At 71.8% G+C, this 56,632-nt stretch carries 53 protein-coding genes and 1 pseudogene (1 of these 54 cut by a window edge); 12 read left to right on the forward strand and 42 right to left on the reverse strand.

All coding sequences use genetic code 11. The annotated features are described in order from the left end of the window. Positions 1-107 precede the first annotated feature (107 nt). Positions 108-377, forward strand: a pseudogene (locus H283_RS27850) (IS30 family transposase); the annotation flags it as partial. Between the two features lie 130 nt (positions 378-507). Here H283_RS27850 and H283_RS0118445 read toward each other — a convergent pair. The 17 genes from H283_RS0118445 to H283_RS0118525 form a co-directional block, all read right to left on the reverse strand. Next, positions 508-1,524 (reverse strand): polyprenyl synthetase family protein, encoded by a 1,017-nt coding sequence (locus H283_RS0118445; protein WP_020145004.1) that lies wholly within the window; start codon positions 1,522-1,524, stop codon positions 508-510. Between the two features lie 46 nt (positions 1,525-1,570). Next, a complete protein-coding gene (nuoN, locus tag H283_RS0118450; RefSeq protein WP_020145005.1) occupies positions 1,571-3,184 on the reverse strand; it encodes an NADH-quinone oxidoreductase subunit NuoN in 1,614 nt (537 codons plus the stop codon). Continuing rightward, positions 3,181-4,782, reverse strand: coding sequence for an NADH-quinone oxidoreductase subunit M (locus tag H283_RS0118455; RefSeq protein ID WP_020145006.1), 1,602 nt, complete (start codon positions 4,780-4,782; stop codon positions 3,181-3,183). The genes nuoN and H283_RS0118455 overlap by 4 nt, the downstream gene beginning before the upstream one ends. Positions 4,783-4,790: 8 nt before the next feature. Further along, on the reverse strand, positions 4,791-6,776 hold the full coding sequence (gene nuoL, locus H283_RS0118460) for an NADH-quinone oxidoreductase subunit L (RefSeq protein WP_020145007.1): 1,986 nt from the start codon (positions 6,774-6,776) through the stop codon (positions 4,791-4,793). Between the two features lie 15 nt (positions 6,777-6,791). Further along, a complete protein-coding gene (gene nuoK / locus H283_RS0118465; RefSeq protein ID WP_369791903.1) occupies positions 6,792-7,082 on the reverse strand; it encodes an NADH-quinone oxidoreductase subunit NuoK in 291 nt (96 codons plus the stop codon). A gap of 5 nt (positions 7,083-7,087) precedes the next feature. Further along, positions 7,088-7,876: an NADH-quinone oxidoreductase subunit J gene (locus H283_RS0118470; protein WP_020145009.1), complete on the reverse strand. Its 789-nt coding sequence runs from the start codon at positions 7,874-7,876 to the stop codon at positions 7,088-7,090. Next, on the reverse strand, positions 7,873-8,682 hold the full coding sequence (gene nuoI / locus H283_RS0118475; RefSeq protein WP_020145010.1) for an NADH-quinone oxidoreductase subunit NuoI: 810 nt from the start codon (positions 8,680-8,682) through the stop codon (positions 7,873-7,875). The genes H283_RS0118470 and nuoI overlap by 4 nt, the downstream gene beginning before the upstream one ends. Further along, positions 8,675-10,096: an NADH-quinone oxidoreductase subunit NuoH gene (gene nuoH, locus H283_RS0118480; RefSeq protein WP_020145011.1), complete on the reverse strand. Its 1,422-nt coding sequence runs from the start codon at positions 10,094-10,096 to the stop codon at positions 8,675-8,677. The genes nuoI and nuoH overlap by 8 nt, the downstream gene beginning before the upstream one ends. Beyond that, positions 10,093-12,534 carry an NADH-quinone oxidoreductase subunit G gene (locus H283_RS0118485; RefSeq protein WP_020145012.1) on the reverse strand — a complete coding sequence of 814 codons (2,442 nt, stop codon included), beginning with the start codon at positions 12,532-12,534 and terminating at the stop codon, positions 10,093-10,095. Before H283_RS0118485 ends, nuoH begins: the two co-directional genes overlap by 4 nt. Beyond that, entirely contained in the window at positions 12,531-13,862 is a 1,332-nt protein-coding gene (nuoF, locus tag H283_RS0118490) for an NADH-quinone oxidoreductase subunit NuoF (RefSeq protein WP_020145013.1), read from the reverse strand. The genes H283_RS0118485 and nuoF overlap by 4 nt, the downstream gene beginning before the upstream one ends. Beyond that, the gene (gene nuoE, locus H283_RS0118495; protein ID WP_020145014.1) at positions 13,859-14,617 is read right to left on the reverse strand and encodes an NADH-quinone oxidoreductase subunit NuoE; all 759 of its coding nucleotides are present in this window, start codon (positions 14,615-14,617) and stop codon (positions 13,859-13,861) included. The genes nuoF and nuoE overlap by 4 nt, the downstream gene beginning before the upstream one ends. After that, positions 14,614-16,002 carry an NADH-quinone oxidoreductase subunit D gene (locus tag H283_RS0118500; RefSeq protein WP_020145015.1) on the reverse strand — a complete coding sequence of 463 codons (1,389 nt, stop codon included), beginning with the start codon at positions 16,000-16,002 and terminating at the stop codon, positions 14,614-14,616. The genes nuoE and H283_RS0118500 overlap by 4 nt, the downstream gene beginning before the upstream one ends. After that, the gene (locus tag H283_RS0118505) at positions 16,002-16,784 is read right to left on the reverse strand and encodes an NADH-quinone oxidoreductase subunit C (RefSeq protein ID WP_020145016.1); all 783 of its coding nucleotides are present in this window, start codon (positions 16,782-16,784) and stop codon (positions 16,002-16,004) included. Before H283_RS0118505 ends, H283_RS0118500 begins: the two co-directional genes overlap by 1 nt. After that, the gene (locus H283_RS0118510) at positions 16,781-17,335 is read right to left on the reverse strand and encodes an NADH-quinone oxidoreductase subunit B family protein (RefSeq protein ID WP_020145017.1); all 555 of its coding nucleotides are present in this window, start codon (positions 17,333-17,335) and stop codon (positions 16,781-16,783) included. Before H283_RS0118510 ends, H283_RS0118505 begins: the two co-directional genes overlap by 4 nt. Positions 17,336-17,413: 78 nt before the next feature. Then, entirely contained in the window at positions 17,414-17,773 is a 360-nt protein-coding gene (locus tag H283_RS0118515) for an NADH-quinone oxidoreductase subunit A (protein WP_020145018.1), read from the reverse strand. A gap of 127 nt (positions 17,774-17,900) precedes the next feature. Continuing rightward, positions 17,901-19,220: a geranylgeranyl reductase family protein gene (locus H283_RS0118520; protein WP_020145019.1), complete on the reverse strand. Its 1,320-nt coding sequence runs from the start codon at positions 19,218-19,220 to the stop codon at positions 17,901-17,903. Positions 19,221-19,338: 118 nt separating this feature from the next. Further along, positions 19,339-20,031 (reverse strand): demethylmenaquinone methyltransferase, encoded by a 693-nt coding sequence (locus H283_RS0118525; RefSeq protein ID WP_020145020.1) that lies wholly within the window; start codon positions 20,029-20,031, stop codon positions 19,339-19,341. 94 nt (positions 20,032-20,125) lie between these two features. Here H283_RS0118525 and H283_RS0118530 point away from each other — a divergent pair, with 94 nt between their 5' ends. Both H283_RS0118530 and menD read left to right on the forward strand, forming a co-directional pair. Beyond that, on the forward strand, positions 20,126-21,421 hold the full coding sequence (locus H283_RS0118530) for an isochorismate synthase MenF (protein WP_028785726.1): 1,296 nt from the start codon (positions 20,126-20,128) through the stop codon (positions 21,419-21,421). A gap of 11 nt (positions 21,422-21,432) precedes the next feature. Next, positions 21,433-23,184 carry a 2-succinyl-5-enolpyruvyl-6-hydroxy-3-cyclohexene-1-carboxylic-acid synthase gene (gene menD, locus H283_RS0118535; RefSeq protein ID WP_020145022.1) on the forward strand — a complete coding sequence of 584 codons (1,752 nt, stop codon included), beginning with the start codon at positions 21,433-21,435 and terminating at the stop codon, positions 23,182-23,184. Positions 23,185-23,244: 60 nt separating this feature from the next. On the opposite strand, the gene H283_RS0118540 is transcribed toward menD, so the two are convergent. The 4 genes from H283_RS0118540 to H283_RS0118555 form a co-directional block, all read right to left on the reverse strand. After that, positions 23,245-24,009, reverse strand: a complete 765-nt coding sequence (locus H283_RS0118540) for a 3-keto-5-aminohexanoate cleavage protein (RefSeq protein WP_020145023.1) — start codon at positions 24,007-24,009, stop codon at positions 23,245-23,247. Next, positions 24,006-25,010: an o-succinylbenzoate synthase gene (locus H283_RS0118545; RefSeq protein ID WP_020145024.1), complete on the reverse strand. Its 1,005-nt coding sequence runs from the start codon at positions 25,008-25,010 to the stop codon at positions 24,006-24,008. The genes H283_RS0118540 and H283_RS0118545 overlap by 4 nt, the downstream gene beginning before the upstream one ends. Positions 25,011-25,171: 161 nt before the next feature. Next, complete coding sequence (locus H283_RS0118550) at positions 25,172-25,420, reverse strand: hypothetical protein (protein WP_020145025.1); 249 nt, start codon at positions 25,418-25,420, stop codon at positions 25,172-25,174. A 157-nt stretch (positions 25,421-25,577) separates the two neighbouring features. Next, entirely contained in the window at positions 25,578-26,096 is a 519-nt protein-coding gene (locus H283_RS0118555; RefSeq protein WP_020145026.1) for an NUDIX domain-containing protein, read from the reverse strand. A 35-nt stretch (positions 26,097-26,131) separates the two neighbouring features. On the opposite strand from H283_RS0118555, the gene H283_RS0118560 reads away from it, so the two are divergent. Further along, entirely contained in the window at positions 26,132-27,103 is a 972-nt protein-coding gene (locus H283_RS0118560; protein ID WP_020145027.1) for a 1,4-dihydroxy-2-naphthoyl-CoA synthase, read from the forward strand. Positions 27,104-27,107: 4 nt separating this feature from the next. Here H283_RS0118560 and H283_RS0118565 read toward each other — a convergent pair whose 3' ends face one another. Further along, positions 27,108-28,088: an alpha/beta hydrolase gene (locus tag H283_RS0118565; protein WP_020145028.1), complete on the reverse strand. Its 981-nt coding sequence runs from the start codon at positions 28,086-28,088 to the stop codon at positions 27,108-27,110. A gap of 341 nt (positions 28,089-28,429) precedes the next feature. Here H283_RS0118565 and H283_RS0118575 point away from each other — a divergent pair, with 341 nt between their 5' ends. The 5 genes from H283_RS0118575 (at position 28,430) to H283_RS25715 (ending at position 33,734) form a co-directional block, all read left to right on the forward strand. Next, entirely contained in the window at positions 28,430-29,971 is a 1,542-nt protein-coding gene (locus tag H283_RS0118575) for an MFS transporter (protein ID WP_020145029.1), read from the forward strand. Further along, positions 29,971-31,155 (forward strand): o-succinylbenzoate--CoA ligase, encoded by a 1,185-nt coding sequence (menE, locus tag H283_RS0118580; protein ID WP_020145030.1) that lies wholly within the window; start codon positions 29,971-29,973, stop codon positions 31,153-31,155. Before H283_RS0118575 ends, menE begins: the two co-directional genes overlap by 1 nt. Positions 31,156-31,166: 11 nt before the next feature. Next, entirely contained in the window at positions 31,167-31,484 is a 318-nt protein-coding gene (locus H283_RS0118585) for a PLD nuclease N-terminal domain-containing protein (RefSeq protein WP_020145031.1), read from the forward strand. A gap of 19 nt (positions 31,485-31,503) precedes the next feature. Next, entirely contained in the window at positions 31,504-32,379 is an 876-nt protein-coding gene (locus H283_RS0118590; RefSeq protein ID WP_020145032.1) for a 1,4-dihydroxy-2-naphthoate polyprenyltransferase, read from the forward strand. A 131-nt stretch (positions 32,380-32,510) separates the two neighbouring features. Beyond that, a complete protein-coding gene (locus H283_RS25715) occupies positions 32,511-33,734 on the forward strand; it encodes an NAD(P)/FAD-dependent oxidoreductase (RefSeq protein ID WP_020145033.1) in 1,224 nt (407 codons plus the stop codon). Positions 33,735-33,908: 174 nt separating this feature from the next. Here H283_RS25715 and H283_RS0118600 read toward each other — a convergent pair whose 3' ends face one another. The 6 genes from H283_RS0118600 to H283_RS0118625 are packed head-to-tail and all read right to left on the reverse strand — an operon-like array spanning position 33,909 to position 39,023. Then, entirely contained in the window at positions 33,909-34,232 is a 324-nt protein-coding gene (locus tag H283_RS0118600; protein WP_020145034.1) for a DUF4229 domain-containing protein, read from the reverse strand. 12 nt (positions 34,233-34,244) lie between these two features. Next, positions 34,245-35,243 carry a c-type cytochrome biogenesis protein CcsB gene (gene ccsB, locus H283_RS0118605; RefSeq protein WP_020145035.1) on the reverse strand — a complete coding sequence of 333 codons (999 nt, stop codon included), beginning with the start codon at positions 35,241-35,243 and terminating at the stop codon, positions 34,245-34,247. Then, positions 35,240-36,988: a cytochrome c biogenesis protein ResB gene (locus tag H283_RS0118610; RefSeq protein ID WP_020145036.1), complete on the reverse strand. Its 1,749-nt coding sequence runs from the start codon at positions 36,986-36,988 to the stop codon at positions 35,240-35,242. The genes ccsB and H283_RS0118610 overlap by 4 nt, the downstream gene beginning before the upstream one ends. Position 36,989: 1 nt before the next feature. After that, positions 36,990-37,733 carry a cytochrome c biogenesis CcdA family protein gene (locus H283_RS0118615; protein ID WP_020145037.1) on the reverse strand — a complete coding sequence of 248 codons (744 nt, stop codon included), beginning with the start codon at positions 37,731-37,733 and terminating at the stop codon, positions 36,990-36,992. Between the two features lie 7 nt (positions 37,734-37,740). Beyond that, positions 37,741-38,355 carry a TlpA disulfide reductase family protein gene (locus tag H283_RS0118620; RefSeq protein WP_020145038.1) on the reverse strand — a complete coding sequence of 205 codons (615 nt, stop codon included), beginning with the start codon at positions 38,353-38,355 and terminating at the stop codon, positions 37,741-37,743. Continuing rightward, the gene (locus H283_RS0118625) at positions 38,355-39,023 is read right to left on the reverse strand and encodes a histidine phosphatase family protein (protein ID WP_020145039.1); all 669 of its coding nucleotides are present in this window, start codon (positions 39,021-39,023) and stop codon (positions 38,355-38,357) included. Before H283_RS0118625 ends, H283_RS0118620 begins: the two co-directional genes overlap by 1 nt. Positions 39,024-39,232: 209 nt before the next feature. On the opposite strand from H283_RS0118625, the gene H283_RS0118630 reads away from it, so the two are divergent. After that, on the forward strand, positions 39,233-39,850 hold the full coding sequence (locus H283_RS0118630; protein ID WP_020145040.1) for a LysE family transporter: 618 nt from the start codon (positions 39,233-39,235) through the stop codon (positions 39,848-39,850). 18 nt (positions 39,851-39,868) lie between these two features. Here H283_RS0118630 and H283_RS0118635 read toward each other — a convergent pair whose 3' ends face one another. The 9 genes from H283_RS0118635 to H283_RS26885 form a co-directional block, all read right to left on the reverse strand. After that, positions 39,869-40,489, reverse strand: a complete 621-nt coding sequence (locus H283_RS0118635) for a hypothetical protein (protein WP_020145041.1) — start codon at positions 40,487-40,489, stop codon at positions 39,869-39,871. A gap of 372 nt (positions 40,490-40,861) precedes the next feature. After that, positions 40,862-42,199, reverse strand: a complete 1,338-nt coding sequence (gene hemL, locus H283_RS0118645) for a glutamate-1-semialdehyde 2,1-aminomutase (protein WP_020145042.1) — start codon at positions 42,197-42,199, stop codon at positions 40,862-40,864. A 44-nt stretch (positions 42,200-42,243) separates the two neighbouring features. Further along, positions 42,244-42,729 (reverse strand): MarR family winged helix-turn-helix transcriptional regulator, encoded by a 486-nt coding sequence (locus H283_RS0118650; protein WP_043650150.1) that lies wholly within the window; start codon positions 42,727-42,729, stop codon positions 42,244-42,246. A 35-nt stretch (positions 42,730-42,764) separates the two neighbouring features. Then, positions 42,765-43,730, reverse strand: a complete 966-nt coding sequence (gene hemB, locus H283_RS0118655) for a porphobilinogen synthase (RefSeq protein WP_020145044.1) — start codon at positions 43,728-43,730, stop codon at positions 42,765-42,767. 12 nt (positions 43,731-43,742) lie between these two features. Continuing rightward, entirely contained in the window at positions 43,743-45,392 is a 1,650-nt protein-coding gene (locus H283_RS0118660; protein ID WP_020145045.1) for a uroporphyrinogen-III synthase, read from the reverse strand. Continuing rightward, on the reverse strand, positions 45,389-46,357 hold the full coding sequence (hemC, locus tag H283_RS0118665) for a hydroxymethylbilane synthase (RefSeq protein ID WP_020145046.1): 969 nt from the start codon (positions 46,355-46,357) through the stop codon (positions 45,389-45,391). The genes H283_RS0118660 and hemC overlap by 4 nt, the downstream gene beginning before the upstream one ends. Then, complete coding sequence (hemA, locus tag H283_RS0118670; RefSeq protein ID WP_020145047.1) at positions 46,354-47,736, reverse strand: glutamyl-tRNA reductase; 1,383 nt, start codon at positions 47,734-47,736, stop codon at positions 46,354-46,356. The genes hemC and hemA overlap by 4 nt, the downstream gene beginning before the upstream one ends. Then, complete coding sequence (locus H283_RS0118675) at positions 47,733-48,416, reverse strand: redox-sensing transcriptional repressor Rex (protein ID WP_020145048.1); 684 nt, start codon at positions 48,414-48,416, stop codon at positions 47,733-47,735. Before H283_RS0118675 ends, hemA begins: the two co-directional genes overlap by 4 nt. A gap of 143 nt (positions 48,417-48,559) precedes the next feature. Further along, complete coding sequence (locus H283_RS26885; RefSeq protein ID WP_020145049.1) at positions 48,560-48,862, reverse strand: thioredoxin family protein; 303 nt, start codon at positions 48,860-48,862, stop codon at positions 48,560-48,562. Between the two features lie 165 nt (positions 48,863-49,027). Here H283_RS26885 and H283_RS0118685 point away from each other — a divergent pair, with 165 nt between their 5' ends. Together H283_RS0118685 and H283_RS0118690 are read left to right on the forward strand one after the other, a co-directional pair. Further along, positions 49,028-49,783, forward strand: coding sequence for an RNA polymerase sigma factor (locus tag H283_RS0118685; protein ID WP_051103691.1), 756 nt, complete (start codon positions 49,028-49,030; stop codon positions 49,781-49,783). A gap of 362 nt (positions 49,784-50,145) precedes the next feature. Continuing rightward, on the forward strand, positions 50,146-51,453 hold the full coding sequence (locus tag H283_RS0118690; RefSeq protein WP_020145051.1) for a DUF5667 domain-containing protein: 1,308 nt from the start codon (positions 50,146-50,148) through the stop codon (positions 51,451-51,453). Positions 51,454-51,514: 61 nt separating this feature from the next. On the opposite strand, the gene H283_RS28490 is transcribed toward H283_RS0118690, so the two are convergent. From H283_RS28490 to aspS, 5 genes are all read right to left on the reverse strand, one after another. Next, entirely contained in the window at positions 51,515-53,410 is a 1,896-nt protein-coding gene (locus H283_RS28490; RefSeq protein WP_020145052.1) for a 1-acyl-sn-glycerol-3-phosphate acyltransferase, read from the reverse strand. Then, complete coding sequence (locus H283_RS0118700; RefSeq protein WP_043650178.1) at positions 53,407-54,453, reverse strand: NAD-dependent epimerase/dehydratase family protein; 1,047 nt, start codon at positions 54,451-54,453, stop codon at positions 53,407-53,409. Before H283_RS0118700 ends, H283_RS28490 begins: the two co-directional genes overlap by 4 nt. A gap of 293 nt (positions 54,454-54,746) precedes the next feature. Further along, a complete protein-coding gene (locus H283_RS27330; protein WP_003792170.1) occupies positions 54,747-54,845 on the reverse strand; it encodes a 30S ribosomal protein bS22 in 99 nt (32 codons plus the stop codon). Between the two features lie 226 nt (positions 54,846-55,071). Continuing rightward, complete coding sequence (locus H283_RS0118710) at positions 55,072-55,272, reverse strand: helix-turn-helix domain-containing protein (protein WP_020145054.1); 201 nt, start codon at positions 55,270-55,272, stop codon at positions 55,072-55,074. Positions 55,273-55,456: 184 nt separating this feature from the next. Further along, positions 55,457-56,632: the 3' portion of an aspartate--tRNA(Asn) ligase gene (gene aspS, locus H283_RS0118715; protein WP_043650154.1), read on the reverse strand. 141 nt of this gene lie beyond the right edge of the window; only the last 1,176 of its 1,317 coding nucleotides appear in the window; the start codon falls outside the window, past its right edge; it ends in the stop codon at positions 55,457-55,459.

Below are 56,632 nucleotides of genomic sequence, written 5' to 3' on the forward strand. Positions count from 1 at the left end.
GGCTGCCGGGCCGGCGCGACGCCGCCACCGTCACCGACCGGCTCACCACGATGATCACCACGCTGCCCGCGCACCTGGCCAAGACCCTGACCTAGGACCAAGGCGCCGAGCTGGCCGACCACGCCCGGTTCACCGTCGCGACCGACTGCAAGGTCTACTTCTGCGACCCGCACTCGCCCTGGCAACGCGGCACCAACGAGAACACCAACGGCCTGATCCGCGAGTTCTTCCCCAAGGGCACCGACTTCACCACCGTCCCCGACGAGCAGATCGCCCACGTCGAACAGCTGCTCAACACCCGCCCCCGAGCCACCCTCGGCTTCCACACCCCCGCCTCTAAACTCAACGCACTACTCACCGTTGCGCACACGCCCTGAAACCGCCGAGCGCTCCGTCCCACCCGACGTGTGACCGAGCGCTCACTCGACTGGGGCGGAGCGCTCACTCGACGGTCGTGACCACGCGTGCATGGCGGTGCGCTTGCTGTACGGGTGGGTGGAGGCTCGGTCAGCCGACGCGGTCGACGACCGAGAGGGCCAGGGCCTGCAGGGCTGCCTTCGCGTCGCTGTCGGGCAGCGGGTCGAGCAGCGCCTGCGCCTCGCGGGCGACGGCATACGTCTCGTCGCGGGCCACCGCGAGAGCCCGGTGGGACCGCAGCAGCCCGAGGGCCTCGGCGAGGGCGGCGTCGCCGGTGAGGTCACCGTCGAGGAGCTCGAGCAGACGGGCGTCCGACGCGTCGGCGGGATCGGCCATGGCACGGAAACGCAGCACGGCCAGGGTGTCGACACCCTCACGCAGGTCGGTGCCGGGGATCTTGCCGCTGTCGTCGGCGTCGGACGCGATGTCGATGAGGTCGTCGGCGAGCTGGAAGGCGATGCCGAGCTTCTCGCCGTAGGACCGCATGATCTCGACCGACTCGGGTGAGCCGCCGCTGAACATGACGCCGTAGCGTCCGGCCGTCGCGATGAGCACGCCCGTCTTGTCGGCGAGGACGCCGAGGTAGTAGTCGACGGGGTCGACGCCCTCGGGGCAGGGACGGTCGTCGCGGATCTGCCCGTTGCAGAGGCGCACGAACGTCTGGGCCTGGATGAGGACGGCCTCGGCGCCGAGACCCGCGACGAGCTCGGACGCCTTGCCGAAGAGCAGGTCGCCCACGAGGATCGCGGTCGAGTTGTCGTAGGCCGCGTTGACCGACGCGACGCCGCGTCGCACGCTCGCCTCGTCCATGACGTCGTCGTGGTAGAGCGAGGCGAGATGGGTCAGCTCGACCCCTGCCGCAGCCGCGACGACGTCGTCGTTGATGCCCTGCCCGAGCTCCGCCGCGAGGAGCGTCAGCAGCGGCCGGAACCGCTTGCCGCCCGCCGCCACGAGGTGTCCCGACGCGGCCGCGATGAACGGGTCGTCGTGGTCGACGACCTGCGTCAGCAGGGCGTCGACCCGGGCCAGCCCGTCACGCAGGCGCGACGACAGGTCCGCGGTGGCCCCGGGGATCCCGAGGACCGGCGGGGTGGCGTGCGTCGTCATCGAGCCCCGTGACCGGACGAACGACCCTGCAGCAGTGGCTGAGCCGTCATCGGACGAACTGCGAGGCGCGGTCGGCCAGGTCGAGGAGCGCCGACGGCAGGACGCCGAGGGCGAGCGTCGCCAGGGTGCCGATGGCGATGGAGAACGTCGTCGACACCGACGGGATGACGACCTCGACGGCGTCGTCGGGGGCGTCGCTGAAGAACATCAGGACGATGACCCGGGCGTAGACGAACACCGTGATCGCGCTGCAGAGGACGCCGACGACGGCCAGGACGGTGCCGGTCGCGCCACCCGTGCCGATCGCCGCCGAGAAGACGCCGAACTTCGAGACGAAGCCCGAGGTCAGCGGGATGCCGGCGAAGGCGAGCATGAGGAAGGCGAACGCGCCGGCCACGACCGGGTAGCGCTTGCCGAGCCCGGCCCACTGCGACAGGTGCGTGGCCTCGGCGCCGTTCTGGCGCACGAGCGAGACGATGGCGAACGCCGCGATCGTCGAGAAGCCGTAGGCGACGAGGTAGAAGAGCACCGCGCCCACGCCCTTGCGGTCGAAGGCGAGGACGCCGACGAGGATGAAGCCCGCGTGCGCGATCGAGGAGTAGGCGAGCAGACGCTTCATGTCGGTCTGCGTCACCGACAGCACCGAACCGACGACCATGGTGAGCAGGGCGACGAGGACGAGCGCGTTGGTCCACTCCCAGCGACCGGTGTCGAGGCCGACGTAGGCGAGGCGCAGGATCGCGCCGAACGCGGCGGCCTTGGTGCACGCGGCCATGAAGCCGGTGACCGGCGTCGGGGCGCCCTGGTAGACGTCGGGCGTCCACGCGTGGAACGGCACCGCACCGACCTTGAAGAGCAGGCCGACGAAGACGAGGAACGCGCCGGGCAGCAGCAGTCCGTTCATCGCGAGCGGTCCGGAGGCGATCGCCTTGGACAGGTCACCGAAGTAGACCGAGCCGGCGTAGCCGTAGAGCAGGGCCGTGCCGAAGAGGAAGAAGGCCGAGCTGAAGGCACCGAGCAGGAAGTACTTCAGGGAGGCCTCCTGCGAGAGCAGGCGGCGACGGCGGGCCAGGCCCGAGAGGATGTAGAGCGGCAGCGAGAGCACCTCGAGGGCGACGAACATGCCGATGAGGTCGTTCGTCGTCGGGAAGAGCATCATGCCGAAGATCGCGAACATCGTCAGCGGGAAGACCTCGGACGTCAGCGCGCCCGCGCGGGCCGCCGCCGTCTCGGTGGCCGAGCCCGGCGTCGAGGCACCGCTGGGGGTGAACGCGTCGGGGCCGACACCGCCGAAGCGCTCGGCCATCGTCAGGACGCCGAGGACACCCAGGAGCAGGATCGTGGCCTGCATGAACAGGGCCGGTCCGTCGACGGCCAGGGCGAAGAGCTGGCGGTTGGTCGAGCCGTCCGTCAGGCCCATCGTCAGGCCCTGGTGCTTGGCCGCGAGGATGATCGCCGCGGCGGCTGCGAGCAGGCCCACGACGGCGAGCGTCACCTGGATGGCGTGGCGACGCTCCCGCGAGGCGAACGCCTCGACGAGGACGCCGATGAGCGCCGTGCCGAAGACGATGAGCAACGGCAGGATCGCGAGGTAGTCGACGTTCGACTGCTGGAACGCTGCGGGAAGCGTGGGCAGCGCCAGCGGAGCGACGGCGGTCACTTCGAGCTCCCTTCGGCCACGGTGCCGGCCGGGTTGAGGGTCGGAATGGCTTGCTGGACGTGCGACAGGGTCTTGTCGACGGCCGGGTTGATCACGTTGAGCGCGAGGTTCGGCAGGAAGCCGAGCACGACGAACGCGGCGATCAGCGGCGCCGCGACGAGCTTCTCGCGCGTCGTCAGGTCACGCACGGCGGTGAGGCCGCGACGGCCGGACTCGTCGAGCCGGTCGTGCTCGCGCTCGCCCACGAGGCCCTCGGGCTTCGGGCCGGTCATGACCCGCTTGTACATGAGCAGGATGTAGAGCGCGGCGAGGATGATGCCGGTCGTCGCGATGACGGCGGCCACCGGCTGTGTCGGGAAGCTGCCCACGAGCACGAGGAACTCCGAGACGAAGCTCGACAGGCCCGGCAGGGCCAGGCCCGAGAGACCCGCGACGAGGAAGATGCCCGCGAGGGCCGGCGTGATGCGCTGCCAGCCACCGAAGTCGGGGATGCGCTTGCTCCCCCGACGCCGCACGAGCATGGCCGCGAAGAGGAAGAGCGCGGCCGTCGAGAACCCGTGGTTGACCATGTAGAGCGTGGAGCCGCCCTGACCGACGTTGGTGAAGGCGAAGATGCCCAGGACGATGAAGCCGAAGTGGCTCACGGACGTGTAGGACACGAGGCGCATCATGTCGGTCTGGCCGATCGCGAGGAGCGCTCCGTAGATGACGGAGAGCACCGCGAGGGCCACGACGACCGGCGTCGCCCACGTGCTGGCCTCCGGGAAGAGCTGGAGGCAGAAGCGGATCATCCCGAACGTGCCGACCTTGTCGAGCACGCCGACGAGCAGCGTCGCCGTCGCCGGCGAGGACTCGGTGGCGGCGTCGGGCAGCCACGTGTGGAACGGCACCATCGGCGCCTTCACCGCGAAGGCGAAGAAGAAGCCGACGAAGAGCAGCCGCTCGGTGGTCGGGTCGAGCGAGAGACCGGTGAGGCGCTCGATGAGGAAGCCGTCGGTCCCGCCGGGGCCCTGCAGGTAGAGGGCGATGACGGCGACGAGCATGATGAGCCCGCCGGCCAGCGAGAAGAGGAGGAACTTCATCGCGGCGTACTGCCGGCGCGGCCCGCCGAAGCGGCCGATGAGGAAGTAGACCGGGATGAGCATGGCCTCGAAGAAGACGTAGAAGAGGAACACGTCGGTGGCGGCGAACACCCCGACCATGAACGTCTCGAGCACGAGGATGAGCGCGAAGTACGTCTTGACGCGCTGGCCGCCTCGGGGGCCGACCTCCTCGGGCACGTCGTGCCAGGCGGCGAGCAGGCAGATCGGGGTCAGCACGAGCGCCATGAGGATGAGCACGAGCGCGATGCCGTCGACGCCGAGCGAGTAGCTGACGCCGAACTGCGGGATCCACGGGTGCTGCTCACCGAGCTGGAACTGCTTGGTCGAGGCACGGTCGAACTGCGTCGCGGCGATGATGCCGACGACGAGCGTGACGAGCGAGAACCCGATCGCCATCCGCTTGGCGTTCTCGGCGCTCCCCGGCACGAAGGCGACGACGAGCGCGCCCACGAGGGGGATGAGGCCGAGGATCGTCAGCCAGGGGACGGTGGACATTGCGGTCATCAGGACATCACCCAAAGAGCACCGAGGATGGCGACGACACCAGCGAGCATCGTCAGGGCATAGGAGCGCGCGAAGCCGTTCTGCAGCTTGCGCAAGCGGGAGCTCGTCCCGCCGACGAGGGCGGCGAGGCCACCGGCCGCACCGTCCACGCCCTTGCTGTCGGCGAAGACGAGCGAGCGCGTGAGGTGGATGCCGGGTCGCATGAGGAGGGCCTCGTTGACCTGGTCCTGGTAGAGGTCCTTGCGCGCCGCCTGCGTCAGCAGCGACCCCGCCGGAGCCGTGACCGGCACGTCGTCGCGCCAGTAGCGCAGCCAGGCCAACGCCGCACCGGCGGCGACGAGGACGAGCGTCAGGGCCATGAGGACCGGCACCGGGATGACCGGGTGGGCACCCTCGGGCTCGGCGCCGGTGACCGGCTCGAGCCAGGAGGTGAACAGACCCGTCGGGCCGAGGATCAGACCGAGGAAGGCCGAGCCCACGGCGAGGACGATCATCGGGATCGTCATGAGCTTGCCCGACTCGTGGGGGTGCACGTCGTCCGTCCAGCGCTTCTTGCCGTGGAAGGTCATGAAGAACAGGCGCGACATGTAGAAGGCCGTGATGCCGGCACCGATGAGGGCGGCCATCCCGAAGACCCACGGGCGCCAGCCCTCGCCGATGAAGGCGGCCTCGATGATCTTGTCCTTGGACCAGAAGCCGGAGAACGGGGGCACGCCGAGGATGGCGAGCCAGCCGACGGCGAACGTGGCCCACGTGAGCTTCATGGCGCCGGACAGCCCGCCGAAGCGGCGCATGTCGACCTGGTCGTTCATGCCGTGCATGACCGACCCGGCCCCGAGGAACATCCCGGCCTTGAAGAAGCCGTGCATGAGCAGGTGGAAGATCGCGAACGCGTAGCCGACCGGGCCGAGACCCGCGGCGAGCATCATGTAGCCGATCTGGCTCATCGTCGAGGCCGCGAGGGCCTTCTTGATGTCGTCCTTGGCGCAACCGACGATCGCACCGAAGAGCAGCGTGATCGCGCCGACGATGACGACGACGAGCTGGGCCGTGGGCGCCGCCTCGAAGATCGGCGCCGAGCGCACGACGAGGTAGACGCCGGCGGTGACCATGGTCGCGGCGTGGATGAGCGCCGAGACCGGCGTCGGGCCGGCCATGGCGTCACCGAGCCAGCTCTGGAGCGGGAACTGCGCCGACTTGCCGCAGGCGCCGAGCAGGAGCATCAGGCCGATCGCCGTCATGAAGCCCTGGTTCGCGTTGCTGCCGGCCGCGCCGAGCACCGTCGCGAAGTCGACCGCGCCGAAGTGGAAGAACATCACCATGATCGCGATGGACAGACCGAGGTCACCGACGCGGTTGGCGACGAACGCCTTGTTGGCCGCGGTCGCGTAGGCCGGGTTGTAGTTCCAGAAGCCGATGAGCAGGTAGCTCGCGAGGCCGACGCCCTCCCAGCCGACGTAGAGCAGCAGGTAGGAGTTGGCGAGGACGAGCAGCAGCATCGCCGCGACGAACAGGTTGAGGTAGGCGAAGAAGCGCCGCTTGTCGACGTCGTGCTCCATGTACCCGATCGAGTAGACGTGGATGAGCGAGCCGACGAAGGTGATGAGCAGGACGAAGACCATGGACAGCTGGTCGACGAGCAGACCTGCGCTCACCTTGAACGAGCCGGCGGCGATCCAGTCGAAGAGGTCGATGCCGACGGCGCGGTCCTCGGCTCCACGGCCGAGCATCGCGAGGAAGACGAGCGCGCCGACGACGAATGCACCCCACGAGAGGGCGGTCGCGAGCACGGGCCCGAACCTGTCGGTGCGGCGGCCGCCGAGGAGGAGCACGGCGGCACCGAGCAGCGGCAGCGCGACGAGCAACCACGCGTATGCCGTCACCCCGGTGGCGGCGTGCGCCTCACCTTCGTGCGTGGCGAGGCCCGCGGCATACGTGCTCAGCGTGCTCGACGAGCTCGCGAGCGTCTGGACGAGAGTTCCCATTCTGGCCGGCGCTCCTTACAGCTTCAGCAGGTTGGCGTCGTCGACCGAGGCCGAGCGGCGGGCGCGGAAGATCGCCATGATGATGGCGAGTCCCACGACGACCTCCGCGGCTGCGACGACCATGACGAACAGGGCCATGACCTGCCCGTCGAGGGCGCCGTGCATCCGGGAGAAGGTGACGAGGGCGAGGTTCGTCGCGTTGAGCATGAGCTCGACGCCCATGAAGACGATGATCGCGTTGCGTCGCACCAGCACGGCAGCCGCGCCGATGGCGAAGAGCAGCACCGAGAGGTAGACGTAGTGCATCGGGCTCACTTGGACCGACCTTCCTCGATCTCGCGCTCCATGTGGCGCTCGACGTCCTTGAAGCCGTCGGTCGTGGCGACCTGGTCACGGGCCACGAGGACACGCGAGACGGACAGGTCGCTCGGCGTGCCGTCGGGCAGCAGTGCCGGGGTGTCGACCGCGTTGTGGCGGGCGTAGACACCCGGCGCGGGCAGGCCCGCGACGTTCTTGTTGTCACGAACGCGCTTGGCGGCCCACTCGGCCTGCGTGATGCGCGGCGTCAGACGCTCGCGATGCGCCAGCACCATGGCGCCGAGGGCGGCCGTGATGAGCAGGGCCGAGGTGACCTCGAAGATCCAGACGTACTGGCCGAAGATCAGCTCGGCGATGCCGGTCACGTTGCCGGTCTCGGCGTTGGACGAGACGAGCTTGTCCATCCCCGTCTGCACGGTCTGCTCGTCCATGACGACGCGGCCCAGCGAGAAGACGAGGATGCCGGCAAGCCCGATGACGAGCAGCAGCGAGGCCCAGCGGTGGCCCTTGATCGTCTCGACGATCGAGTCGGACGAGTCGACGCCGACGAGCATGAGGACGAAGAGGAAGAGCATCATCACGGCGCCGGTGTAGACGAACACCTGCACGATCCCGAGGAAGTCGGCCTTCTGCATGATGTAGAAGATCCCGAGGATCACCATGACGAGCGCCATGCCGAGGGCGGCGTGGACGGCCTTCTTGGCGAAGAGCAGGCCCAGCGCGGCGAGGACCGCGATCGGGGCGAGCAGCCAGAAGCCGACGGCTTCGGCGGTGGAGGTCACGGGTTGGCCCCTTCCCTGGTCTCTGCTGCGGTCGGGTGGGTGGAGTGCACGAGGTCGTGGGCCCCGGGCACCGCGGCCCCGACGTTGCCGGGCCCGCCGGCATACGCGTCGTCCTCGTCGTGCGCCGCGTCGCGGGCGTCGACGTAGGCGCGCTGCGCGGCGGTCGGCTCGCTGACCTTGCCCTGGTAGTAGTCGCGCTCCTCGAGCCCGTCGGACATCGGGAAGGGCGGCGGGAGCATGCCACTCTGGAGCGGGGCCAGCAGCTGGTCCTTGGTGAAGATCAGCTTGCCGCGGTCGTTGTCGGCGAGCTCGTAGAAGTTCGTCATCGTCAGCGCGCGGGTCGGGCACGCCTCGATGCACAGGCCGCAGAAGATGCAGCGCAGGTAGTTGATCTGGTAGACGCGGCCGTAGCGCTCGCCCGGGCTGAAGCGGCCCTTGCCACCCTGGTCGAGCGGGGTGTCGTCGTTGTCGGCACCCTCGACGAGGATCGCGTCGGCCGGGCAGGCCCACGCGCACAGCTCGCAGCCGATGCACTTCTCGAGGCCGTCCGGGTAGCGGTTGAGCTGGTGGCGACCGTGGAAGCGCGGAGCCGTGGGGCGCGGCTTCTCGGGGTACTCCTCGGTCGCGACCTTGCGGAACATCGTGGAGAACGACACCCCGAAACCGGCCACCGGCGCGAAGAGCTCGGACAGGAAGCCCTTGCTGCGGTCGTCCTGACCGGGTCGCTGGTCACGGGGCGCGCCGACCTCCGAGCCCCTGGCGGGGCTCTTGGGTGACACGTCCTTGCCGACGGTGTCGTCAGCCATGGTCCTCCTCCTTGACGGCGGTCGAGGTGCTCGAGGTGCCGGCGGTCGTGAGCACGGGCTCGCGGGATGCCGCCAGCTGGTGGCCCGACCGGGTCGGCTCGTTGAGGCGCTGACCCGGCAGCGGCGGGACGGGGTAGCCGTCGCCGAAGGGGTCGATCTCCTCCGGCGGGGTCACGTCCTCGGCGGCGGCACGGGCGGCGCGCTTGTCGTCCCAGATCCACGCCGCGGCGAGGGCGATGACGGCGACGATGCTGACGATGACGACGGTCGCGACGGACAGCTCGCGGCCGGCGAAGGTCAGCTTGCTGTCACCGAGGAAGCCGAGCTGCGCGCCGCGGATGAAGGCGACGGCCACGACCCAGGCCAGCGTGATCGGGATGAGGAACTTCCAGCCGAAGCGCATGAACTGGTCGTAGCGGACGCGCGGCAGCGAGCCACGCAGCCAGACGAACAGGAACATGAAGAGCCACAGCTTGGCGGTGAACCACAGCAGGCCCCACCAGCCGCCGCCGAACATGTTGTCGTTGATCGCCGAGATGAACGGCGGGGCCTGCCAGCCACCGAGGAAGAGCGTGGTGGCCAGGGCCGAGACGGTGAACATGTTGACGTACTCGCCGAGGAAGAACATCGCGAAGCGCATCGAGGAGTACTCGGTGTGGAATCCACCGGTCAGCTCGCCCTCGCCCTCGGCGAGGTCGAAGGGCAGACGGTTGGTCTCGCCGACCATGGTGATGACGTAGACGGCGAAGCTGAAGAACGCCGGGAGGATGTACCAGAGCGAGCTCTGCGCCGAGACGATCGCCGACGTCGACATCGACCCGCTGTAGAGGAAGATCGCGACGAGCGAGAGGCCCATGGCGATCTCGTAGCTGATGACCTGGGCGGTCGAGCGCAGGCCACCGAGCAGCGGGTAGGTCGAGCCGGAGCTCCACCCGGCGAGGATGATGCCGTAGACGCCGACCGAGGCGACGGCGAGCACGAGCAGGACGGCGACGGGGACGTCGGTGACCTGCAGCGGCGTCTCGTGACCGAACATCGAGACGGTGCCGCCGACCGGGATGATCGCGAACGACACGAAGGCCATCGTCGCGGCGATGAGCGGCGCGAGGGTGTAGATGAGCTTCTCGGCGTTGGCCGGCGTGATGTCTTCCTTGAGCATCGACTTCATGCCGTCGGCGAGCGTCTGGAGCAGACCGAACGGACCGTTGCGGTTCGGGCCCGGGCGCTGCTGCATGCGGCCGATGACGCGGCGCTCGAACCAGATGACGAGCAGCGTCGAGACGAGCAGGTAGACGAAGATGCCGACGGCCTTGATCAGGGCCACCCACCACGGGGTGTCGCTGAAGTCGGCCGTGGGGTTCTCGGACACGGGCAGCGTGGCTGCCACCCCGTATGCGGTCAGGGCGAGGCTCATGCCGCACCACCCTTCGTGACGTGGACGCGGCCACCGGCGTCGGTGCCGAGGCCCGAGCGGATCGAGCAGTCCTTGGCATTGGTCGGGACCCAGACGACGCCGTCGACCATGCCCTCGGTGACGACCGCGGGCAGCGTGACGCTGCCGGCCGGGCCGGAGACCGTGACGTGGTCGCCCTCGGCGAGCCCCAGGCCGGCGGCCGAGGCCTCGGACAGACGGGCCACGGCGAGCGGCGCGGTGCCGGCGAGGAACGGCTCGCCGTCCTGCATGCGGCCGGCGTCGAGCAGCGTGGCCCAGCTCGACAGGACGAAGTCGCCGCTGCCGTCGGGGGCCGTCGCGACGCGCTGGCCGTCGGGGGCGCTCGTGGCACGCGCGCCGCCCCACGGGCCGAGGGCCTCGAACTGGGCGTGGATCTCGCGCTGGGTGCGGGTCTCGAGGAAGACGCCCATCTCGCTCGCGAGCATGTCGAGGGCGCGGTGGTCGCTGACCGCGTTGGTCTCGAGGGCCTCCTCGAAGGCGCGGACGCGGCCCTCCCAGTTGACGAAGGTGCCGGTCTTCTCGGACTGCGAGGCGACGGGCAGCACGACGTCGGCGACAGCCGTGACCGGCGACTCGCGCAGCTCGAGCGAGACGACGAACGCCTTCTCGAGCGCCGCGGCCGCGGCCGGGTCACCGAGGTCGTGCGGGTCGACACCACCGACGACGAGGGCCTCGATGTCGCCGGCCGCAGCGGCCGCGACGATGCCGGCCGTGTCGCGGGCCGGGGTGGCCGGGACCTGGTCGACGTCCCACACGCGGGCGACCTCGGCACGGGCCGAGGCGTCGGAGACCGGGCGTCCACCGGGCAGGAGCGCACCGAGCGCACCGGCCTCGAGGGCACCGCGCTCCCCCGCCCGACGCGGCACCCACGCGAGGCGGGCACCGGTGGCGGCGGCGAGGTCGGCCGCGGCGCGCAGGGCACCGGGCGAGGTGGCGAGGCGCTCACCGACGAGCACGACGCCACCGGCACCGAGGGCCTCGCGGGCCTTCGCGCCGAGCTCGGTCGAGCCGAGGTCGGTCAGGGCCGAGGCCTCGTGACCGGGGACGGTCGGCAGCAGCGTGCCGCCCACCTTGGTCAGGCCGCGCGTCGGGTGGGACGCGACGGCATACACCTGCGTCTTGTGCTTGCGGAACGCCTTGCGCAGGCGCAGGAACACGATCGGGCTCTCGTCCTCGGGCTCGAAGCCCACGAGCAGGACCGCCTTCGCGGCCTCGAGGTCGGCATACGTGACGGCGCCGCCATCGGGTCCCGTGGCGGCGACGTGCTCGGCGAGGAAGGCGACCTCCTCGGCCGAGTGCGGTCGCGCCCGGAAGTCGACGTCGTTGGTGCCGAGCACGACGCGCGCGAACTTGCCGTAGGCGTAGGCGTCCTCGGCGGACACGCGTCCACCGACGAGCACGCCGGCCCTGGCGCCGGCGAGACCGGCCGCCGCAGCGGCGAGGGCCTCGGGCCAGCCGACGACCTGCAGCTCGCCGTCGGCGTCACGCACCATGGGCAGCTCGACGCGGTCGGGCAGCGTGGCGTAGGTGAACGCCCAGCGGCCCTTGTCGCAGTTCCACTCCTCGTTGACGGCCTGGTCCTCGGCCGCCATCCGGCGCAGCACGACGCCGCGGCGGTGGTCGGTGCGGATCGCGCAGCCGCTCGCGCAGTGCTCGCAGACCGACGGCGTCGACACGAGGTCGAAGGGCCGGCTGCGGAAGCGGTAGGCCGCACCGGTCAGCGCGCCGACCGGGCAGATCTGGACGGTGTTGCCCGAGAAGTAGCTCTCGAACGGCTTCTCCTCGTAGATGCCGACCTGCTGGAGCGCACCACGCTCGACGAGCGCGATGAACGGGTCACCGGCGACCTGGTCGGAGAAGCGGGTGCAGCGGGCGCAGAGCACGCAGCGCTCGCGGTCGAGCAGGACCTGCGAGGAGATGTTGACCGGCTTGGGGTAGGTGCGCTTGACGTCGTCGAAGCGCGACACCGGGCGGCCGGCGCTCATCGCCTGGTTCTGCAGGGGGCACTCGCCGCCCTTGTCGCAGACGGGGCAGTCGAGCGGGTGGTTGATGAGGAGCAGCTCCATGACGCCCTGCTGCGCCTTGTCGGCGACCTTGGACGTGGCCTGCGTGTTGACGACCATGCCCTCGGACACCGCCATCGTGCACGAGGCCTGCGGCTTCGGCATGGGGCGGACGTTGCCCTCGCGGTCGGGCATCGCGACGTCCACGAGGCACTGGCGGCACGCGCCGACGGGCTCGAGCAGCGGGTGGTCGCAGAAGCGCGGGATCTCGACGCCGATCGTCTCGGCGGCGCGGATGACGAGCGTGCCCTTGGGGACGCTGACGGGCACGCCGTCGATCGTCAGGCTGACGTGGTCGGGCGCCGTGGGCGCCTTCGTCTCCGTCGTGGCGGTCATGCGGACACCATCCCGCTGGACTCCTTGGTCTGGACGTCGAAGAGGACCGACTTCTCGGGCGGGAAGAGCTCGTGGGCCGGCGTGTGCATGCCGGCCTCGAACTCCTCGCGGAAGTACTGCACGGCCGAGGTGATCGGGCTCGTGGCCGCGTCACCGAGCGCACAGAAGCTGCGGCCGAGGATGTTGTCGCAGATGTCGACGAGCTTGTCGATGTCGTCCTGCGTGCCCTGGCCGTTCTCGATGCGGTTCATGATCTGGCGCAGCCACCACGTGCCCTCGCGGCACGGCGTGCACTTGCCGCAGGACTCGTGGGCGTAGAAGTCGGTCCAGCGCGCGACGGCGCGCACGACGGACACGGTCTCGTCGAAGACCTGCAGCGCACGCGTGCCGAGCATCGAGCCGGCCGCGGCGACCGAGTCGAAGTCGAGGGGCACGTCGAGGTGCTGGTCGGTGAAGATCGGCGTCGAGCTGCCGCCCGGCGTCCAGAACTTCAGCTTCTTGCCGCCGCGCATGCCGCCGGCGAGGTCAATGAGCTCGCGCATCGTGATACCGAGCGGGGCCTCGAACTGGCCCGGGTTGGTGACGTGGCCCGAGAGGCTGAAGATGCCGAAGCCCGTGGACTTCTCGGTGCCCATGCCCTTGAACCACTCGGAGCCCTCGAGGATGATCCCGGGCACCGAGGCGATGGACTCGACGTTGTTGACCGACGTCGGGCGGGCGTAGAGCCCGGCGGCGCCGGGGAACGGCGGCTTGAGGCGCGGCTGGCCGCGACGGCCCTCGAGCGAGTCGAGCAGCGCCGTCTCCTCGCCGCAGATGTAGGCGCCGGCGCCGGCGTGCACGGTGATGTCGACCTTGACGCCCTTGCCACCGACGTTGTCGCCGAGGTAGCCCGCGGCACGGGCCTCCTCGACGGCGCGCAGCAGGCGGCGGTAGACGTGGACGACCTCACCGCGGAGGTAGATGAACGCGTGCTCGCAGCCGATGGCGTACGAGGAGATGGCCACCCCCTCGATGAGCGCGTGCGGGTTGGCCATCATGAGCGGCACGTCCTTGCACGTGCCCGGCTCGGACTCGTCGGCGTTGACGACGAGGTAGCGCGGGCCGCCGTCGGGCGGCGCCATGAACGACCACTTCATGCCGGTCGGGAAGCCGGCGCCACCGCGGCCACGGATGCTGGAGTCCTTGACGGCGTCGATGATCGCCTGCGGCTCCATGTCGAGCGCCTTGGTGAGGGCCTTGTAGCCGTCGTGGCGCTCGTAGGTCGCGAGGGTCCAGGACCGCGGGTCGTCCCAGAACTTCGTGAGGATCGGGGTCAGGGTGTCGGTCACTTCGATCCGTCCTTCCCGTCGGCCTGCGACGAGTGCGAGCCGTTGCGGTCGGCCCCGGGGGCGACCCAACCGCGGTCGTTGGCGATCTTGAGACCGAGCAGGGACGCCGGGCCGGCGCCCACACCCTCGTCGGCGCGGCCGTCCTCGAAGCCTGCGAGCACCCGCGAGACCTCCTTGAACGTGCAGACCTTGGCGGCGCCGCGCGTCGGCGCGACGTCCTTGCCGGCGCGGAGGTCCTCGACGAGGCCGATCGTGCTCTCCGGCGTCTGGTTGTCGAAGAACTCCCAGTTGGCCATGACGACCGGCGCGTAGTCGCACGCGGCGTTGCACTCGACCCGCTCGAGGGTGATCCTGCCGTCCTCGGTCGTCTCGTCGTGGCCGATGCCGAGGTGCTCGGAGAGCCGGTCGAAGATGAGGTCGCCGCCCATGACCGCGCACAGCGTGTTCGTGCAGACGCCGACGGTGTAGTCACCGTTGGGGTGGCGCTTGTACTGCGTGTAGAAGGTGGCGACACCGCTCACCTCGGCCTCGGTGAGGTCGAGCACCTCGGCGCAGAAGCTCACGCCGCGGCCCGTGACGTAGCCGTCGACCGACTGCACGAGGTGCAGCAGCGGCAGCAGCGCCGAGCGCTTCTGCGGGTAACGCGAGATGACCTCAGCGGCGTCGACGTGCAGCTTCTCGAGGACGTCGGCGGCATACGGCGCCTTGGACTCGGGGCTGACGTGCAGGTGGCCTGAAGCGTCGTGACCGCTCAACGGTCCACACCTCCCATGACGGGGTCGATCGAGGCCACGGCGACGATGACGTCGGCGATCTGGCTGCCTTCGCACATCGCGGCCACGGCCTGCAGGTTGTTGAAGCTCGGGTCGCGGAAGTGCGCGCGGTAGGGGCGCGTGCCACCGTCGGAGACGACGTGGCAGCCGAGCTCGCCCTTCGGCGACTCGATGGCGACGTACGCCTGGCCCGCCGGCACCCGGAAGCCCTCGGTGACGAGCTTGAAGTGGTGGATCAGGGACTCCATCGAGGTGCCCATGATCTCGCGGATGTGGTCGAGGCTGTTGCCGAGACCGTCGCTGCCCAGCGCGAGCTGCGCCGGCCACGCGATCTTCTTGTCGGCCACCATGACCGGGCCCTCGTTCGCCTGGAGGCGGTCGGTCGCCTGCTCGATGATCTTCAGCGACTCGTACATCTCGTCGATGCGGATCCGCAGGCGGCCGTAGGCGTCCTGGCTCGTGCGGGTCTTGATCTCGAAGTCGTACGTCTCGTAGCCGCAGTACGGGTCGAGCTTGCGCAGGTCGTGCGGCAGGCCGGTCGAGCGGAGCACCGGGCCGGTGATGCCGAGCGCCATGCAACCGGCGAGGTTGAGCACCCCGACGTCGACCGTGCGGCCCTTGAGGATGGGGTTCTCGTTGAGCAGCGCCTCGAGCTCGCCGAGACCGCGCCGCACCTCGGGCACCATCTCGCGCAGCGCGTCGATGCAGCCGGGCGGCAGGTCCTGCGCGACACCGCCGGGGCGGATGTAGGCGTTGTTCATGCGCAGGCCGGTCACCATCTCGATGACGCGCAGCAGGCGCTCGCGCTCCCGGAAGGCGACGGTCATGACCGTCGTCGCGCCCATCTCCATGCCACCGGTGCCGAGGCAGATGAGGTGGCTGCTGATGCGCGTCATCTCCATCATGAGCACGCGGATGACGCTGGCCCGCTCGGGGATCTGGTCGGTGATGCCGAGCAGCTTCTCGATGGCGAGGCAGTAGGCCGCCTCCTGGAACATGGGCGTGAGGTAGTCCATGCGCGTGCAGAACGTGACGCCCTGCACCCAGGTGCGGTACTCCATGTTCTTCTCGATGCCGGTGTGGAGGTAGCCGATGCCCGCGCGGGCCTCGGTCACCGTCTCGCCGTCGATCTCGAGGATGAGGCGGAGCACGCCGTGGGTGGACGGGTGCTGCGGCCCCATGTTGACGACGATGCGCTCCTCGCCGAGCGAGGTGGCCTCGTCGACGAGGTCGTTCCAGTCGCCGCCGGCGGCGTTGAAGACGTGGGCGCCCTCGCTGGCCTGCTCGTCGGCCACGGACGTGGCGTAGACGTCGTTGGCGCCGGGCTCCGGCACCTCGGTCTGGGTGAACTCGGTGTGCGTGCTCATCAGTTGTACGACCTCCGCTGGTCCGGCGGCGGGATGGTGGCGCCCTTGTACTCGACGGGGATTCCGCCGAGGGGGTAGTCCTTCCGCTGCGGGTGGCCCGGCCAGTCGTCGGGCATGAGGATTCGGGTGAGGGCCGGGTGGCCGTCGAACTCGATGCCGAACATGTCCCACGTCTCGCGCTCGTGCCAGTCGTTGGCCGGGTAGACGGAGACGATCGACGGGATGTGGCGGTCGTCGTCGGGGCACGAGACCTCGACGCGGACCCGCCGGCCGCCGTGGGTGATCGACAGGAAGTGGTAGACCGCGTGCAGCTCCTCGCCGGTGCGGTTGGGGTAGTGCACGCCGGAGACGCCGGTGACGATCTCGAAGCGCAGCGACGCGTCGTCGCGCAGGACGCGGGCGACGGCCACCAGGTGCTCGCGGCGGACGTGGATCGTCATCTCGCCCCGGTCGACGACGACGCGGTCGACGGCCTCGCCGTAGGAGGCGGTGCCGCCGACGAGGCCACGCTCGAGGTTGTCGGCGATCTCGTCGAAGTAGCCGCCGTAGGGGCGCTCCGAGGCGCCGGCGACGAGGATCGGGCGGACGAGGCCGGAGTAGCCGGTCGTGTCGGCGCCCTGGGTCGCGCCGAACATGCCGTGACGGACGCCGACGACCTCGGGCTCGGACGCGCCGCCCGTCTGGGCGAGCTCGATCTCGTGGGGCGTCAGGCCGGAGGCCTGGTCCTTCGTCGTGTCGGCGTTCACGGCGTTCGTGTCGTCCTTCTTCTCGCCGTCGCTCATGCGAGGAGACCCTTCATCTGGTGCGTCGGCGTCGCGGAGAGAGCCGCGGCCTCGGCGGCCTTGGCCGCCTCCTCGCGGTTGACGCCGAGCGGGGAGGTCTCGATCTGGTGGTGCAGCTCGATGATCGCGTTGAGCAGCATCTGGGGGCGCGGCGGGCAGCCGGGCAGGTAGATGTCGACCGGGATGATGTGGTCGACGCCCTGGACGATCGCGTAGTTGTTGAACATGCCGCCGGAGCTGGCGCACACCCCCATGGAGATGACCCACTTGGGGTTGGGCATCTGGTCGTAGACCTGGCGCACGACGGGGGCCATCTTCTGGCTGACGCGGCCGGCGACGATCATGAGGTCGGCCTGGCGCGGGGTCGCCGAGAAGCGCTCCATGCCGAACCGGGCGATGTCGTAGTCGGGCGTGCCCACTGCCATCATCTCGATGGCGCAGCACGCGAGGCCGAACGTGGCCGGCCAGATCGAGGCCTTGCGCATGTAGCCGGCGAGACCCTCGACGGTCGAGAGCAGGAACCCGGCTGGGAGCTTCTCTTCGAGACCCATTGCTTACTCCTTAACCTTTCCTGACGAACCCGGTGGACGCGTTCCCGCTCGTGCGGGTGCTCACGTGGTCATCTGGCGTCAGTCCCACTCGAGGCCGCCGCGACGCCAGACGTAGGCGTACGCGACGAACACCGTGAGGATGAACAGGACCATCTCGACCAGTGCGAAGAGGCCGAGCTTGTTGAAGGCCACCGCGAACGGGTAGAGGAAGACGGACTCGATGTCGAAGATGATGAAGAGCATCGCCGTCAGGTAGTACTTGATCGGCACGCGGCCACCGCCGGCGGCCTGGGGCGTCGGCTGGATGCCGCACTCGTACGCCTCGAGCTTGGCGCGGTTGTAGCGCTTGGGCCCGACGACGAGCGAGGTGAAGACCGACAGCGCGGCGAACGCGAAGCCGAGCCCCAGCATGAACAGGATCGGGACGTAGGAGTTCATCCGAGGTCACGTGCCTTTCGGTCGTGCTTGACGTGCGAAGCAGGGGCGCAGGTGCGCGGCGCACCCATCCTAGGGGCGTCGGCATCGATTGTGCTCGGCGTCACAATGGCGCCGGCGGGCGGGTGGCTCATGCGCTCGGAGCCAGCCGCGAGAGGGTGGTGATGAGGCGGTCGCTCGCGCCCTTGCTCGTCGGGTCGGCGAGGTTGGCCATGATCTTGAGCAGGAGCGGCATGAGCTTCCTGCGGGGCAGTCCGTACTTCGTCGCGAGCCGCATGACCTCGGGGTTGCCGATGGCGTGGGCGAACCAGCGACCGAGGGTGAAGTAGCCGCCCAGCTCGTCCTTCATGACCTTGGGGTATGCCGCGAGCACCCGTTCGCGCGCAGCGTCGCTCGGGCGCGCCATGGCCTGGGCGACGAGCTCGGCGCCGAGGCGCGCGGCCTCGAGGGCGTAGTCGATGCCCTCGCCGTTGAAGGGGTTGACCATGCCGCCGGAGTCGCCCACGAGGAGCAGACCGTCGGCGTAGAGCGGGGTGCGGTTGAAGCCCATCGGCAGCGCGGCGCCCCGGATCGGACCGGCCGACTCGTCGTGCTCGAGCTGCCACTCGGGGTTGATGTCCTCGACCCAGCGACGCATGACGTCCTTGTAGTCGGTCTTCTGGAAGGCCGACGTCGTGTCGAGCGTGCCGAGGCCGACGTTGGTCCGGCCGTCCTCGAGCGGGAAGAGCCAGCCGTAGCCGGGCATGAGGATGCGGTTGCCGTCGTCGTCGCGGCTCCACAGCTCGAGGTGGCTCTCGAGGTAGTCGTCGCGCTTCGGCGTCGTGTAGTAGGCGCGGACGGCGACGCCCATGACGCGGTCCTCGCGCTTGGGTCGGCCGACGGCCGTGGCGAGGCGGCTCGAGACGCCGTCGCTCGCGACGACGACGGGCGCGCGGTAGGTGACGGTCTCGCCCGTCGCGCGGCCGGCGTCGTCGAGGCGCTTGGCCGTGACGCCGGTGACGCGGCCCGAGGAGTCCCGGAGCGGGGTGGAGACGCTCGTGCGCTCGTGGAGGCGCGCACCCCTGGACTCGGCGTGGCGGGCCAGGCTCTCGTCGAGCTGGGCGCGGGTGCGCACCATGCCGTAGCCCGGGAAGGCGTCGGACTCGGGCCAGTCGAGCTGCAGCGTGTGGCCGCCGCCCTTGATGCGCAGCCCCTTGGTGCGCTGCCACCCCGTCGTGTCGACGCCGAGGGAGATGAGCTCCTTGGTCGCGCGGGGGGTCAGGCCGTCACCGCAGATCTTGTCGCGGGGGAAGGCCGACTTCTCGAGGAGGACCACTTCGAGACCGTGGTCGGCGAGGTAGGCCGCCGTCGCACTGCCACCCGGACCGGCGCCGACGACGATGACGTCGGCCCGCTCGACGGGTGCAGCACCAGACCCCGAGGGGCTGGGCGCGACGCTCGAACTGGTCATGTCTCCCTGCACGCTTCCGAACCGCTTGTGAAGATCTTCACGAACTAACTTCGGGAGTCTATTCCCGCGATTTCGCGCTTGTCAGATAAGGCATGCCTAACTCTCGACAGGCCAGCGGTCAGCGCTTGGTGCCGTGGTGCAGCGCGACGATGCCGCCCGTCAGGTTGGTCCAACCGACCTGCTGCCAGCCGGCAGCCTCGACGACGCGGGCGAGCTCGCCCTGCGGCGGCCACGCGCGGATCGACTCGGCGAGGTAGACGTAGGAGTCGGGGTTGCTCGACGTGCGCCGGGCGACCGGCGGGAGCGCGCGCATGAGGTAGTTCGAGTAGACGGTGCGGAAGACCTTGTTGACCGGCTGGCTGAACTCGCAGACGAGGAGTCGGCCGCCGGGCTTGGTGACGCGAAGGAACTCGCGCAGCGCCGTCTCGGCGTCGGCGACGTTGCGCAGCCCGAAGCTCATCGTGACGACGTCGAAGCTCTCGTCGGCGAACGGCAGGCTCATCGCGTCGGCGGCAGTGAAGGCCATGTCGGGACGACGCCGGCGGCCGACCCGCAGCATCCCGAGCGAGAAGTCGGCCGGGACGACCTCGATCTCCTGGTCGGCCCACGGCTCGCTCGACGTGCCCGTGCCCGCCGCGATGTCGAGGATGCGCTCCCCCGGCTTGGCGTCGACGGCCTTGACGACGGCCCTGCGCCACAGCCGGTCCTGCCCGAGCGAGAGCACGTCGTTGGTCACGTCGTACTTCTCGGCGACGGTGTCGAACATCGACGCGACGTCGACCGGCTTCTTGTCCAGCTGCGCACGGGTCATGCGCTCATCCTCGCACCCACGGCGGGTGTGGGTTGGGTCGCACCGGCGACCACGCGAGCAGGGTGGCACGCGTTCGGCCGTAGAGTTGCCACCGATGTCCACGCTTCCTGCCCCTGAAGCGCCGTCCCCCGCCGCGGGACCGACGGTCGTCGTCCGCACGGTGCCCCTCGAGGCAGCGGACCCCCTGCTGGCCTACCTCCCGGCCGACCTCCCGCACGACGAGCTGCTCTCGTGGGTGCGCCGGGGCGAGGGCCTCGTCGGCTGGGGTTCGGCTCTGACGTTCGAGGCCCACGGCGCCGACCGCTTCCACGAGGCTGAGGCCTGGTGGCGAGAGATCAGTCGTCACGCGGTCGTGCGCGACGAGGTCGGCCGGCCGGGCACGGGTCTCGTGTGCTTCGGCTCCTTCCCCTTCGCCTCCGACTCCGCCGAGGCAGCCCGGCTCGTCGTGCCGTCGACCATCGTCGGCCGTCGTGACGGCCAGACCTGGCTCACGACGGTCTCCCTCGAGCCGCAGCTCACGCTGCTTGAGAAGCCCTCTGTCGCAAGCGATCCCGAGCCTCCTCGTGACGTCGCGTTCGCCGACGGCCAGGTGTCGCCCGCCGACTACGCCCATGCGGTCGCCGAGGCCGTGCAGCGCATCGGGGCGGGTGAGGTCGACAAGGTCGTCCTTGCCCGCGACCTCGTCGCGACGGCCTCGGGCCCCATCGACCCGCGGTGGCTGCTGCGTCGCCTCGCCGAGCGCTACGAGAACACGTGGGTCTTCTCGGTGGCGGGTCTCGTCGGGGCCACCCCCGAGCTGCTCGTGCGACGCGACCAGGGACTCATCACCTCGCGCGTCCTGGCCGGCACGATCCGCCGCACCGGCGACGACGCCAAGGACCTCGCGCTCGCGGCCTCGCTGGCTCGCTCGTCGAAGGACCTCGAGGAGCACGAGTACGCCGTGCGCTCCGTCGCCGAGGCCCTCGCCCCGCACTGCTCGTCGATGAACGTGCCCGAGGCACCCTTCGTGCTGCACCTGCCCAACGTCATGCACCTCGCGACCGATGTCGCCGCCGTGAGCGCCGACGAGGCCTCTGCCCTGACGCTCGCCGCGTCGCTGCACCCGTCGGCCGCCGTCGGTGGGACCCCCACGGCACGCGCGGTCGAGCTGATCGGCGAGCTCGAGCACATGGACCGGGGGCGCTACGCCGGCCCGGTGGGCTGGATGGACGCGAGCGGGGACGGCGCGTGGGGCATCGCCCTGCGCAGCGGCGCCATCGACCCGGGCAACCCGTCGCAGATCACGCTGTATGCCGGGTGCGGCATCGTCGCGGGGTCCGACCCCGAGTCCGAGGTGGCCGAGTCCAACGCCAAGCTCATCCCGATGCGCGACGCGCTCGCGAGCGACTGACCGGGGCGACGGTGACCGGTCGTCGGAGTGCTCCGGAGGTCGCGCTGCACGTGCTCCAGCAGCTGTGGCTCGGCGGCGTGCGTGACGTCGTGCTCGCGCCGGGGTCGCGGTCGGCCCCCTTCGCCCTCGCCCTCGACGCGGCCGACCGGGCCGGCGACCTGCGGCTGCACGTGCGGATCGACGAGCGGTCCGCGGGCTTCCTCGCGCTGGGTCTCGCCACCGGGTCACGCCGACCGGTCGCCGTCGTCACGACGTCGGGCACGGCCGTCGGCAACCTGCTCCCGGCAGTGATGGAGGCGCACCACACGGGGCGTCGGCTGCTCGTCGTCAGTGCCGACCGGCCCGACCGCCTGCGGGGCACGGGCGCCAACCAGACGACCGATCAGGCCGGCATCTTCGGCACCTTCGCGACGTGTCACGACCTGACGGCGGCCACCGCCGACGACGAGCGGGACGGCCTCGTGGCCGACGCCTGCGCACGGCGCGGGCCGACCCAGCTCAACGTCCAGCTCGACGGCGACCTGCTGCCCCCGGACGCCGACCCCGACACGTGGTGGCAGCGCCCGGATGGGCCGGAACCGCACGCCAACCCAGCCCCGGCGCAGACGGCGGACCGCAACGTCGACGCGTCGGTGTCCGTGCCGACCGACGGCGAGGTGCTGCCGCTCGGGCCGCGCACGGTCGTCGTCGCCGGCGACGACGCCGGACCGGCAGCACGTCTGCTCGCCGAGGCCGCGGGCTGGCCCCTCGTCGCGGAGCCCACCTCGGGCGCGCGCATCGGACGGCAGGCCCTGCGCACCGGACGGCTGCTGCTCACGACCGACCTGCGCGGGGCCGTCGAGCGCGTCGTCGTGGTCGGCCACCCGACCCTGTCCCGCCCCGTCACGAGCCTCATCAGCGACCCGGCCCTCGAGGTCCTGTCCGTCCGAGGTCGTGACGGCGTGGCCACCGACCCGGGCCGGGTGGCGCGCGTGCTCGACGTCGTGCCTCGGGTCGAGGCCGCCGACGACCAGGCCTGGTTCAACGCCTGGCACGTCGCCGACCAGCAGCTGGGCGGGCTCATCGACGCGGGACTCCTTGCGCCCGAGGCAGATCCGTCCCGGGCCATCGAGCACGGCGGACTGTCACCACTCGCCGTCGCGGCTGTCGTGGGGGCCGCCGTCGCCGCCGACACGACCCTCGTCGTCGGCTCGTCGAACCCCGTCCGCGACCTCGACGTCATGGCCACACCGTGGGCGCCGCTCGAGCACCGCTTCGTCGTCGGCAACCGTGGCCTCGCCGGCATCGACGGCATGGTCTCCACGGCCGTCGGCGTCGCCCTCGGTCGCCCGCGGGCCGCGCGCAGCATCGCCTACCTCGGCGACCTGACCTTCCTCCACGACACGAACGGCCTGCTCACGGGCCGCGGTCAGCGGCGGCCCGACCTCACCTTCGTCGTCCTCAGCGACGACGGCGGAGCGATCTTCAGCACCCTCGAGCAGGGTGACAGCCGCTATGCGAGTGCCTTCGAGCGCGTCTTCGCGACCCCGCACGGCACCGACCTCGAGGCGCTGTGCGCGGCGCACCACACGGCATACGAACGCGTCGAGGACCTCGGTCGGCTGGCCGAGGCGCTCACTGAGTCCCCTTCCGGCATCAGGGTCCTCGAGGTCCCCGTCTCGCGGGCAGACCGCCGGGCCGAGGCCGCCTGGCTGCGCGCGCTGGCCCAGCAGGTCGTGACCCACCGCGACGACCGCCGCTGGCCCCGGCGACACACCGAATAGGTCACGACGCAACGGGATCGGATCGCGGTGCGTCGCGACCTGCTCGGTGTGTTGCGTCGGCTAGCCCGGGGCGTCGGGGACCGGCCACTGGGACGGCGTGCCCGGCTGGGACCGCACCGCCGCCGCGACGAGCTCGGCGCTGTCGCGCGCCTCCCGCCCGTCGGGCAGGTGGACGGTATCCTCGAGGCCGACGCGCACGTCGTAGCCCGCGGCCTGCGCCCAGCGCAGCACCCGCCAGGTCCAGCGCCCCTCACCGTGCACGAGGACCGGCACCGGCGACATGCCGAGTGCCGCGAGGATGCGCTCGGCCGCCCACGGCCCGTCGGAGCCGGGGGTCACACCGGGGATGAGCTCGACGAGCACTCGCTCGACCTGCCACGGCCAGTTCGTCGCCACGAAGCGGCTGGTCGCCTGAGGCGTCCATATCCCCGCCTCGACGCCGGATCCGTTGTCCCGCAATGCTGTCGCGACGTCCACGGCGCCCTCCTCGTGCCAGTTGACGCTTGCGCAGTCCGGGCCGCCGAGGTCCGGCGACGGCCACTCCGAGACGTGGGCGAGCTTGCGGCGGGCACTGTCGACGATGCCGTCACGCGTCGAGACGCTGACGCGGAGCCCCGGCGTCGCAGCCCGGATCGCGCTGACCGCGTCGACGACGTGCCGCGTCTCGAGGGTCTCGCGGCCGGACTCGTCACGCGGGTGCACGTGCACCATGAAGGCTCCCGCCGCCACGGCGTCGGCCGCGGCCCGTGCGAGCTCGTCGGGCGTCTGCGGAACCGTGCGGTGCTGGCCTCGGGTGCGGTCGCCGTTCAGGCAGGCCTGGATCATCCGGCACTCCCCTCGGCGAGCACGGCGTGGCAGCGCACGAGCCGGTCGCGCCACCACCTCTGCCGGTCCGGCGGAGCCGTGAGGTCCGCGAGCGCCTCGGAGTCGGCGGTCGCGCGTCCGAGCCTCAGGAGACCGCCGGACGGACGCCACGGGTCCGCCGAGACGTCGCGCTCGAAGAGACCCACCGTGCCGAGGCCGCACGCATGCTCGAGCGACGGCAGGGCCGCGGCGAGGGCCACCCCAGCAGCGATGCCGACGCTCGTGTCGAGCGCCGACGACACGACGGCGGGCAGGCCGCACGCCTCCACGACCCCGAGCGCCGACCCGACGCCACCGAGGGGCGCGACCTTGACGACGACGAGGTCCGCGGCGCCGAGCCGGGCCACACGGATCGGGTCCTCGGCCTTGCGGATCGACTCGTCGGCCGCGATGAGCACGTCGATCCCGTTGCGTGCCAGAGCAGTTCGCAGCTCGACGAGCTCCTCGACGCTGGCACAGGGCTGCTCGGCGTACTCGAGGTCGTATGCCGTGAGCCGCCGCAGCGCCTCCGTGGCGGTCGCGACGTCCCACCCACCGTTGGCGTCGACCCGGATGCGCGCCGACGGACCCATCACGGACCGGACCGACGCGATCCGGTCGATGTCGTCGTCGAGCGTCTGGCCGCGCTCGGCGACCTTGACCTTCGCCGTCGTGCACCCGTCGAAGCGCGCGAGGACCTCCGGCACCCGGTCGGGACCGACGGCCGGCACGGTCGCGTTGACGGCCACGGCGTCGCGCACCGGCGCGGGCCACTCGGCATACGCCGCCTCGAGGGCCGCGGACAGCCAGCGCGCGGACTCGCGATCGTCGTACTCGACGAACGGGCTGAACTCACCCCAGCCCGAAGGGCCCTCGAGGAGCAGGGCCTCGCGCGCGTCGACACCGCGGAATCGCACTCGCATCGGCAGGGCGACGACGTGGGCCCGGGCGAGGAGCTCGTCGACAGGAGGCGGCGTCGTCATGCCTCCATCATCACCGACGACGGTCTCCGGACAGGACGGGTGCTCCCGGGGGTGGCGATTGCCCTGCGAGTGGACGGATGACACGGCATACCCGGGACTTCGTGCACTCACGGGGCAGTCGGCCACGGAAGGCCAGTCGTGGCCCGGGACGCGAGGACGGGCTAGCGAACCGGGAAGGCCTCGTGCCGGTCCTGCGTCGGGTCCGGCTGTCCGACCGCCGCGTCGGCCGACGACGTGTCCTCGCGACTGCGGCGGGCACGGTGGCCGCCGCGGCAGACGTGGCTGCGTCCGGCGGCGTGCGGGAGCACCCAGAAGAGCCCGAAGAGCCACCAGAAGCCGTGGCCCGACGACCCGAGCGCGACGGCGATGAGCACGGCTCCGGCGATGATGAGGTTGCGTGGCGAGAACACGTCGGTCTCCTCCGTCCGCGGGACCGGTCGGCCCCGTACTCCCTCGACCGTAGGCGCGGGACGCCCGGCGGACCCGGCCCCTCTGTCAGCGACTCCCCCTGACAGATGTCACGTCCACCGAATGGGGCGGAGCGCTCACTCGAGTGGGACGGGGCGCTCACTCGAGTGGGGCGGGGCGCTCACTCGAGTGGGCGAGGGGGCCGAGGACGACGTCGCGCGGGTCGTCGACGGCCACGGCGATGCGGTCGCGGAAGACCTGGCCCATCTGCGGCAGGGCGTCGAGGCTGAAGAACCGCGCCTCGGTCGACTCGTCGTCACCGGGTCGCGGCTCGCCCGAGACCCAGCGGCACCGGAAGGTGTGGTCGAGGTACTGCCCGAGGTCGCCGTTGTCGTGCGTCACGACGCCGCTCGCCGAGACCCAGACGAGCCGCTCGACCTCGGCGACGACGCACGCCTCCTCCTCGACCTCCCGGACGGCGGTGACGTGCGGGTCCTCGCCCGGGTCGACGATGCCGGTGACGGGCGTCCACGCGCCGTTGTCCGAGCGCTTGACGAGCAGCACCTCGTCGGCGCCGTCCGCGACCTCGCGCAGCACGACGGCCGTGACCCCGGGCATCCAGAGCAGCTCCCGGCCGACCATGGTGCGCAGGTGGGAGACGTACGGAGGGATGGGCATACGGCCGACCCTAACCCCGCCGATAGGGTCGGTCCGTGAGCAGCGAGCCGGGCCAGAGCGCCGTTTCCGAGATCTTCGACCCGAGCGAGTGGGCGCCCGTCGAAGGCTTCGACCTGACCGACGTCACGTACCACCGGCGCCGGCCCGTGGCCGGTCGCCCGCACGCGGAGTCGGGGGTCGTGCGCATCGCGTTCGACCGGCCCGAGGTGCTCAACGCCTTCCGCCCGCACACCGTCGACGAGCTCTACCGCGCGCTCGACCACGCCCGCATGACGCCCGACGTCGGCGTCGTCCTGCTCACCGGCAACGGTCCGAGCCCCAAGGACGGCAAGTGGGCCTTCTGCTCGGGCGGCGACCAGCGCATCCGCGGCCGCTCCGGCTACCAGTACGCGACGTCGCCGGACGCCGACGCCACATCGTCGGGCATCGACGCCGCGCGCACGAAGGCCCAGGGCGGGCGCCTCCACATCCTCGAGGTGCAGCGGCTCATCCGCACCATGCCCAAGGTCGTCATCGCCGTCGTCAACGGCTGGGCGGCCGGCGGCGGCCACTCCCTCCACGTCGTGTGCGACCTGACGATCGCCAGCCGCGAGCAGGCCCGCTTCAAGCAGACCGACGCCGACGTCGGCTCGTTCGACGCCGGCTACGGCAGCGCCTACCTCGCCAAGATGGTCGGCCAGAAGTTCGCGCGCGAGATCTTCTTCCTCGGACGCACCTACTCCGCCGAGGACATGCAGCGGATGGGCGCCGTCAACATCGTCGCCGACCACGCCGACCTCGAGCGCGAGGCCCTGCAGGTCGCGACGGAGATCATGGGCAAGAGCCCGCAGGCGCAGCGGATGCTCAAGTTCGCCTTCAACCTCACCGACGACGGGCTCATGGGCCAGCAGGTCTTCGCCGGCGAGGCGACCCGTCTGGCCTACATGACCGACGAGGCCGTCGAGGGCCGCGATCAGTTCCTCGAGAAGCGCGAGCCCGACTGGTCGCCCTTCCCCTGGTACTTCTGACGCCTCAGAGCCCGTCGAGCAGGGCGACGGTGGCGGCCACGATCTGAGGCTGCGCCTCGGCCCGGCTGACCGTCGGGGTGCCGTCCCCGGGCTGGTCGCCGTAGTCGCCGAAGTAGGAGTGCACGGCCCCCGCGACGGCGGTGTATGCCGTGTCGCCGGGCAGGAGCGGCCGGCTGGCCGCGATGTCGGCGGGCGTCGTGAAACCGTCGCTGGTGCCGCTCACCGAGGCCACGGTGAGGTCGGTACGGTCGGCCAGGGAGTCGACCGGATAGGACGCCCAGAGCACGAGTCCCCGGACGACGCCGGGGTGGTCGTGGGCGAAGCCGGCCGCGACGACGCCGCCGAGACTGTGCCCGGCGATCGTCCACGAGGTCACCTCGGGATGACGGTCGATGAAGGCGTGCGGCGCCGTCGTCGCGAGGAAGCCGATGCCGAACGGCTGCTTGACGACGAAGACGATGACCCCCTGCCGGCTCACCTCGGAGAGCATGGGCACGTAGGCGCGCGGGTCGACGCGGGCGCCGGGCTGGAAGATCAGGCCGCGAGTCGGAGTGCCGCTCGTGGGCGCGATGACGATGTGGGCCGGCGCGTCCATGACGCGCACGTCGGCGCTGCCGGACATCGCGGCCACGGCCTCCGGGGTCGCCCCGAAGGGCCGGAGCCAGACGAGCGCCCCGAGCACGACGACCGTGACGAGGACCCCGGCCACCCGGCCGAGGGCACGAAGCACCGGTCGCGCCTTGCGAGGTCGTGGGTTCGGCGCCGAGCGGTCCCGCACGAGGAGCACGACGCCGATGAGGCCGCTCGCCGCGAGCGCGATGACCTGGGCCGGGTTGCCGGCCAGCAGGACGGAGTGGTCGAGCAGGAAGAGCACGAGCGGCACGACGAGCCAGAGGATCCCGAGCACGACGGTGAAACGCGCGCGAGGGCGCCGTCGGCCCCCGGCCCCGGTCCCCGCCAGTCCCTCGTCCGGCACGGTCGTCACGACCTGAGGGTAACCACGTGGGAGGGCGCAGCGGCGGCGTGGACGCCGGCGTTCCGGAGGAAGGACGCCCCGGTCACGGCGAAGCCGGTGTCGGTCGCCCACCGGGCAGCGGGACAGGGCAGGATGTTGGAGTGGAACCGAGTGACGACCGCCGCGCCAGCCCGGGCCGTCGTGCGCCCGGTGCCGCGCCCGGTGCCGCGCCCGGTGCCGCGCCCAGTCCCGCGCCCGGTCCCGCGCCCGGTCCCGCGACCGGTGCTGCGCCACGCCATCGCGGCGCGGCACGCGCCCCGCACGGGACCGGAGGGTCGGCCGCTCCCCCTCCCGCACCCGAGACCCCGGACGTGCCCGAGGGGGGCCGGCCCGCGGACTTCCGCCAGCCACCGCGCACGACCGCGGCCAACGCGACCCGCGCCGTCGGGCGCGGGCTCGGGCGGGCGGCCACCGGCACCGCCCGCCTGACCGCGCGCTCGGGCCGCTTCGCCGCCGCGAAGGCGCACGCGTACACCCACTCCGGCGGGGCCGGCGAGAGCGGTCTGGCCCGGATGACCGAGCTGCACGCGAGCCACACCGCAGGCGACACGATCATGACCCTGGCCCTGGCGGGCACCCTCTTCTTCAACCCGCAGACCGCCCAGGCCCGTGGCGACGTCGCGACGTTCCTGCTGCTGACGATGGTGCCGTTCGTCCTCGTCGCGCCGCTCATCGGACCGCTCCTCGACCGCTTCTCCCACGGCCGGCGCTGGGCCATCGGCACGACGCTCGCCGTCCGGGCCTTCCTCTGCTGGGTGCTCGCCGAGGCCATCACCCACGACAGCAGCTGGCTCTTCCCCGCCGCGCTCGGGTGCCTCGTCGCCTCCCGGGCCTACACCATCACGCGCGCGGCAGCGGTCCCACGGCTGCTGCCACCGGGCACGACCCTCGTCAAGGCCAACTCGCGGGTCTCGATGGCCGGAGTCGTCGGTGCGGTCGTCGGCGGCGTCCTGGGCGGGGTGGCGATGCTCGCCGGACCCTCCTGGGCCCTTCGCGTCGGCTTCGTCATCTTCGTCGTCGCCACCGTCCAGGCGATCCGCCTGCCGGCGCGCGTCGACAGCTCGCTCGGCGAGGTCTCCATCGAGGACACGACCCCGATCCCGGTGCGAGGCGCCCACGACGACGCGAGCGCACCCGGGGCCGGCTCGCTCCGCGGCACCCGGCGCGGCTGGGGCGACGACCCGGCCCGGCGGCATACGCCCTCGGAGGGCGAGGCGCTCACGGTCGACTCGCTGGGCCCGCTCGGGCGCTTCCGCCGACGCAAGCAGGCGATCCCGTGGCCCGTCATGCACGCCATGTGGTCGACGGGTGGCACCCGGGTGCTCACCGGCTTCCTCATCCTCTTCATGGCGTTCCTCGCCAAGGAGCACCCCATCGACGGCATCCGCGGCGAGCTCGTCCTCGCCTTCATCGCGGTGGCCATCGGCGTCGGCAACGGCATGGGCAGCGTCGTCGGCAACGTCGTGCGCGACCAGCGGCCCGAGCGGATCGCCATGGTGTCGGTGCTCGCCGCGACCGTCTGCTGCGTCGCGACGGGCATCTGGTACGGCGTGTGGACGCTCGTCGTGCTCGGCTTCGTCCAGGGCATGTCGGCGCAGCTGTCCAAGCTCGGCTTCGACGCGCTCGTGCAGCGCGAGGTCCCCGAGAACGTCCGCACGTCGGTCTTCGCGTGGTCCGAGACGATGCTCCAGGTGCTGTGGGTCGTCGGCGGCACCCTCGGAATCGTGCTCCCGCTCAACCCCTACGTCGGCTTCCCCGTCTGCGCGGTCGCGCTCGTCTGGACCGTCGCCATGGCCGCACGCCAGCGCCGGCGCGCCGCCCCCACCGCACCCCCGAGAGCGAGACGTGCCTGATGGCCGCGCCGTCCCCCCGCCCGCTGGCGATCCCCGCCGGACCGGCCGTCCTCGACGTGCTGCCCACTCTCGAGGCGGCCCTGACCGGCCGCTCCCCGGTGCTGCCGTATGCCGCCGACGCGCCGCCGCCGTCGGTGCCGTTCCACGACCCTGCCGAGCTGCCGGACGGTCTCGCGGTCGCGATCGGCACCTCGGGCTCGACCGGTCGGCCCAAGCGCGCGCTGCTGACGGCCGACGCCCTCGAGCGGTCGGCCTGGGCCACCCACCAGGTCCTCGGCGGGAGCGGTGCCTGGCTGCTCGCCATGCCGGCCCACCACGTCGCGGGGCTGCAGGTCCTGCTGCGGTCGCTCGCGTCGGGCGTCACGCCGGAGGTGCTCGACCTGCGCGACGGCTTCTCGGTCGCGGGCTTCGCGGAGGCTGCGGCTCGGGTGCGGCCCACGAGCGCGGCACCCCGGCGCTACACCGCGCTCGTGCCGACGCAGCTGTCCCGTCTCGTCGACGACCCCGCCGGGCTCGACGCCCTGCGCACCTTCGACGGGGTGCTCGTCGGCGGCGCGGCCACACCCCCGGCCCTCGTCGAGCGCTGCCGCGCGGTGGGCGTCGCGCTGAGCCTCACGTACGGCATGAGCGAGACGGCCGGCGGCTGCGTCTACGACGGCATCCCGCTGCCCGTCAGCCGGGTCCACGTCGACAACGACCGACACGTCGTGCTCGGCGGCGACACCGTCGCGCACGGCTACCTCGGCGAGGCGCGCCTCAGCCGTGACGCCTTCACCGTCGACCCCGACGGCGTCCGCTGGTTCCGCACCGACGACCTCGGCCATTTCGACGACGACGGTCTGCTCGTCATCGACGGCCGCGCCGACGACGTCATCAACACCGGCGGCCTCAAGATCAACCCCGGGGTCGTCGAGGACGCCATGACCCGGCACCTCGACGACGTCCTCGACGTCGTGGTGCTCGGCCTTCCTGACCCCGAGTGGGGCGAGGCCGTCTGTGCCGCAGTGACGCTCGTCGACCCGACCGGTCACCTGACGACCCGCGCCGTCCGCGAGCGCCTGCGCGGCATCCTCCCGGACGCGGCACTGCCGCGGCGGGTCCTCGTGCTCGCCGAGATCCCCCAGCGCGGGCCCGGCAAACCCGATCGAGCCGCCATCCGACGCGCCGTGCAGGGCCTCGCCTGAGCGGTGGCAAGATGGGGGTGTCCCACCCGTCGCCGAAGGAGGTCGCCGTGCTGCGCGTCGTGCTGATCGCCCTCGTCGTCTTCGCCACGATCTACGCGCTGGTCGACTGCCTCCAGACCGATCGTCGGCTCGTGCGGATCATGCCCAAGACCGTCTGGCTGCTCGCGGTGCTCGTGCCGGTGCTCGGCCCGGTCTTCTGGCTCGTCGCCGGGCGCAGCGACGCCCGGGGCGGACCCGGTCCCGCGTCGCGCGGGCCCGGCCGCCGTCCACCCGGGCCCCGAGGCCCCATGGGCCCCGACGACGACCCCGACTTCCTCCGCAAGCTGTAGAAGGACCCTCCGGAACTCCATGGCCACCCTGTCCCAGTGGATCGAGGGCGCTCGCCCTCGCACGCTCCCCGCCGCCGTCTCGCCCATCCTCGTCGGCACCGGCGCCGCCTACCAGACCGGTCACGTCGTCTGGGCGTATGCCGTCCTCGCCCTCGTCGTCGCCCTGGCCCTGCAGGTCGGGGTCAACTTCGCCAACGACTACTCCGACGGCATCCGCGGCACCGACGAGGTGCGCGTCGGGCCGGTGCGGCTCGTGGGCCAGCGCCTCGCCGCACCCCGCTCGGTCAAGATCGCGGCCTTCGCGTGCTTCTTCTTCGCCGCGCTCATGGGACTCGCGCTCGTCGGTCTGTCGGAGCTGTGGATCATGATCCCGATCGGAGCGGCGGCGATCGTCGCGGCCTGGTACTACACCGGAGGCAAGCGGCCCTACGGCTACCTCGGCCTCGGCGAGGTCTTCGTCTTCGTCTTCTTCGGGCTCGTCGCGACCCTCGGCACGATGGCGACGATGACCCCACCCACCGCCGCGGGCTGGTGGGGCGCCATCGGCGTCGGGTCGCTCGCCTCGGCGATCCTCGTCGCCAACAACCTGCGCGACATCCCGACCGACCGCGAGCACGGCAAGCGCACGCTCGCCGTGCGGATGGGCGAGTCGGGCACCCGCGCCTTCTACGTCGCGCTGATCGCCGTCGCCTTCGTCATGACCGGCCTCGCCTCGTTCACGTCGCCGTGGGCCCTGCTCGCGCTCCTGTCGGCGCCGCTCGTCGTGCGGCCGATGCAGGCAGTCGTCGGGCGCGCCACGGGGCCGGGCCTCATCCCGGCCCTGGCCGGCACGGGGCAGTTCCAGCTCGCGTGGTCGCTGCTGCTCGCCGTGGGCCTCGCGCTCGGCCGCGCCTGATCCGGTGAACCGCCGGCCCACTGGGCAGACGCGGGTCGCCGTGGTCCTGCGGGACCCGGTGCTGCGGCCGTCCGACCGGGTGGGTGTGGCATTCGGCTGACGGGCGGGCCTCCCGGTGCCACGGTGGACGGATGACCGAGGAGATCGACGTCGTCGTCGTCGGGGCGGGGCAGGCGGGCCTCGCGACGAGCCACGAGCTCGACCAGCGCGGCGTCGAGCACGTCGTCCTCGAGGCGAGCGTGCCCGGGTCCTCGTGGCTCGGCCGGTGGGACAGCTTCACCCTCGTCGGCCCCAACCACACCGTCCGCCTGCCGGGCGCGGCCTACGACGGCGACGACCCCGGGGGCTTCATGACCCGCACGGAGGTGGCCGGGCACCTGCAGGCGTATGCCGGCCGGCTCGGTCGGGTGCGTGAGGGGGTCCCCGTGCACGGGCTCTGGAGACGCGACGGCGCGTTCGAGCTGCGCACCGACGCCGACACGATCCGCAGCCGCATCGTGGTCGTGGCGACGGGCGCGTACCAGCAGCCGCTCCGACCGACGGCCGTGGCCGGACTCTCGCCGGACGTGACGTGCGTCGACGTCCTCGGCTACCGCAACCCGGGCGCGCTGCCCAACGGCGCGGTGCTCGTGGTGGGGAGCGGACAGAGCGCCTGCCAGATCGCCGAGGAGCTCGCGCTGTCGGGGCGAGACGTCGTCATGGCGTGCGGCAGGGCGCCGTGGTTCCTCCGGCGGGTGGGCGGCCGCGACCTCTTCGAGTGGCTGCTGGACTCGAGCTTCTACGAGCAGACGCCCGACCAGCTTCCGAGCCCTGCGGCGCGGCACGGCGCCAACGTCCAGGCGACCGGCGCTGGCGGCGGGCACGACCTGCACTACCGGACCCTCGCCGTGCTCGGCGTGCGTCTCGTGGGGCACCTCGTCGACATCGACGGGCACACGGCGCGGTTCGCGCCCGACCTCCCCGAGGTCATCGCGGCCGGCGATGCCGGGTTCGCGTTCGTGCGCGACACGATCCTCGCGGGCTGCCGGGATCGCGGTGTCACGCCGCCCGAGATCCCGGAGCCCGGACCTCTCGACACGTCGGCGCCCACCGAGCTCGACCTGCGTGGCTTCGGAGCGGTCGTCATGGCGACGGGCTTCCGCTCGCGCTACACCGAGTGGGTCGACGTGCCCGGGCTCGTCGACGAGCAGGGCTTCCCCGTGCACGTCGACGGCGAGAGCGTCGTGGCGCCGGACCTGCACTTCGTCGGCGTCCACTTCCTGCGCCGGCGGCGCTCGTCCCTGCTCTTCGGCGTCGGGGACGACGCCGCGGCCACGGCGACCCGCATCGCCGCCCGCCTGGGCACCACGGCCTGAGACCACACCCGCCCGCAAGCCCACTCGAGTGAGCGCCCCGTCCCACTCGAGTGAGCGCTCGGTCACATGCTCCGGGACCGGTGTGACGGCGTACTCACTCGACTGTGATCGGGCGCTCACTCGACTGTGGTTGGGCGCTCACTCGACTGTGGTTGTGCGCTAACTCGAGTGGGGTCAGCGGTCGGCGTTGCGGGGGTCCTCGGTGGCCGCACCCGTGGTGTCGGCGTCGCGGACCGGGCGCTCGTCCTCGAGGTCCTCGGCGAACTCGTCGCTCGTCGGGTCGACCGCGTGCTTGGCCTCGAGCTTCGCCTCGTGGCGCTCGACGAGCTTGGCCGTGATCTCGTCACGCATGCCGCGCAGCAGGATGTAGGACGCGGCCGCCGAGGCGATCGCCGAGGCGCCGAGCAGGAGCACGGGGTTGTTGCGCAGGCCGATGAGCCAGAAGAGGAAGAGGAAGCCGAAGAAGATAAGGATGCGGAGCAGGGAGTAGCGGACCACGTCAGACCACCGTCACATGCCCGAGTAGTTGTGCATGCCGACGAAGGTCGAGACGAGGTTGACCAACGTGAAGTTGATGATCACGGCGACGTAGCCCGCGAGCGCGATGTACATCGACTTGCGGTGGTCGACCCCGGCCGTCGCGCGGCCGTGCATGTAGGCGGCGTAGACCGTCCAGATGACGAAGGTCCAGACCTCCTTGGGGTCCCACTGCCAGTAGGCGCCCCAGGCCTGCTTGGCCCAGATGGCTCCCGCGATGAGCGTGAACGTCCAGAGGATGAAGGCCACCATGTTGAGGCTGTATGCCGTCCGCTCGAGTGAGGCGGACGACGGCAGCGACTCGATGAAGGTGGGCTTGACCGGCGGCTTCTCCTCGCGGCGCAGGCGCACGAGGTAGAGGAGGCCGACCGCGAAGGCCAGCGTGAAGAAGGCGACGGCGAGGAAGGCCACCGAGACGTGGATGCCGAGCCAGTAGGACTTGAGGGCCGGCATGAGCTCGCCGGCCTCGGTGTAGAGCACCGTCAGCGCGAGGCCGAGCACGAGCAGGATGGGCGTGACGATGAAGACGCCGAGCCACTGCCAGTTGTTGCGCTTGGCGAGCACGCTGTAGGCGGCCCCGACCGCCGCGGCGGCGGCCGTCGCGAACTCGAACATGTTGCCCCACGGCGGGCGGCCCACGGCGAGGCCGCGCATGAGCACCGACGCGACGAGCAGCGCCGACGCGAGGTAGGTGAGCATCAGGGCGATGCTGCCGCGCTGGCGGCTCTTGAGGCTCTCCTCGAAGCCCGGCCCGGCGGCATACGGCGTCGCAGGGCGGCGCTCGGCCGGAGTAGGTGCGCCGGAACCGACGAGGACGCCCTCGCGCTCGTTGGCGCCGACCTCGGCGACCGCCTTCGAGTCGGCCACCTTGGGGGCTCGTGCGGCCAGGTGCCAGGTGAAGGCGAGCATGGCGAGCGTGTAGACGATCATCGACGCGTAGAGCGCTGCGTTGGCGTTGGCTGCGAGGTTCACGAGCGGTCGGTCCGTTCTGCAAGGCGGTCGTGCACGCCGGTCGTGATCGCGGTGACGATCGCGGCGAGCCCGGGGTCGGAGTCCTTCGAGAGGCCACCGATGGTGACCACGGTAGCCGGTCGCCCGTCGGCGCCGGCAGGGCCGTCAGGCGTGCCGCCGCCGGGGCCGCCGGGGCCGTCGCCCGCGGCTGCCGGGGCCGGGCGCACGCGGACGAAGACGCGGCGGCGCTTGATGGTGAGGCCGAGGATCAGGCTGAGCGTCGCGAGGATGGCGCTGACGAGGCTGATCGGCGCGCCGGGGTCGGTGCGCACCGACAGGCCGGCGAAGCGCTTGACGCTGTCGAAGGTGATCGAGCCGCGGTCGCCCGGGAGCTGGTAGGTCTGGCCGGGCTTGAGGCGGATGAGGGCGGGCGAGCCGTCGGCCTTGGTGACCTGCTTCATCTCGTCGGTGTTGAGCGTGTAGACCGACTGGGGGGCGCCGCCCGGGAAGAGGTTGCCCTCCCAGACCGAGAGCGCCACCTCGGGGTTGTTGGTGTCCGGGAAGATCGACACCGGCCCGTTGGTGAAGGTCGGCTCTGCGGTCGGCAGGAAGAAACCGGTGAAGCCGAGCTGCTTCGGCGAGGCCGACGGCACCTTGATGACGCCGACCGAGCGGTAGTTGCCGTCCTGCGGCAGGAACGGCGTCGCCTCGCGGTAGAGCACGGAGCCCTTGGCGTCCTTGACCGTGATGACGGGCGTGTAGCCGTTGCCGAGCAGGAAGATGTCGGCGCCGTCGACGGTGATGGGGTGGTTGACCGAGACGTTCTCGCTGCTCTTCGGGGCACCGGGCGAGCTCTGCAGCGTCGTCTGCGCGTCGAAGAGGCGCGGCGTGCCGAACGAGCGGCCCGGCGTCTCGTTGAACTCGACGTGCAGCTGGTCGAGCGAGAGGACGAAGGGCGGCAGGGTCTCGGTGTCGACCCACGGCCCGGGCGAGATCGTGTTGTACGTGCCCGCGGACGACGCGAACTTGTCGCCCTCGGCGAGGATGATGTCGCCGCGCCAGCCGAGCAGGTGGCCGACCGCCATGCCGATGATGATGCCGGTCAGGGCCAGGTGGAAGAGCAGGTTGCCGGTCTCGCGGAGGTAGCCGGACTCGGCGGAGACGCTCGTCGCGTCGTGCGAGTGCAGCCGGAACCGCTTGCGCTTCAACACGGCTCGCGCGGCCGACAGGGCTTCGTCGGGCGAGAGGCTCGTCGTGATCTCGGCGTGCTCGTCGAGACGCGCGAGCCGAGCGGGGGCGCGCGGCGGCCGCGAGCGCAGCGCCGACAGGTGCACCTTCGTGCGCGGCACGATGCAGCCGACGAGGGAGACGAAGAGCAGCAGGTAGATCGCCGAGAACCACGGTGACGCGTAGACGTCGAAGAAGCCGAGCTTGTCGAGCCACGGCGAGCTCGTCGGGTTCTGGGCGATGTAGTCGGCGACCCGGCCGGCGTCGATGTTGCGCTGCGGGAAGATCGAGCCCGGGACAGCGGCGATGGAGAGCAGCAGGAGCAGGAAGAGCGCCGTGCGCATGCTCGTCAGCTGCCGCCAGCCCCAGCGGAGCATCCCGATCGCGCCCAGGGTGGGGAGCGTCGGCTCCTGCCGGTCGGGACGCATCCCGGTGCGTATGCCGTCACGGCCCGGCGCGCCCGACGTGGGCTTCGCACCCGGCGGGGTGTGCTCCGTGCTCTCGGTGCTCTCGGTCGCGGGGTTGGTGTCGGTGCTCATGTCAGATCGCCACCTGGAAGCCGTTGACGAGCCGCACCTGGAGCCAGACGATGACGTCCTCCCAGACCCCGGTCAGCATGAGCAGGCCCACGGCGACGAGGAGCAGTCCGCCGACGTTCTGGAGGGCGCGGCGGTGCCGACGCAGCCAGTCGCTCGCCGTGCCGGCGCGCTCCCACAGCGCCGCCATGAGCACGAACGGCAGACCCAGTCCGATCGAGTAGACGGCGGCGAGGGCGAGGCCGCGTCCGATCGAGCCCGACTCGGCCGAGATCGGGGCGGCCATGGCCTGGATGGCTCCGAGCGTCGGGCCCATGCACGGCGACCAGCCGATGGCGAAGGCGGCGCCGAGCAGCGGGGCCCCCGCGAGTCCGGCACGCGGTCGCCAGCTCACCGGGGCGGCATACGACCGGCCGAGCCCGAGGAAGAGCAGACCCATGATCAGGACCACGGCACCGCCGACGCGCATCAGCGCGCTCTGGTGCTCGCGAAAGGCGAGGCCGACGGCCGAGACGGCGGCGGCCGCGACGAGGAAGACCACCGTGAAGCCGAGGACGAAGAGCAGCGCCCCGACGACGAGTCGGCCGCGCGACCGCTTCTCGAGCGACACGTCGGACAGACCGGTGACGTAGCCGAGGAAGCCGGGCACGAGGGGCAGCACGCACGGTGAGGCGAACGAGACGAACCCGGCCACGAGGGCGACGAGCCCCGCGGCGAGGAGTGACCCTGAGGCAAGCTCGGTAGCCACGAGGACCTCAGGCCTTCTCGGCGAGGACGTCGTCGATGAGGCCGAGCAGGGTCGTCGTCGAGACGGGACCGGAGACACGGGCCGCGATGCGGGCCTGGTGGTCGAGCACGAGCGTCGTCGGGGTGGCCGAGGCCTTGCCCTGGAGGGAGAGGATCGGGACGCCGCCGTCGTAGGCCAGCGAGGGGTAGGTCACCTTGTTGGCGGTCTGGAAGGCGAGCCCGGTCTCGGGGCCCTCGAGCTTGTCGAGGCCGATGAACTCGACCTTCTTGCCCTTCGCCTGCACGGTCTCCCACGCCTTCTGCAGCGCGGGCGTCTCCTCGATGCAGGGCGGGCACCACGAGCCCCAGACGTTGACGACGAGGACGGTGCCGGCGCGCTCGGCGCTGCTCCACGGCTTGCCCTCGAGGGTCGTGCCGGCGAGCTCCACCGGCTCGCCACGGTCGGTGGAGGGCAGCTGCTCGATGGAGCCGTCGCCCGCGACGTAGCCCTTGCGGTCACCTGAGCGGGCTTGGTCCGCAACGGAGTTCGGGTCGGACGAGCAGGCGGCCGCGAACGTCACGAGGCCTCCGGCCATGGCGACGACGCCCCACCGCAGTGCGGTGCGTCGGTCGAGGTGGTCCATCAGGCGCCCACGCTCTTGCTCGCCCTCGCGAGCAGCTCGGCGGCCGGCTCGGAGTACGTGATCGAGGCGAGCTCGTCGCCGCGGTAGGTCAGCGACGTCAGCGAGGCGAGCGTGCACTCGCGCTTGCGCGGGTCGTGCCAGAGGCGGCGTCCCTCGAGCTTGTTGCGTGCGGTCCAGACCGGCAGCTGGTGGCTGACGACGACCGCCTCGTGCCCGCGAGCGGCGTCGCGCGCGTCGGCGACGGCTGCGAGCATCCGGGTCGCGATGTCCTCGTAGGGCTCGCCCCAGGAGGGCTTCGTGACGTCGCGGAAGAGGTGCCAGTTGCGCGGGTGGAGCAGGTCCGTGAGGCCGACCGACCGTCCCTCGAACTGGTTCTCGGACTCGATGACGCGCACGTCGGTGGCGATCTCGACGCCGTGGTCGGCCGCGATGGGGGCCGCGGTCTCCTGCGCGCGTTCGAGCGGCGAGGCGACGACGTAGGTGATGTCGTTGGCCTCGAGGTGGGCCGCCACGAGGCGCGCCATCTCCTGGCCGAGGTCGGAGAGGTGGAAGCCGTCGAGGCGCCCGTAGAGCACGCCGTCGGGGTTGTGGACCTCACCGTGTCGCATGAGGTGCACGACCGTGAGGTCGTCGGCGCCCGGCGCCACCCCGCTCGTGCTCTCACCCATGCTCGACAGTCTCTCAAACGTCGTGCTCAGGACCGAATCCGCACCTGAGCCTGTGCACCCCCTGTGACGTGCAGCGACACCGAGCAGCGCCCCGCCGACGCGGCCCCACGCGTACGCCGTCGGTAGCGGTCCCCGGCACCCGTGGCCGACGTCACGTCGTCCGTGGGACGACCGGCGCCACGGACGGGGGTCGCCCTACACTCCGTGACGTGTCGTGGTCACTCTGGCTGACGCTCGTCGCGACGGGCGCGCTCATCTCCTTCACCCCCGGCGCCGGGGCCATCAACACGATGGCGAACTCGCTCGGTTCCGGCTGGACGCGCTCGATCTGGGGCATCCTCGGCCAGCAGGTCGCGCTGCTCGCCCACATCGCCGTCGTGGCCGCCGGCGTCGGCGTCCTCGTCGCGGGCTCACCAGTGCTCTTCACCGTCATCCGGTACGCCGGCGCCGCGTACCTCGTCCACCTCGGGATCCGGCAGTTCCGGTCGCGCGCGGCTGCGGCACGGGTGGGTGAGGTGCAGCGGGAGCCGGCGTGGTCGATGTTCCGCCGCGGGCCGCTCGTCAACCTCACCAACCCGAAGGCCGTCGTCTTCTTCCTCGCGTTCACGCCGCAGTTCATCCGGCCGGAGCAGCCCCTGCTGCCGCAGTACGCCGTGCTCGCCGCGACGGTGATCGCCATCGACGTCATCGTCATGTGGTTCTTCTTCGCCGCGGCGGCACGCGGGCTGGGGCGGCTGACCCAGCGCGAGTCGGGCCAGCGCACGCTCAACCGCGTCTTCGGCGGGCTCTTCGTCGGCGTCGGCGTGCTCCTCGCCGCCGTCCACTAGGCCCGGGGACGACCGGCGTCAGACGAGCTCGGGCACGTCGAGGTGTGCAATGGCGAGGGAGAACTCGCCGATCTGGGTGATCCTCATGCCGGTCTCCTGCACGAGGTCGGCCCGCAGGCCCATCGCCGCGTTGCGGGTCGCCATCATCGCCTGCGGGGAGTCGTACGTCGCGGTGACGCACGCCCGTCCGGAGGCACGGTCGACGAAGAGGCTGGCGCTGCAGAAGCCCTCGAGCTGCTCGACCCGCGGCATGATGCCCATCCTGAAGGCGTCGAGCATCCGGTCGACCATGGCCGGGTCGCCGTCGGTCCACGTGACCCGGGCGGCGCAGCCGTCGGCGACGCGGTGGTCACGGTGGAGGTAGGCGATCTCCCACTCCTCGACGGTGGCCTCACCGCCGAGGAGGTCGGCCGCCTGCCGACGCAACGGGACCACGGTGTCGGCGGTGGCGCGCATCGCGGCCTCGTCACGCCACGCCGTCGTGACGATGCACTGGCCGCTGACACGGTCGGCGACCATGGACAGGCCGACGCAGCCGTCCATCGCCCTGACCTGCGGCATCACCACGTCCTGCACGTGTGCGATGCCGCTCTCGATCATGCCGGGACGGCCCAGGACCGTCGTGGAGCGTGCGTGCACGACCCCACCTCCCTCGGTCGGGGCGGCACCCCGACGGCGCCGCCGTCACCGACCAGCGTCCTCCTCGTGGGTCGAGGCCACAATCCCCGCTGCCGTATGCCGGGCGAGCCGCGAGCAGGGTGCCTGGTCGCGGCCCTGTGCACTGGGTCACTCCGTGACCCAAGGCCGCCTCGTCCGGCTCCCGGGCAGCCGAGTCACCCCCTGACCCAATGCACAGCGCGTGGTCCGTGCCGTATGCCGTGTCGCCCGCTCCCCCACGCCCGTCCGGGGTGATCGCGGCTGGCCGTGTCGGCCGCGATCACCTCGGACCGGTTGCGCGACGGGTGGCGCGGGGTCGGTGTGCGGGTCAGTCCGCCGGATCAGTCCGCCGGATCAGTCCGCGGAGGCAGCCGCGCGGGCGGCGGCCGGCAGGGCCGCCAGCACGTGGTCGACGGCCTCGTCGTCGTGCGAGGCCGAGACGAACCACGACTCGAAGGCGCTCGGCGGGAGGTGCACGCCCTGGCTCAGCATCGAGTGGAAGAACCGCCGGAAGGCGTCGGTGTCCTGGTCCTTGGCGTCGTCGTAGTTCGCGACGGCCCCGTCGCGGAAGAAGACGGAGAACATCGAGCCGGCCCACTGGATCGTGTGCGGCACCGAGGCCGCGGAGAGCTCGCGCGCGACGGCGTCGGCGATCGTGTGCGAGACGACGTCGAGGCGCTCGTACACGGCGGGCGTGCAGCCCTGGAGCGTCGCGAGGCCCGCGGCGGAGGCGACAGGGTTACCGGACAGCGTGCCGGCCTGGTAGACGGGCCCCAGCGGAGCGAGGAGCGCCATGACGTCGGCACGGCCGCCGAAGGCCGCCGTCGGGAAGCCACCACCCATCACCTTGCCGAAGGTGAAGAGGTCGGGCGCCCCTGCGGCATAAGGGCCCTCGAGGCCGTAGAAGCCTGAGGCGCTGCACCGGAAGCCGGTCATCACCTCGTCGGAGACGAGCAGCGCGCCGTGCGCCCTGGTGACGCGGAGCAGTGCCTCGGTGAAGCCGGGAGCCGGCGGGACGACGCCCATGTTGCCGGCCGCAGCCTCGGTGATGACGGCGGCGATCTCGTGTCCGCGCTCGGCGAAGGCTGCCTCGAGGGCCGGGACGTCGTTGTAGGGCAGGACGATCGTCTCGCCGGCGCTCGAGCGCGGCACGCCGGCCGAGTCGGGGAGGGCGAAGGTCGCGACACCCGAGCCCGCCGAGGCGAGGAGGGCGTCGACGTGACCGTGGTAGCAGCCGGCGAACTTGACGACGACGTCGCGGCCGGTGAAGCCGCGGGCGAGGCGGATGGCCGACATCGTCGCCTCGGTGCCGGAGTTGACGAGGCGGACCTGCTCGACGGGCTCGACCCGCCGCACAATCTCCTCGGCGAGGCGCACCTCGTTCTCGCTGGGCGTGCCGAACGAGAAGCCGCGAGCAGCCGCCTCGGTGACGGCCGCGAGGACGTCGGGGTGCGCGTGGCCGAGGATCATCGGGCCCCACGAGCAGATGAGGTCGACGTAGCGCTTGCCGTCGGCATCGGTGAGCCACGGACCGGCCCCGCTCGCCATGAAGCGCGGCGTGCCACCGACGGCCCGGAAGGCGCGCACCGGCGAGTTGACCCCACCGGGGATCACCTCGCTGGCCCGGGCCAGGAGCGCGGCGGACGCCGGGGCGTCGGTGGTCGTCTGGACGGTGACGGGCTGCGAGCTCATGCACCCAGTCTCTCAACCGATGCTGGGTGCGCCCCGTCGGGTCGTCAGTGGCCGCTCGTGCCGTTCGGGTCGAGGTGGTCACGCACGATGGCCATGGCGTCGCCGATCGCCGTGAACTGCGTCGGGGTCATGATGTCGACGAGGTTGGCGCGCACGCTCTGCACGTGGACGCGCGCGATGTCGCCGACGGCGGCCAGACCACCGGTGGTCAGGACGAGCTCGACGCCGCGCTTGTCGTCGGAGCACTGCTCGCGCGTCACCCAGCCGCGGTCCTCGAGCCGCTTCGCGGTGTGCGTCAGCCGGCTGCGCGACTGGACGACCATGGCCGCGAGCTCGGACATCCGCAGCCGGTGGTTCGGGCTCTCGGAGAGCATCGAGATGATCTCGTACTCGCTCAGCTGCAGACCGGCGTCGCCGAGCGCGTCGTCGAGCGCACGCTCGAGCAGCCTCGTGCCGCGCAGGATGGCCCGCCACGACGCCTGTTCGGCATCGGTGAGCCACCGCACGCCGTCATCCCCTGTACCTGACATGTCAACCTCCTGCGATTGCACAGATGGTAGTGGTGTCAGGCGGTCCATTCGGTCACGTCGAGCGCGAAGTACGTCAGCACGACCTGGGCACCGGCGCGGCGGATCGAGGTGAGGGACTCGATCGCGGCGGCCCGGAGGTCGATCCAGCCGTTCGCGGCGGCCGCGTGGATCATCGAGTACTCGCCCGACACCTGGTAGGCCACGACCGGCACCGACGACCGCTCCGCCGCGGCCGCGACGACGTCGAGGTAGGACATCGCGGGCTTGACCATGACCATGTCGGCGCCCTCGGCGATGTCGAGGTCGATCTCGCGGAGGGACTCCACGATGTTGGCCGGGTTCTGCTGGTAGGTGCGGCGGTCGCCCTGCAGGCTCGACTGGACGGCCTCGCGGAAGGGCCCGAAGAAGGCCGAGGCGTACTTGGCCGAGTAGGCGAGGATCACGGTGTCGGTGAGGCCCTCGGCGTCGAGCGCCTCACGGATGACGGCGACCTGCCCGTCCATCATCCCGGAGGGCGCCACGACGTGGGCGCCCGCCCGAGCCTGCGCGACGGCCATCTCGGCATAGAGGAGGTTGGTGGCGTCGTTGTCGACGCGACCGTGCTCGTCGAGCACGCCGCAGTGCCCGTGGTCGGTGAACTCGTCGAGGCACGTGTCGGCCATGACGACGAGGTCGTCACCGACGGCGTCGCGCACGGCACGCAGCGCGACGTTGAGGATGCCGCCGGGGTCGACGGCCCCCGATCCGGTCGCGTCCTTGTCCTGCGGCACCCCGAAGAGCATGATCCCGCCGAGTCCGGCCGCGACGCAGCGGTGGGCCACCTCGACGACGCTCTCGAGCGTGTGCTGGTCGACGCCGGGCATGCTCGTGATCGGGCGCGGCTCCGTCAGACCCTCCCCGACGAAGACGGGCAGCACGAGGTCGCGCGGGTGCAGCCGGGTCTCGGCGACGAGGGATCGCAGGACGGGGGTCTGGCGCAGGCGACGGGGACGCTCGATCATCAGGGCCTCGTCTCAGCGGGCGCGGCGGCGCGAGGCCGGACGCTTGTCGCTGGGACGCTGCACCGCCTGGCCCGCCTCGGCCGCGGCGACGGCGAGGCCGACGCCGTGGCCGGCGAGCGCATCGACGAGGCTGAGGGCCGAGGCCTCGGGCGCGAGGACGTCGACCCGGAGGCCGTGCTCCTGCGCCGTCTTGGCCGTGGCCGGCCCGATGCACGCGACGACCGTTGCGGCGTGGGGCTTTCCGGCGATGCCGACGAGGTTGCGCACCGTCGAGCTCGACGTGAAGAGCACGGCGTCGTAGTCGCCGCCCTTGATGGCGTCGCGGATCGACGCGGCGGGCGGGGCGGCGCGGACCGTCCGGTAGGCCGTGACGTCGTCGACCTCCCAGCCCATGTCGCGCAGTCCGGCGACGAGCGTCTCGGTCGCGATGTCGGCGCGGGGCAGCAGCACGCGGTTGATCGGGTCGAGGACCTCGTCGAACTCGGGCCACGACTCGAGCAGGCCGGCGGCGGACTGCTCGCCCGCCGGCACGAGGTCGGGGTTGATGCCCCACTCGCGGAGAGCGGCGGCGGTGACGCCTCCGACCGCGGCGACCTTGAGGCCGGCGAAGGCCCGGGCGTCGAGACCGAACTCCTCGAAGCGCTCGCGCACGGCGCGCACGGCGTTGACCGAGGTGAAGCCGACCCACTCGTAGCGTCCGGTGACGAGGCCCTTGACGGCCTTCTCCATCTGCTGCGGCGTACGCGGCGGCTCGACGGAGATGGTCGGCACGACGTCGGCCGTGGCGCCGTAGCCGGCGAGCCGGTCGACCATGGAGCCGGCCTGGGCCTGCGTGCGCGGCACGAGCACCTTCCAGCCGAAGAGCGGCTTGGACTCGAACCACGAGAACTCGTCACGCAGCCCGACGTTGGGGGACACGACGGCGAGCGACACCTGCAGGGGCTCCTTGCCACCGAAGACCCCGTCGGCGTCCCCGAGGGTCGTCGCGACCGAGGACTGGCGCACGGTGGTGCCGTATGCCGTCAGCGCCACGAGGGCGTCCGCCGGACGTCCCGCAGCGCGCAGCGCGGCGAGGGCGGCGCGGATGCCCTCGGTGCCGCCGAGCAGCACGAGAGTGTCCGTGTCGGCCGCGTAGGCCGACCAGTCGACGCCGGAGCGGTCGACCCCGACGACGTGGACGGCCCCGGTCGACTTGGACGTCAGGGGCACGCCGGCATACGTCGGCCCGGCCGTGAGCGCGGACACCCCCGGCACGACGTCGTAGGTGATGCCGGCCTTGCGGCAGGCACGCACCTCCTCGACGAGGCCGTTGAAGGTCGCGGGGTCCCCGTCCATGAGGCGCACGACGAGGCCGCCGGGGGCGACCGACTTCGCAGCCTTGACGACGAGCTTGGCGCGCACCGCGTGGGTGAGCTCCTGGCCCTGCTCGCCGTGGCCGGCGTCGATGATCTCGACGTCGGGGCGGGCGTGCTCGAGCACGACGTCGTCGCGGGCGATCCGGTCGAGGATCACGACGTCGGCGGCGGCGAGCAGGTCGCGGCCGCGCAGTGTCATGAGGCCGGGGTCGCCCGGTCCGGAGCCGACGAAGGCGACACACGCCGGCGTCGTCGCGTGGGTGGGAGTCGAGTCCGTCTGCTCTGACGGCTGGCGGGAAGGAGTCACGAAACTTGCTCCGGTTGGTGTGGGGCGTGGTCTGGGGCAGGTCCAGCTGACGTGGCGACCTGGAGGTCGGCGGCGCCGTCCTCCAGCAGGATTCGGGCCAGGCGCGAGCCGAGAACGGCCGGCTCGTCGTAGGGCCCGACGAGTGAGCGGCGCAGCTCGACGGAGCCGTCCTCCGCACCGGCGAAGGCACGCAGCGACAGCTCGAGGCCGTCGTCGCCCTCGACGACCTCGGCGAGCGCCCCGACGGGGGCGGTGCACCCGGCCTCGAGCGTCGCGAGCAGCGAGCGCTCGGCCTCGACGCAGGCCCGCGTGTCGGGGTCGTCGAGCACGGACACGGCGGCCACGACGTCGTCGCGGTCGGACCGGCACTCGACGGCGAGGGCGCCCTGGCCGGGCGCCGGCAGCACCTGGATCGGGTCGATGACCTCGGTGGCCTCGTCGAGACGCCCGAGCCGTGCGAGTCCGGCGCGCGCCAGCACGACGGCGTCGAGCGCACCGGAGGAGACGAACCCGATTCTGGTGTCGACGTTTCCACGGATCGGACGGATCTCGATGCCGAGCCCGAGCGCTGCGATCTGTGCGGTGCGACGCGGCGAGCCGGTGCCGACGACGGAGCCCGCGGGCAGCTCGCCGAGAGTCAGCCCGTCGCGAGCCACGAGCACGTCGCGGCTGTCCTCGCGCACGGGTACCGCGGCGACGACGAGCCCCGGTTCGGGTGCCGTCGGGAGGTCCTTGAGCGAGTGCACGGCGACGTCGATGCGACCGTCGAGCAGGGCTCGTCGGATGGCTGCGGCGAAGACGCCGGTGCCACCGATCGCCGTGAGCAGCTCGCCCGAGACGTCGCCCTCCGTCGTGATCTCGACGAGCTCGACCTCGTGGCCGGCCTCGCGCAGCCGGTCGGCCACCCACCCGGACTGGGTGGTGGCGAGGGCCGATCGGCGCGTCCCGAGACGCAGGGCGGTCATGGCTGGGCCCGCTTCGGCGGCGTGGACACGTTGGCGACGTCCTTGGGCTCGAGGTCGAAGAGCTCGCGCAGGGCGGCCGCGTAGTCGTCGCCGCTTCCCTCCATCGCGAACTCCTTGACCCGCATGGTCGGCGTGTGGAGCAGCTTCTCGACGATGCGGTGCACGGCGAGGCCGACCTCGGCACGGGTGGCCTCGTCGAGGCCGGGCAGCCGCTGGTCGAGCCGCTCCATCTCGGTCGCCACGAGCGCGGCGGCTCGGGCGCGCAGAGCGGCGACGGTGGGCGCCACGGACTTCTCCATGCGGCGCGTCAGGTAGTCGGCGACCTCACCGGTCACGAGCTCGCGCACTCGGACGACCTGGGTGGTGTCGGCGCGACCCTCGAGCAGGAGCCCCAGCGACTGGAGGTCGACGAGCGAGACGCCCGGGACGGCGTGTGGCCAGGAGACGACGGGCTCGACGTCGCGCGGGAGGGCGAGGTCGACGACGACCTGGGGTCGACCCCCGCGGCGGCTCGCGCTCGCGGCCAGCATGTCGGCCGTGATGACGTGGCCGACCGCCCCGGTGCACGTGACGACGAGGTCGCTCTCGGCGAGGACGGCGGCCAGGTCGTCCCAGGGACGGGCGACACCGGACGTCGTCGCCGCGAGGCGCTCGGCACGCTCGGGCGTGCGGTTGACGATGGTGAGGGACCCGATGCCCTGGCGGCGGACGGTCGCGGCCGCAAGGCCGCTCATGCCACCGGCCCCGACGACCGCGGCGGCGACACCCTCGAGCGGGCCGAGGACCGCGGCGGCCTCCTCGAGGGCGATCTGCACGAGCGAGACGCTGTGCTGGTCGATGTCGGTCTCGGTGTGCGCCCGCTTGCCGACGCGCAGGGCGCCCTGGAAGAGCGCGTTGAGCGACTCCCCCACCTGACCGCGGCCCTGGGCCCCGGCGAGCGCGTCGCGCATCTGACCGAGGATCTGGGCCTCGCCGACGGCCATCGAGTCGAGCCCGCAGGCGACGGTGAAGGCGTGGGCGATGGCAGCGTCGTCGTAGCGCACGTAGAGGTGGTCGGCGAGCGCCTCGGCCCGGGCGGCGAGGGCGTCGGCGGGGTCGCCCGGCGGAAGGTCGGCGACGCGACGCACTCCCTCGGGCTCCTCGACGCCGGCAGCGAGGGCGAGCGCCTCACCGATGGCGGCGACGGCCGGGTGGAAGGCGGGCACCGACGCGTAGACCTCGAGGCGGTTGCACGTGGAGAGCACGACGGCCTCGGTGGCCGTGGCCGAGCTGAGCACGGAGGCGGCGATGGCCTCGGCGCGGCCGGGGCGCTCCGAGAGCGCCTCGAGCACCGACAGCGGGGCGGTGTGGTGGGACAGGCCGATGACGAGAAGGCTCATGGCGCGGCCACCGCCGACCGGAGGTCGCCCGCGGCCAGCGACTTGCGCTGGGCGTGGAAGGCGAGGATCTGCAGCTCGGTCGAGAGGTCGACCCGGCGTACGTCCACGCCGCTCGGGACGGAGAGCACCGCGGGCGCGAAGTTGAGGATCGAGCTGATGCCGGCGCCGACGAGGGCGTCGCAGACGGCCTGCGCGGCGGGTGCCGGCGTCGCGATGACGCCGATGGCGATGGGGTCGACGGCGTGGTGCTCGGTGAGCTCGGCGAGCGGGCGGATCGCCACACCGACGATCTTCTCGTCGGCGAGCGCGGGGTCGTCGTCGTAGAGACCGACGATGCGGAAGCCCTTGGTGACGAAGCCGGAGTACGAGGCGAGCGCGTGCCCGAGGTTGCCCATCCCGACGATGGCGACGGGCCAGTCCTCGGTCAGGCCGAGGGCACGGGAGATCTCGAGGGCGAGCGTCTCGACGTCGTAGCCGACGCCGCGGACCCCGTAGGAGCCGAGGTGGCTGAGGTCCTTGCGCAGCTGCGCGGAGCGCACCCCGACCTCGGCCGCGAGCTCTTCCGACGAGACCGACAGGACGCCGTCCTCAGCGAGGCGCGAGAGCGTTCGGAGGTACTCGGGAAGCCGCGCGACGGTTGCGTCGGGGATCTCGCGACGCAGTGCTGGGTCGGCGGACACTCTTGCTCACCGGCTCCTCTCGAACGAGGCGTTCTCCCACACGTGGAGCACGTGGGGACCCGATCAGGCTAGACGTTTGTGAACCCATGCACAAAGTTGACTTAAACGGCCTACCACGGCATGGGATGCCCCGGTGAGGCAGGTCACCGGAGCGCGGCGCGCAGGCGTGCCTCGTCGACCCGCCAGAAGTCGTGGCGTCGCCCGTCGACGAACGTCACCGGGATCTGCTCGGCGTAGCGCCGCAGCAGCTCCGGGTCGTCATCGACGGACTGCTCCTGCCAGCTCACGCCGAGCTCGCCCGCCACCCGCTCGACGACGGCGCGCGCCTCGTCGCACAGATGGCATCCGGCGCGCCCGAGGAGGACGACCCGCGGTGGGACCCCGGCAGCCGGGACAGCAGGAGGGTCTGGAGCGTCGAGGGGCTGCTCGCTCGTCATGCCGACCACTGTAGGCACGCGCACGGCGCCTGACGTCGGGTGCACCACAAAACGTCATGGGGGTCCCATGCGCGGGCGCATTCCGACAGACTGTCCACAATGCGCGCGAACAGGACGTCGGGTCGTCGGCCCCCACCTGTCCTCGCACCGGGAACGACCCCGGGGCGGGTGTCGATGACGCCTGCCTGCGCGGCACTCCCGGGCACGGTCCCGGCGATCCTCGCGCCCACGGCATACGCCCTGCCGACGTGGCGCTCGGCGCTCGACGCCATCTGGTCGGCCCTGGCCGACGCGGGCGCCGAGGGCGGTGGCCTGACCCGCACCTCCCCGGGCTCTCCGGGCACAGCCGGCTGGCGGCGGCACCCGGAGCGCGACGCCGACGAGCAGGCCCGCATCGCGGCCCTCGTCGAGCTCGCCCAGGGCGGCGACAAGGAGGCCTTCGCGCAGCTCTACGACGTCTACGTCGACACGGTCTTCCGCTACGTCCTCGTCCGGGTCGCCAACCGTGCGCTCGCCGAGGACCTCACGTCCGAGACCTTCCTCCGGGCGATGCGCCGGATCGACTCGTTCACGTGGCAGGGCAAGGACATCGCGGCGTGGTTCGTCACCATCGCGCGCAACCTCATCGCCGACCACGTGAAGTCGGCGAAGTTCCGCTTCGAGGTGGCGACCGCCGACATGCGTGACGCCGACGAGCGGGTCGACGCCCCCGACACCGAGGTGCTGACGCGGCTGCGCGACGAGCGCCTCGTCTCGGCGATCAAGGAGCTCGGTTCCGACCAGGCCGAGTGCATCACCCTCCGCTTCCTCCAGGGTCTCAGCCTCGCCGACACCGCGAAGGTCCTCGACAAGTCCGAGGGAGCCGTCAAGCAGCTCCAGCTACGGGCGACCCGGGCCCTGCGCAAGGCCCTCGAAGGAGTCGAGCTGTGATGCGCGTAACCCCACCGGCACCCTCGTCGTTCTCATGGCGTAGGGACGGTGCGTGTGGGCCCGGACCGACACTCGGCGCGCTGACCGGCGCGACCGTGGAACGTGTGAACGCAGGCGGCGGGGTGGCAGCGATGGCGGTGCTCCGGCCCCTGACGAACGACCCGCACCACCCACCCCTCGCCGCACCACGTGTCGTATGCCGTGCCGTGCCGTCCCAGCCGGGGCCGCCGGGTCGGGCGAGGGCGTCCGACCCGCCCTGACGGGACGACCGACGAGCAGGACCAGCACGACCAGACCAGCGAGCACGACCAGCCAGCACACCAGCACGACGGACCCACGGACTCGAGAGACGGAGGAGGGACATGGACATCGGGGCGAACGCCGACGGCGAGCTCCTCCAGCGCGCCCTCGAGGGCGAGCAGGTCTCCGAGCCCGGCATCCTCGAGCTCGTGGCGGTGCTGCACGCCGTGCAGGCCGTAGACCAGGCCGGCCTGGCGCCGCGGGCCGAGTTCGTCTCCGACCTGCGCGCCCGTCTGCTCGCCGACGACGCCACCGCGGTCACTCCGCTCCTCCCCCTCGCGCCCCCGGACCCGGACGACGGCGACGAGGGCGGACCCGCCGGGGCCGATGCCCTCGGTGACGGTCCGCGCGACGGTGGCACCGTGTCGATCCTGCGCGTCGCGGCGCGACCGCTGAAGTTCATCGCGACCGCGGCCGCCAGCATCCTCGTCATCGGCGGCGCCCTCGGCTTCGCGTCCCGCTCGGCCGTGCCCGGCGACGCCCTCTACGGCGTCAAGCAGCTGCTCGACCGGGCCGCAGTCCAGCTGGCGGGCTCCCGCTACGACGAGGGCCTGACCTACCTCGCCCAGGCGCAGGAGCACATCGCCGACGCCCGCGACCTCATCGACGGCGGCTCGCCGTCGACCCACGATCTCGACACGGCCTACGACGCCGCGACGGACGCGACCGGGCGCGCCCAGACCATCCTCATGGAGGTCTACCGCACCGAGCACCGCGCTGAGGCGTTGACCGAGCTGGCCGACTTCTACACCCGCGCCATCCCGCAGGTCGACGCGATGCGACCCCGGGTGCCCGCCGACTCGCTCGCGTCCTGGCAGCGTCTGCGCGACCTCCTCGGCGCGGGCCAGGTGGCCACCCTGAGGGAGCTGGCCGCCTGCGGTGTCTGCGGCGACCGGGCCACCCAGGCCCGGCAGACACTGGCACGACTGCCCGGTGCGGTCCGGCCCAGCAGCCCGGTGAGCGGCACGTCCGCCCCGGGCCCCGCGGCGTCCCGACCCGGGGCCACGACGACCCCACGGCCCACCGGTTCGGCACCGCGGCCCCCGGTGGTCTCGGTGACCGTCCCGGGCGGCGTGCCGGTGCCCGGTGTCTCCGTGCCCGGCGTCACCGTCACCGGCCGCGTCACCCTGCCCGGCGGCACGATCAACCTGCCCGGCGTCGGGGTGACGAGCTCGTCCGTGGGCGTCGGTGGCGGCGGCGTCACGCTCCCCGGTGCCACGGTCAGCCTGCCGGGGGTGGGCGTCACCTCCTCGACGATCGGGGTCGGCGGCGGCGGCGTCACGCTTCCCGGCGTGACGGTCTCGCTGCCGTCGGTGCCCATCGGCGTCCCCACGGTCCCGTTGCCGCTGCCGACCAAGGTCCTGCCCTGACCTGAACCCGTCCGGGTCGCTGCGCGTTTCCGCCGTGACCGGCGGTCACGGCGGGCACCGGTCAGAGGAAGACGGACTTGCGCTGCATGAGCAGGCTGTAGAGCGTCTGCTGGATCGTCTCGCGCACCTGGTCGGTGAGGTCGAAGACGAGCATGGGGTCGTCGGCGGCGTCGGGCCCGAAGCTCGTCGTCTCGATGGGCGGCCCGAACTCGATGAGCCACTTGCTCGGCAGCGGCACCATGCCGAGCGGGCCGAGCAGCGGGAAGGTGGGCGTGATCGGGGCGTACGGCAGCCCGAGCAGCCGCGCGACGGCGGGCATGTTGCCGAGGATCGGGTAGATCTCCTCGGCTCCGACGATCGACACCGGCACGATCGGCACGCCCGCGCGGAGGGCAGCCGAGACGAAGCCGCCGCGGCCGAAGCGCTGCAGCTTGTAGCGCTCGCTGAACGGCTTGCCGACCCCCTTGAAGCCCTCGGGCCAGACGCCGACGAGGGCGCCGCTGCTGAGGAGCCTCTCGGCGTCGGAGTTCGCCGCGAGGGTCGTGCCCGAACGCCGGGCCATGGTGCCGATGAAGGGCATCTGGAAGACGAGGTCGGCTCCGAGCATCCGCAGGTGCCGGTTGCGCGGGTGCTCGTCGTAGACGGCCACCTGCGTCATGAGGGAGTCCATCGCGACGGTGCCGGAGTGGTTGCCGACGACGAGGGCCCCGCCGACATCGGGGATGTTCTCGATGCCGCGCACCTCGACCCGGAACCACGAGCGGTAGAGCGGGCGCAGCAGCGGCAGGTGGACGTTGACGGTGTAGTCCTCGTCGAAGCCGAACTCGTCGACGACGTAGTCGCCCGTGAGCCGCCGCCGGAGGTAGGCGAGGGTCTCGGCGACCTGGCGCTCGACCTCCTCGGCGGGCACCCCCGCCGAGGTGGCGGCGGCGCGCAGCACGTTGACGGCGAGCTCGACGAGCTCGGCCGGGCCCGGGCGGGACTCCGAGCTGAGCTCGGCCCCGTCGAGCACCGCGCCGACGAGCCTCTCGGCGCGCGACTGCAGCCCCGACGTCAGCGCGTGCTCCCAGCCACCTCCGTCGCCGGCGGGCGTATGCCTCGTGGCCGGCTCGGTCTCGGGGCGGACGCCACGCGGGGCGGCCTCCTCGACCGGCGGGACGGCACGCAGCCGGGCGGGCTCCCCCGCGCCCGCACGACGCTGCGAACGCATCGACGCGCGGCTCGGCCTGGTCCGTGGCGGGGTGGGCTCGGCCGGCAGGGTGTCGCTGGGGTCGCCGGGCTCGGTGATGTCGGCGACCTCGAAGGCTTCGTCGGGCTCAGCGGGCTGGGTGGGCTCGGTGGGCCCGGTGGGTCCGGTGGGTCCGGAAGGCTCGGTCGAGTCGCCGGCGTCGGCCTGCGCGTTCGGGGCCTCGTCCCGCACGGATCGGCTCGACGGCGTCCGAGCGGTGCGGGACTCGGGCTCGGTCGGGCCCTCGGTCACCGCCGCCTCGATGAGGTCGTCGGCGACGGTGTCGGCGCCCGCGCCGGTCGCGAGGCGTCGCGCGGCGCTCACCTCGACCGGAGCAGTGGGGATGAGGGGCGTGCCCGCGCGGCGTCGACGCTCGCCCGAGGCCCGGGCCGCTCCGGCAGCGAAGGCTCCCCGGGCCGGGCGGCCCGAGGTCGCGGCGGGCCTCTCGCTCGTGACCGCGGCCGACTCGGCGGCCTTCGTCGCCGGCGCGGTCCTCTTCGCCGTCTTCGGAGTCTTCGCCGCCTTCGGAGTCTTCGTCGCCTTCGCCTTGGCCGCCTTCTCCTTGGCCGCCTTCGCGGACGTCGCCTTTCTCGGCTTCGTCGTCGTCGGCTTCGTGCCCGCCGACTTCTTCGGTGCGCCCGTCGTGGAGGTCGACGGCGCGGACGTGGCCGTCGTCGGCTCGGCCTCGCCGGACGTCGAGTCGGCGGCCTTGCTCGGGTCGGCGCTCACGGCTGGATCCTGTCGAAGACGCGGGAGAGGGCTGCGGCGGTGCCGCCGGCAGCGTCGCTGACGACCTCGCCGACACCTTCGACGCCGGGCACGGCGGGCCGCAGGTGACGCGCGTAGTCCTCGAAGGCCTCTCGCGTGGTGAAGTGCGGCTCGAACTCGAGGACGGAGCGCATCCGGGTCGTGTCGAGACCGCGGCCGAAGGCGAGGAAGGTCAGCTGGTCGGAGGAGAAGTCGGCGAAGCCGCTGCGCTTGACGATGTTGCCGATGAGACCGGCGGCCGAGAGCGGCACCGGGACGACCGGGCGCCGAGCGATGGCGGTGCACTGCGTCACGGTGAGGAATCCGTCGCCGGCGACGTTGACGATCCCGGCGGGGGGCCCTGTGGTCGCGAGGATCATGGCTGCCGTGGCGTCGTCCTCGTGGATGAACTGGAAACGGGCGTCGTAGCCGAGCGGGATCGGCACGAGTGGCAGCGAGAAGTAGTCGGTGATGGCCGTGTGGATGCTCGGTCCCACGACGTTGGCCAGGCGCAGCATCGTGATCTCGACGTCGGGCCGGCGCCGCGAGAAGCCCCGGACGTAGCCCTCGACCTCGACGGAGTCCTTGCCGAAGCCGGTGCGCGGCAGGGTCTTGGGGTTCATGTCCTCGCTGAACATCGCCGGGTCGCGGGGCGAGGAGCCGTAGACGGCAGCGGAGGACTTCACGACGAGCCGCGAGACCGACTCGGACTTCTGGCACGCAGCGAGCAGCTGCATCGTGCCGATGACGTTGATCTCCTTCTGGGTCACCCGGCCGCCGGAGTCCTTGGGCGTCGCGATGACGTTCATGTGCACGACCGTGTCGACCTCGGCCTGCGCCATGATGCGCCCGATCATGGGGTTGCGGATGTCGGCGCGCACGAACTCGGCACGGCCGATGGAGTGCTTCGGTGGCACGACGTCGACGCCGAGGATGCGCTCGATCGACGGATCCGTCGAGAGCCTGCGGGCGTAGAGGCCACCGAGGTAGCGGGACACCCCCGTGACCAGGACGACCTTGGCCATCGGATCCTCCTGTCGTCGGTCGGTGCGGACGTCGTGCACGGGCGCTGCTCGAGCGAACTCGAGGGTGGCGCGGGCTGCGGAGGAGTTCTCGCTCCCCCGCCCTCGCAGCCTACCGAGACCCTGCTCGATCCGTACCCGGGCGCGGCCCCGGATGGTCCGATGTGTCGAGGCTCTCCATGGGCGTTCGTCGAGGCTCGGTGTCCGACCGACCCCGGGAACGCGAACGACCCCCACCGGAGGTGAGGGTCGAGAGCGTGCGGGGCGATGCCGCCGGTCTACCTGAGCTGGTCAGGTCACTTCTTGTTGCGACGCTGGTGGCGCGTCTTGCGCAGCAGCTTGCGGTGCTTCTTCTTCGCCATCCGCTTGCGGCGCTTCTTGATGACAGAACCCATGTTTGTCCTTGTCGTGAGACGTGTCCTCGAACTGAGCTGGTGCCGACCTGCGTCGACACCCCTCGGAGAGGGGTAGGTCGAACTTCACGAGCCGAACAGGCTCACAGGGTAGCGCGTGCGGGCTCCCTACCCCAAAAGCATCAACGAGCCCACCTGCGCCGACGCCGAGGGGGCGGCCGGACCGGGTGGTCGCGGCCGCCCCCTCGGGTGCGTGGTGACGCTGCTGTCACGCGGTGTCGATGTAGGACGTCTGGAGGTACTTGTGCACCGCATCCTCCGGAACCCGGAAGGAGCGGCCGACGCGTACGGCCGGAAGGTCTCCGCCGTGGACGAGCCGGTAGACGGTCATCTTCGACACGCGCATGATCGAGGCGACCTCGGCGACGGTCAGAAACCGCACCTCGGCGAGCTGGCGCTCATTCGACATGTGTTACCCCGATCTTCGGTGGGTTTGCACCCGCGCGTCGACGGCTTCCCCTCCGGCGAAACTGCACGCAGGTGCAAGAAGCAACATTAGGGGCAGATGTGACTGGAGGGGAAGCGAACGAGAGAACGAATCGATCACGCGCAACTCGACACGCCGGTGGGATCACTGTGGATCTCCCGGCTCGTCATGGCTCCAGGCGATGGAGGTCGCGCGGGAAGAGGGTCACCTCGCGGATGTTCTCGGCACCTGTCAGCCGCCCGACCCACCTTTCCAGACCGATGGCGAACCCGCCATGCGGAGGCATGCCGTGGGCGAAGGCGTCGAGGTAGCCGGCGAGGACCGCGGGGTCGGTCCCCGTGCGAGCCATCGCCGCTGCGTAGTCCGAGGGTCGGTGCAGGCGCTGCCCTCCGGTCGTCAGCTCGAGCCCGCGGAAGAGCAGGTCGAAGCTGTTGCTCCACCGCTCGTCGCCCGGCTGCGGGTGCGTGTAGAACGGCCGCTTGCCCATCGGATAGCCCTCCACCGCAAGGAAGTCCGAGCCGTATGCCGTCTTCGCCCACTCGCTGAGCGCGCGTTCGTGCGCGGGGCTGAGGTCGGGCTCGTCCGGGTCCGCGCCGACCTTCGCGAGGGCGTCGCTGAAGTGGATGACGGGGAACTGCTCCGGCACTTGCGGCAGCTCGACGCCCAGGAGCGCAGCGGCGTCGGCGGCATACTCCCGAATGCCCTCGACCATGCCCGCGATCGCCTCGCGCAGGACGGCGAGCACGTCGTGGTGGTCACGGATGAAGCCGAGCTCGGCGTCGAGCGAGGTGTACTGCGCGAGGTGGCGCACCGTGTCGTGCGGCTCGGCCCGGAAGACCGGGCCGACCTCGAAGACCCGCTCGAAGACCCCGACGAGCATCTGCTTGTAGAGCTGCGGGCTCTGCGCGAGGTAGCCCGTGCGTCCGAAGTAGTCGACCGTGAAGACGTTGGCGCCCGACTCGGTGGCCGTGCCGACGAGCTTCGGGGTGGCGATCTCGGTGAACTCGAGGCCGCCGAGCGCCGCCCGGAAGCCGCGCATCGACGCGCTCGCGAGCTGCCAGGCAGCCCGGTGGCGCGGATGGCGCAGGGTCACCGCCGCGTGGTCGAGGTGGGTGGGCAGCCCGGCGCCGAAGGTCGGGCGCCACAGCTCGGTCGGCGGGGCGACCGCCGGCTCGGTGAGCGCGGTGACCGCGGGTTCGACGACCTCGGCACCGCCGGGGGCCGACGCGTTGGCCGACACGGTGCCGGTCACCTCGACGACGGTCTCCTCGGGCAGACCCGAGAGCTGGTCGACGGTCTCGCGGTCCTTGACGACGACCTGGGCCAGGCCCGAACGGTCGCG

Origin of the sequence: Terracoccus sp. 273MFTsu3.1, assembly GCF_000383675.1 — a bacterium.
Classification (GTDB): Bacteria; Actinomycetota; Actinomycetes; order Actinomycetales; family Dermatophilaceae; genus Terrabacter.

Coding starts and splice junctions, on each gene's coding strand:
- H283_RS0118445 (WP_020145004.1), bottom strand. CDS start 1,524: ATGACGACGCACGCCACCCCGCCGGTCCTCGGGATCCCCGGGGCCACC.
- H283_RS0118455 (WP_020145006.1), bottom strand. CDS start 4,782: ATGTCCACCGTCCCCTGGCTGACGATCCTCGGCCTCATCCCCCTCGTG.
- nuoL (WP_020145007.1), bottom strand. CDS start 6,776: ATGGGAACTCTCGTCCAGACGCTCGCGAGCTCGTCGAGCACGCTGAGC.
- nuoK (WP_369791903.1), bottom strand. CDS start 7,082: ATGCACTACGTCTACCTCTCGGTGCTGCTCTTCGCCATCGGCGCGGCT.
- nuoI (WP_020145010.1), bottom strand. CDS start 8,682: ATGGCTGACGACACCGTCGGCAAGGACGTGTCACCCAAGAGCCCCGCC.
- nuoH (WP_020145011.1), bottom strand. CDS start 10,096: ATGAGCCTCGCCCTGACCGCATACGGGGTGGCAGCCACGCTGCCCGTG.
- H283_RS0118485 (WP_020145012.1), bottom strand. CDS start 12,534: ATGACCGCCACGACGGAGACGAAGGCGCCCACGGCGCCCGACCACGTC.
- H283_RS0118500 (WP_020145015.1), bottom strand. CDS start 16,002: ATGAGCACGCACACCGAGTTCACCCAGACCGAGGTGCCGGAGCCCGGC.
- H283_RS0118505 (WP_020145016.1), bottom strand. CDS start 16,784: ATGAGCGACGGCGAGAAGAAGGACGACACGAACGCCGTGAACGCCGAC.
- H283_RS0118510 (WP_020145017.1), bottom strand. CDS start 17,335: ATGGGTCTCGAAGAGAAGCTCCCAGCCGGGTTCCTGCTCTCGACCGTC.
- H283_RS0118515 (WP_020145018.1), bottom strand. CDS start 17,773: ATGAACTCCTACGTCCCGATCCTGTTCATGCTGGGGCTCGGCTTCGCG.
- H283_RS0118520 (WP_020145019.1), bottom strand. CDS start 19,220: ATGACCAGTTCGAGCGTCGCGCCCAGCCCCTCGGGGTCTGGTGCTGCA.
- H283_RS0118525 (WP_020145020.1), bottom strand. CDS start 20,031: ATGACCCGTGCGCAGCTGGACAAGAAGCCGGTCGACGTCGCGTCGATG.
- H283_RS0118530 (WP_028785726.1), top strand. CDS start 20,126: ATGTCCACGCTTCCTGCCCCTGAAGCGCCGTCCCCCGCCGCGGGACCG.
- H283_RS0118540 (WP_020145023.1), bottom strand. CDS start 24,009: ATGATCCAGGCCTGCCTGAACGGCGACCGCACCCGAGGCCAGCACCGC.
- H283_RS0118545 (WP_020145024.1), bottom strand. CDS start 25,010: ATGACGACGCCGCCTCCTGTCGACGAGCTCCTCGCCCGGGCCCACGTC.
- H283_RS0118555 (WP_020145026.1), bottom strand. CDS start 26,096: ATGCCCATCCCTCCGTACGTCTCCCACCTGCGCACCATGGTCGGCCGG.
- menE (WP_020145030.1), top strand. CDS start 29,971: ATGGCCGCGCCGTCCCCCCGCCCGCTGGCGATCCCCGCCGGACCGGCC.
- H283_RS0118585 (WP_020145031.1), top strand. CDS start 31,167: ATGGGGGTGTCCCACCCGTCGCCGAAGGAGGTCGCCGTGCTGCGCGTC.
- H283_RS0118590 (WP_020145032.1), top strand. CDS start 31,504: ATGGCCACCCTGTCCCAGTGGATCGAGGGCGCTCGCCCTCGCACGCTC.
- H283_RS25715 (WP_020145033.1), top strand. CDS start 32,511: ATGACCGAGGAGATCGACGTCGTCGTCGTCGGGGCGGGGCAGGCGGGC.
- H283_RS0118610 (WP_020145036.1), bottom strand. CDS start 36,988: ATGAGCACCGACACCAACCCCGCGACCGAGAGCACCGAGAGCACGGAG.
- H283_RS0118620 (WP_020145038.1), bottom strand. CDS start 38,355: ATGGACCACCTCGACCGACGCACCGCACTGCGGTGGGGCGTCGTCGCC.
- H283_RS0118625 (WP_020145039.1), bottom strand. CDS start 39,023: ATGGGTGAGAGCACGAGCGGGGTGGCGCCGGGCGCCGACGACCTCACG.
- hemL (WP_020145042.1), bottom strand. CDS start 42,199: ATGAGCTCGCAGCCCGTCACCGTCCAGACGACCACCGACGCCCCGGCG.
- H283_RS0118650 (WP_043650150.1), bottom strand. CDS start 42,729: ATGTCAGGTACAGGGGATGACGGCGTGCGGTGGCTCACCGATGCCGAA.
- hemB (WP_020145044.1), bottom strand. CDS start 43,730: ATGATCGAGCGTCCCCGTCGCCTGCGCCAGACCCCCGTCCTGCGATCC.
- hemC (WP_020145046.1), bottom strand. CDS start 46,357: ATGACCGCCCTGCGTCTCGGGACGCGCCGATCGGCCCTCGCCACCACC.
- hemA (WP_020145047.1), bottom strand. CDS start 47,736: ATGAGCCTTCTCGTCATCGGCCTGTCCCACCACACCGCCCCGCTGTCG.
- H283_RS0118685 (WP_051103691.1), top strand. CDS start 49,028: ATGACGCCTGCCTGCGCGGCACTCCCGGGCACGGTCCCGGCGATCCTC.
- H283_RS0118690 (WP_020145051.1), top strand. CDS start 50,146: ATGGACATCGGGGCGAACGCCGACGGCGAGCTCCTCCAGCGCGCCCTC.
- H283_RS0118700 (WP_043650178.1), bottom strand. CDS start 54,453: ATGGCCAAGGTCGTCCTGGTCACGGGGGTGTCCCGCTACCTCGGTGGC.
- H283_RS27330 (WP_003792170.1), bottom strand. CDS start 54,845: ATGGGTTCTGTCATCAAGAAGCGCCGCAAGCGGATGGCGAAGAAGAAG.
- H283_RS0118710 (WP_020145054.1), bottom strand. CDS start 55,272: ATGTCGAATGAGCGCCAGCTCGCCGAGGTGCGGTTTCTGACCGTCGCC.